Origin of the sequence: Mycolicibacterium vulneris (assembly GCF_002104765.1) — a bacterium.
Classification (GTDB): Bacteria; Actinomycetota; Actinomycetes; order Mycobacteriales; family Mycobacteriaceae; genus Mycobacterium; species Mycobacterium vulneris.
The window spans coordinates 54804-111947 of the sequence record NZ_NCXM01000019.1 but is presented as its reverse complement, the minus strand read 5'-3'; the positions used below and the strand labels follow the sequence as shown (position 1 = coordinate 111947).

Here is a 57144-nt window from a genome sequence, read left to right as displayed (position 1 = left end):
ACCGCCGCTTCGGGCCCGGTCCGGCCGGTATCTGGTGGGTACTGTTGGCGCTTGAAGAAGAAGGTGGCAACCTCGCCGCAACGGCGGTGGAGCTCCCGAACGCCCGTGGTTTGGTTCCGCTGCGAGCCAGGCTGTACCCTCTTTTAGGCCCGCGCGGACTGATCGCTTCGGGTGAACGGCCCCCTTAGCTCAGTCGGTAGAGCGTTTCCATGGTAAGGAAAAGGTCAACGGTTCGATTCCGTTAGGGGGCTCGGCGGACGCCGAGCAGGCGTGGCGGCCCCGGCCCCAGAAGGGGTGGCTAGAGGCGATGTAGCTCAGTCGGTTAGAGCGAACGACTCATAATCGTTAGGTCGCCGGTTCGAGTCCGGCCATCGCTACAACACAACAGCACAGCTTTTTTGAAGGAATCGAGAGAGAACCGTCATGGCTTCCAGTACTGACGTACGGCCGAAGATCACCTTGGCATGCGAGGTGTGCAAGCACCGTAACTACATCACCAAGAAAAACCGCCGGAACGACCCGGACCGACTGGAGCTGAAGAAGTTCTGCCCCAACTGCGGTAAGCACCAGGCGCATCGGGAGACGCGCTAGCGGTCACCCGCGGGCGTTTACTCCAATTGACTAGGTAGTTTAAGAACCGTGCCGTTATCCGAGAGCATCGTCGGGATGCACTACCGCTACCCCGATCATTACGAGGTGGAGCGGGAGAAGATCCGCGAACACGCGACGGCCGTGCAGAACGACGATGCCTGGTTCTTCGAGGAGAAGGCGGCGGCCGAACTCGGCTACAAGGGACTGCTCGCCCCGCTAACGTTCGTCTGCGTGTTCGGCTACCAAGCGCAGACGGCCTTCTTCAAGTACGCCAACATCGCCGTCCACGACGCCCAGATCGTTCAGGTCGACCAGGTGCTGAAGTACTTCGCGCCGCTCGTGGCCGGGGACAAGCTTTACTGCGACGTTTATGTGGACTCGGTGCGTGTGTCGCACGGCACCCAGATCATCGTCACCAAGAATGTCATCACCAACGAAGCCGGTGACGTCGTGCAAGAGACCTACACGACCCTGGCGGGCCGTGCCGGCGAGGATGGAGAAGAGGGATTTACTGATGCCACTGCGTGAGTTCAGCTCCGTGAAGGTGGGTGACCTGCTTCCGGAGAAGACCTACCCGCTGACCCGGCAGGATCTGGTGAATTACGCGGGCGTCTCTGGCGACTTGAATCCGATCCACTGGGACGACGAGATGGCCAAGGTCGTCGGCCTGGACACGGCGATCGCGCACGGCATGCTGACCATGGGCATCGGCGGCGGCTATGTCACCGCGTGGATCGGTGACCCAGGTGCCGTGACCGAGTACAACGTGCGGTTCACCGCCGTCGTGCCGGTGCCCAACGACGGGAAGGGCGCCGAACTGGTATTCAACGGCCGGGTCAAGTCCGCCGATCCCGAGACCAAGTCCGTGACCATCGCGCTCACGGCCACCACCGGCGGCAAGAAGATCTTCGGCAGGGCCATCGCGTCCGCAATACTCGCATAGCCCATGGCGCTCAAAACAGACATCAGGGGGATGATCTGGCGCTACCCGGACTACTTCGTTGTGGGGCGGGAACAACTGCGCCAGTTCGCACTCGCCACCAACAACCGGCACCCGGCCCACTTCGAGGAAGACGCTGCCGCCGACCTCGGTCATGACGCGATCGTCGCGCCGCTGACTTTCGGGACGATTTTCGCCAAGCTGGTCCAGCTGGACTTCTTCCGGCATGTCGACATCGGTATGGAGACGCTGGTGATCGTCCAGGTCGACCAGCGGTTCGTGTTCGCCAAGCCGATCAAGGCCGGCGACAAGCTGTGGGCGCGGATGGAGATCCAATCGGTGGACGAGCGTTTCGGCGCCGACATCGTGGTCACCAAGAACATCTGCACCAACGAGCACGGTGAGGTGGTCCTGGAGGCCTACACCACGCTGATGGGCCAGTACGCCGACAACTCCGCGAACCTGCGCTGGGACCCCGAGTCCGGCCAGGTCGTCAGAACGGCGTAATTAGTATCTGACTCGCGCGTCGATGTACACTCGGTCCTCGGGGTTTTCCCAGCATTAGCGCGCTTTCCGTGAGTCGAGCAATCGGAAGGCGCGCGTGTCATGTAGGCCCCGGTAGGTAAGCGCAGGTTGGCCTGCCAACCGCGAAGGGGCGTAGCTCAACTGGCAGAGCAGCGGTCTCCAAAACCGCAGGTTGCAGGTTCAAGTCCTGTCGCCCCTGCTGAAGACGAAGGCGTGCCATGGTGGACACTGGAAGTATGTGCCGCCACAGATGGGACGGTTTTCGGGGTACGAGCAAACAAAGGAGCATGCGGTGAGCGACGAAGGCGACGTTGCCAACGACGCCGCAAGCGACGGCACTGACAAAGAGGACGGCCGCGCGAGCGGCGGTCGGACGGCGGTGGTGACGCGGCCACAGCGCCCCACGGGCAAGCGTTCCCGGCAGCGGGCCGCCGAGGCCGGCGAAGACGCCGAGTCGGCGGACGGCGTCGAGGCCGCCACGCCGGAGAAGACCAAGAAGGGCGCCAAAGCCAAGAAGGCCGCAAAGATCAAGGCCGGCGACCATCGGGCCAACCCCTTCGTGTTCGTCTACAACTACCTCAAGCAGGTCGTTGCAGAGATGCGGAAGGTCATCTGGCCCAACCGCAAGCAGATGCTCACTTACACCTCCGTTGTGCTGGCTTTCCTGGCCTTCATGGTGACGCTGGTCGGCCTGGCGGATTTCGGCCTGACCAAGCTGGTGCTGTTGGTGTTCGGCTGAGCGAGTGACAGAGAGGACTCAAACCGTGACTACCTTCGACGGTGACCCGTCCGCGGGTGAAGCGGTCGACGTGGACGAAGGCGCGCAGGCGCAGGCCACGGACACCTCTGCAGCCGCTGAGGTCGCCGAGGCGACTGCGGACGAGGCTGCCGACGAGACGGCCGAGGCCGCCGATGCGTCCGACGAGTCGACTGAGGCCGCCGAGGCGTCCGACGAGTCGACTGAGGCCGCCGAGGCGTCCGAAGAGGCCGACCCGGCCGCCACGCTCAAGGCGGAGCTGCGCAGCAAGCCCGGCGACTGGTATGTCATCCACTCCTACGCGGGATACGAGAACAAGGTCAAAGCCAACCTCGAAACCCGTGTGCAGAACCTTGACGTCGGTGACTACATCTTCCAGGTGGAGGTGCCCACCGAAGAGGTCACCGAGATCAAGAACGGCCAGCGCAAGCAGGTCAATCGTAAGGTGCTGCCCGGCTACATCCTGGTGCGCATGGACCTGACCGACGACTCGTGGGCCGCGGTGCGCAACACCCCCGGGGTCACTGGATTCGTCGGGGCGACCTCGCGTCCGTCCGCCCTGACGCTCGACGACGTGGTGAAGTTCCTGCTGCCGCGCGGCGCGACGAAGAAGGCCGCCAAGGGTGCGGCCACCACAGCCGCCGTCGCCGAGGCGGGCGGGCTGGAACGTCCGGCCATCGAGGTCGACTACGAGGTCGGCGAATCGGTGACGGTCATGGACGGACCGTTCGCGACGTTGCCGGCCACGATCAACGAGGTCAACGCCGAACAGCAGAAGCTCAAGGTGCTGGTGTCGATCTTCGGTCGCGAAACCCCGGTCGAACTGACCTTCGGCCAAGTCTCCAAGCTCTAACCGGCGCATACGCCGGGCGTAAACCAGGAAGGAACAGCACAAACTCATGGCCCCGAAGAAGAAAGTCGTCGGGCTGATCAAGCTTCAGATCCAGGCGGGGCAGGCCAACCCGGCGCCGCCGGTCGGGCCCGCGCTCGGTCAGCATGGTGTCAACATCATGGAGTTCTGCAAGGCATACAACGCTGCCACGGAGAACCAGCGCGGCCAGGTCATCCCGGTGGAGATCACGGTCTACGAGGACCGCAGCTTCACCTTCGCGCTCAAGACCCCGCCCGCCGCCAAGCTGCTGCTCAAGGCCGCTGGCGTGGGCAAGGGATCGGCCGAGCCGCACAAGACCAAGGTCGCCAAGGTCAGCTGGGACCAGGTCAAGGAGATCGCCGAGACCAAGAAGGCCGACCTGAACGCCAACGACATCGACGCAGCCGCCAAGATCATCGCCGGCACCGCCCGGTCGATGGGCATCACCGTCGAATAGCCCCTAACTGTGGGAGGGCCAGCTTCGGCCCGCTTAGTCACCACGGACCCAACACCAGATTGGATTAGCAAGTGAGCAAGACCAGCAAGGCATACCGCGCCGCCGCCGAAAAGGTGGACCGCGACAATCTCTACTCCCCGCTGGAGGCGGCCAAGCTCGCCAAGGAGACGTCGTCGAGCAAGCAGGACTCCACCGTCGAGGTGGCGATCCGGCTCGGCGTCGACCCGCGCAAGGCCGACCAGATGGTCCGCGGCACGGTCAACCTTCCGCACGGCACCGGCAAGACCGCCCGCGTCGCGGTGTTCGCCGTCGGCGACAAGGCCGAGCAGGCCCAGGCCGCCGGCGCCGACATCGTCGGTAGCGACGACCTGATCGAGAAGATCCAGGGCGGCTGGCTCGAATTCGACGCCGCGATCGCGACCCCGGACCAGATGGCCAAGGTCGGTCGCATCGCCCGCGTGCTCGGTCCTCGCGGCCTGATGCCGAACCCCAAGACCGGCACCGTGACCCCCGACGTCGGCAAGGCCGTGTCCGACATCAAGGGCGGCAAGATCAACTTCCGGGTGGACAAGCAGGCCAACCTGCACTTCGTCATCGGCAAGGCCTCGTTCGACGAGAAGGCCCTGGCCGAGAACTACGGTGCCGCGCTGGACGAGGTGCTGCGGCTCAAGCCGTCCGCCTCCAAGGGTCGCTACCTGCGCAAGATCGTGGTCTCGACGACCACCGGACCGGGCATCCCGGTCGACCCGGCCGTCACCCGCAACTTCGCGGAGTCCTAACCCCCGCACTCGACGATGCGCCGCCGCAGAAACGCGCGGCCGGGGTCGGATCCGTTGGACTCCAACGCCTCTCGATACCAGGGCAGCGCATCGGCGGGTCTGCCCGCGCGCCGCAGCAGGTCGGCGCGCACGGTCGCGACGAGATTGGACCGAGTCAGCCGCGGATCGTGTGCCACCCTGTCCAGGGCGGCCAGGCCGGCGTCGGGCCCATCGCGGAACCCGATCGCCAACGCCCGGTTGGCGGCCACCACGGGCGAGCCGGTCAATCCGAACAGCCGGTCGTAGGCGGCGCAGATGGTCACCCAGTCGGTCTGCTCCCAGGACGGTGCCGTGGCATGCAACGCGGCGATCACGGCCTGGGGCAGATAGCCGCCCGTCGAGCCTCGGGCGCGACGCAACCGCTCGAGCCCGCGTGAAATGCGCTCCCGGTCCCATCGGCGCCGGTCCTGGTCCTCGAGCGGCACCAGCATCCCGGTGTCGTCCACCCGGGTGGCGCGCCGCGAATCGTGCAGCAGCATCAGGGCGGACAGGGCGTGCGCCTCGGGCTCGTCCGGCAGCAGCGCGCACAGCTCGGCGCCAAGCCGGATGCCTTCGTCGCACAGGTCGTCGCGGATGGCCGACGGGCCGGCTGTCGACCAGTAGCCCTCGGTGAACACCGAATAGACGCAACCGAACACGTGCGGCGTGCGCTCAGGCAGCAACTCGGCCGGCGGCACCCGTAGCGGGATGTTGGCGTGCCGAATCTTGTTCTTGGCGCGCGTGATTCGCTGCCCGACGGCCGCCTCGGTCTGCAGGAGGGCCCGCGCGATCTCGCCGACGGTCAGACCGGACACCAACCGCAGCGTCAGGGCCAACTGTGATTGCCGGTCCAGCGCCGGGTGGGCACAGGTGAACATCATCCGCAATTCGTCGTCGCGGACCGGATGCGGATCGGTGCGGTCGGTGCGCGCCCTGATGTCGTCCACCACAGCCGCCAATTCCTTTCCGGGGCGCACGGATTCGCGGCGCAGCCGGTCCCGGGCACGGTTACGGCCGACGGTCACCAGCCAGCCGCCCGGTGTTTCGGGCACGCCGTCGCGCGGCCAGGTGCGCAGCGCTTCGGCGCAGGCCTCCTGGACGGCATCCTCGGCGACGGTGAGGTCACCCGACCACCGGGCGAGCGCGGCCACGGCCGGGCCCCACTCCCGGCGGAAGACGCCGTCCAGGTCGGCCATGCGCTACAGGGCGGAGATGCCCGCCAGTTGGCGCACCTGCACGGTCGAGGCCGGGATCATCGACGCGATCTTGATCGCCTCGTCGCGGTCGGTGGCGCCCAGCAGGTAGATCCCGGTCGCGATCTCGGCGCCCTCGACATAGGGCCCGTCCGTGATGAGGACCTCGCCGTCGCGCACCCGCACGGTCGTCGCCGTGGAACGGTCGTGCAACGCGGCGCCGCCGATGATGTGGTCGCCCGCGGCCGCGTGCAGATCGGCGTGCTTGGCGGCGACCGCCTCCCACTCCGGGGTTCCCGCCGTGTGGGCGGTGGCGGGCGGCTCCAGCAGGAGTGCCAGCCAGTCGTTGCCGGTCAGCTTCCGCGTCGGCTCGATCGAATGAACCATCGGCCACAGCTCCACAGCCCCGAACGCGGCGATCGGGACGTCGCGCGCCAGTGCCAAGGCCTCGTCCAGGTTTTCCGCTTCGAAGACGTAGTAGCCGCACGCCACCTCGGCGGTCTCGGCGAAGGGGCCGTCGGTGACGGTGGGGGCGTCCGGGCCGCTGGTGATCACCGCCGCTGCCGCGGCCGGGGCCAGCGCGTCACCGCCCTTGATCGCCGATCCGGCCTTGGCGTGGAAGTCCTCCCAGGCGGCCATCGCGGTGGCGGCATCCTCGGGCGTACGGTCCTGTTCCTTGCTGATCAACAAGGCGAAGTACTGCATGTTCGTCACCTCCGGTAGTGAGCGAAGCCGTCTGCTCCACTCTCTACCTACTCGACGAACCGCGCAGCGCTAATCCGACAGGCGGCGCGAAAATCAGGCCCGGCTAGTTCGAGGCGCCCGGCTTGAGGTAGGTCACCAGGCTGACGTCGAGCATCTCGTCGCCGAAGTAGTGCTCGCAGCCGCGCAGGTACTTGATGTAGCGGTTGTAGACCTCTTCGGAGGTGACCTCGATGGCCTTGTCCCGGTTCGACTCGAGTGTGTCGCCCCAGATGTGCAGCGTCTTGATGTAGTGCGGCCGCAGCGAAAGCGGTTCGGGCACAACAAATCCTGCCTTCTCGCCGTGATCGACCATCATCTGGGTGGACGGCAGCCGGCCGCCCGGGAAGATCTCGGTGACGATGAACTTGATGAACCGCGCCGTCTCGAAGCTCAGCTTCTTGCCGCGGGCGGCCAGGTCGTACGGGTGGTAGCTGACGCTGCTCTGAACGGTCATCCGGCCGTCGTCGGGCATGATGTCGAAGGTCCGCTTGAAGAAGTCGTCGTAGTTCTCGTGGCCGAAGTGCTCAAAGGCCTCGATCGACACGATGCGGTCGACGGGCTCAGTGAAGTCCTCCCAGTTCTGCAGGCGGACCTGGCGCGAGCGGCCGGTGTCGAGGGAATCGAGCAGTGCCTCGGCGCGGGCGTGCTGGTTCTTGGACAGCGTCAGGCCGATGACGTTGACGTCGAAGCGCTCGACGGCGCGCTTCATGGTGGTGCCCCACCCGCAGCCTATGTCCAGCAGGGTCATGCCCGGCTTGAGGTCCAGCTTGTCCAGGTTGAGGTCGATCTTGGCGTACTGGGCCTCTTCCAGGCTCATGTCGTCGCGCTCGAAGTAGGCGCAGCTGTAGATCCGGGAGGGGTCCTGGAACAGGCCGAAGAAGTCGTCGGAGACGTCGTAATGGGCCTGGATGTCCTCCGCACGCGTCCGCGTCTTCGTCGGACTAGTCGGTTGCTCAGCCATGTTCGTCCTGTTCTGCTGGATGAGGTTCACTTCCTACAACCCGTGCACGCATCGGAGGGGTCGCGTTTGACCTGCAACGGTACCCAATGCTGGGGCTTCTTTTCACCAGGGTGCGGGTTGCGCGTCGCGGGCCCGACCGCGGATACAGAGTCTACTTTTCCAGGGTGAACTGGTTGACGTCGACATAGTCGCCCCAGAACAACTTCGCGCAGCCGGTCAGGTACTTGATGTAGCGCTCGTAGACTTCCTCGGACTGAATGGCGATGGCCTGGTCCTTGCGCGCCCGCAGGGCCTCGGCCCACAGGTCCAGGGTTCTGGCGTAGTGCGTTTGTAACGACTGGCGGCGGGTCATCGTGAAGCCTGCCCTCGACGAGTGCGCCTCCACCATCTCGATCGTCGGCAGCCGGCCACCGGGAAAGATCTCGGTCTGGAGGAACCTGAGAAAACGAAGCAGCCCGATGGAGATCGGTAAGCCCCGGTCGATGGCTTCCTGCTTTGTCAACCCGGTGATCGTGTGCAGCAGCATCACGCCATCGGCGGGCAGGACGTTGTGGGCCTTTGCGAAGAAGCCGTCGTAGCGGTCGTGGCCGAAGTGCTCGAACGCCCCGATCGACACGATGCGGTCGACGGGCTCGTCGAACTGCTCCCAACCCTCGAGAAGTACCCGCCTGCCACGCGGGCTGTCCATCTCGTCGAACGACTGCTGAACGTGCGCGGCCTGGTTCTTCGACAAGGTCAGGCCGATGACGTTGACGTCATGCTTGTCGATCGCCCGGCGCATGGTGGCGCCCCACCCGCAGCCCACGTCGAGCAGCGTCATGCCGGGCTGCAGCCCCAACTTGCCCAGCGACAAATCGATCTTCGCGACCTGTGCCTCTTCCAGCGTCATGTCGTCGCGCGCGAAATACGCGCAGCTGTAGGTCTGGGTGGGATCGAGAAACAGCCGGAAAAAGTCGTCCGATAGGTCGTAGTGTGCCTGCACGTCTTCGAAGTGCGGCGTCAATTTTTTCGCAACCATCAGCGGCCCGCCTTTCTCGCTAGCCCCCTCGGCAGGCAGACGTTCTGCTATCTATACACCTGGCACGAGGCCGCTAAACGATTCGGTTCAACCAACCCGACGCCACGTGACCTCAGCTGCTACTTGGTGAGCGTGTACTGGGCGACGTTGGAGATGCCCTTGCGGAACAGCTCCGCGCAGCCGGTCAGATAGCGCATGAAGCGGTCGTAGACCTCTTCGGACTGGATGGCGATCGCGCGCTCGCGATTGGCCGCGAGGTTGGCCGCCCAGGTGTCCAGCGTCCGCGCGTAATGCGGCTGCAGATATTGCGTGTGCTCGAGCGAGAATCCGCTGGCCCGGGAATTGTCGACGATATCGGGTTCGCCGCACATGTTCCCGCCGGGGAAAATTTCCTTGCCGAGGAAGCGCAAAAATCGCAGATCCGACATCGTGATCGGGATACCGTGCTCGTGCCAGTAGTTTTGCGGGTGCGTGAAAATGCTGTGCATCATCATTCGGCTGCCTTCGGGAAGGGTCTTGTAGGCCCAATCCCAGAACGCGGGCCAGCGTTCTTTTTTAAATGCGTCGAACGCCTCGAAGCTGATGATCCGATCGACCCGCTCGTCGAACTCTTCCCAGCCCTGCAACCGAGCCTCGGCCCGCCGCGTCGTCGGGATCGCCTCCAGCCTCGCCTTGCTGCGCGCGTAATGGTTGCGGCTGAGCGTGATCCCGATGACGTTCACGTCGTATTTTTCGACCGCGCGGACCACGGCGCCACCCCAGCCGCAGCCGACGTCCAGCACGGTCATCCCCGGCTCGAGTTGCATCTTGTCCAGCGCCAGATCGATCTTGGCCAGCTGGGCCTCTTCCAGGGTCATGTCGTCGTTCTCGAAGTAGGCGCAGGTATACACCATGTTCGGATCGAGGAACAGCGCGAAGAAGTCGTCCGAAATGTCGTAGGTTGCCTGCGACTCTTCGTAATACGGCTCCAGCTTGGCCATTTGTGACACCCACCCTTCTCTGCCAACCGTACAGCCCTGCGACATGGACGGAAAATCACGGGGATGCGTTTCGACTGAGTGTTTTTGGCTAGCTGGCCCTGCTGAAGTTTTTCGTCAGCACGCCGATCACCTGATCCCACAACTGCTGTGGAAGATCATGACCCATTCCGTCGAATGTCACCAATCGGGCTCCGTCGATGGCCCGCGCCACGGCGCGCCCCCCGACCGGCCGCATCAGCTTGTCGGCCCGGCCGTGGATCACCACGGTCGGCGCGGTGGTCTCGCGGTTGTAGCGGCGCAGGCTGCCGCTGCCCAGCACGGCACCGAAATGCCGCGCGACGCCCTGGGGGTAGTAGTTGCGGTCGTAGCCCTCGGCGGCCTCGGCGCGGGCCTGCTCTTCGGGCACCCGATAGCGCGGGCTGCCGATGATGTTGCCGACGCGCACCGCGTTGTCGATGATCACCTCGCGCGGCGAGTTCGGCGGTGGGCCCTTCAGCAGTGCCAGCAGCGCGCGCGGGGCCGGCGGCGGCAGCAGCGCCGAATTGTTGCTGGAGAAGATGACGGCCAGGGTTCTGGTCCGTTCGCGGAATCGTGCGGCGAAGATCTGCGCGATCATGCCGCCCATCGACGCGCCCACGATGTGGGCGCGCTCGATGCCCAGATGGTCCAGCACGGCAGCGGCGTCGTCGGCCATGTCTTCGAGCCGGTACGCCGACCGGCTGGGTAGACCCAGCCAGGACCGCAGCAGCCTGGTCGCCAGTGGCTGCCCCGAGCTGCGGTGCTGCGTCTTGCTGGATAGGCCGACGTCGCGGTTGTCGTACCGGATGACGCGCAGGCCGTGGCCGACCAGCTTCTCGCAGAACGCGACCCGCCACAGCAGCAGCTGGGCTCCCAGTCCCATGATCAGCAGGACGGGCGGGTCGTCGATGTCGCCCATGTCCTCGTAGTACAGCTTCAGATCGCCGGAAATGGCATGCCCCGTTCGGACCTGCACCAGAGAGCTCCTATACCTCGACGTCGGAGGAGTGCTCGCGACTGACTTCGACCATGAAGTTCGCGAAATAGCCCGTCAGTTGCGGATCCGACATCATCTGCCACTTGGGCGCCAGCAGCTTCATGTACCGCTCGACGTAGAGGAATTGCTTGCCGATCAGCACCAGCTCGCGGGGCAGCTTGACGTCGTAGGCGTCGGCCAGCGCAGACAGCTGCCGGCCGATGTCGGCGTAGGACATGTCGCCCAGCGTCGACATGGTCAGCGGAGTGGCGAACTTCTCCAAATCCTTGGCGGCCTCGGCCTCCGGCTTCATGGTGCCGACGGCGCCCATCAGCACGACGATCTTGCCCGCCGCCGCGTGGTCCTTCTTGACCAGCAGCGCGTACACCAGCTCGCGCAGCAGCCAGCGCGTGCGCGGGTCGATGCGGCCCATGATCCCGAAGTCGAAGAAGACGATGCGGCCCTGGTCGTCGACGTAGAGGTTGCCGGCGTGCAGGTCGCCGTGGAACAGCCCGTGCCGCAGCCCACCCTCGAACAGCGAGAACAGCAGCGCCTTGACCAACTCGGTGCCGTCGAAGCCGGCCTTGCGGATGGCGGCGACGTCGTCGATCCGGATGCCGTGCACCCGCTCCATGGTCAGCACCCGGTCGCTGGTGAAGTCCCAGAACACCTGCGGCACCCGGATGTTCTTGCCCAGCGGGGAGGCGTGCAGGTGCGACACCCATGCCTCCATCGACTGCGCCTCCAGCCGGAAGTTCAGCTCCTCGGCCAGGTTGTCGGAGAAGTCGGCGACCACGTCCTGCGCCGAGAGCCGGCGGCCCAGCTTGGCCAGTTCGACGGCCTGGGCGAAACGCTTGAGGATCTGCAGGTCGGCCGCGACCCGGCGCCGGATGCCCGGGCGCTGGATCTTGACGACGACCTCCTCACCGGTGTGCAGGGTGGCGTAGTGCACCTGCGCGATGGACGCTGACGCGAACGGCGTCTCGTCCCATTTGGCGAACAAGTCGGACGGGTCACCGCCGAGGTCTTCGACGAAGAGTTTGTGGACCTCGTCGGCGTCGGCGGGCGGCACCCGGTCGAGCAGGCCGCGGAATTCCCGGGACAGCGATTCACCGAACGCGCCGGGACTGGACGCGATGATCTGGCCGAACTTGACGTACGTCGGTCCCAGGTCGGCGAAGGTCTGCGGGAGCTGCTTGATCGCCTTCTGCTGCCACGGACCCCTACCCGGCAGCTTGGTGACGATGCGAGCGGCGGTGCGGGTGACCTGCCAACCTGTCACGGCAACCCGGGCCGCTTCGACCGGCAACGGCACCCGGTCGAGCTTGGCGCCCTCTCGATGTTTGGCGGAGCTCATCTGTGCAGTGTGCCAAATCGGGACGGATGAGGCCCAATCCTCTAACTCGGGCGTCCGCCGCTGTCCCCGCTTTTCCAGGGCTGCACCCAGCCCTCGATCGCCCAGTCCTCCCGCGCGGCGATCAACTCGTACATGGTGGCGCCGTCGATCGTCTCCCGGATGATGTCGGCATGCCCGGCATGCCGCGCCAGCTCGTTGATCACGTGCAGGATCACCCAGCGCACCGACCAGGCCTCCTGGTTCTTGGGAAACCACGGGATGTCCCGCGGAACGGGCACCGCGGCGTCCAGGTCGGCGGTCTCCACCAGCCGCAGCGAGGTCGCGTTCTGCGCCTCGAACGCCTCCAGCAGCCCGGCCAGCGTCTCGTCCGGCCGCATCACGTGCTGGTCGGCGAACTCCGCGGCGATCTGCTCGAACGGGCGCGGGTCTTTCCGCGGCGCGTCCGGTGCGGCGGCGACGCGCGCCATCCAGCTGCGCTGCATCCCGGTGGCGTGCTTGACCAGCCCGCCGATCGACAGCGCGCTGGCCGACGGCGTGGACCGGGCCTGGTCGTCGGTGAGGCCATAGCTGACGGCGAAATACGCGCTCTGGTGAAACGCCAGGTATTCGCGCAGGGCGCTGCGTTCGTCAGCGACCGGCGGGGCGAGGGCGGGCATTGGTCGATCCTAGGTCTCGCGCGCCGTAAGGTGCGGAGATGCAGGTGATTTCGGCATGCAGCTAACAAAGGCCGAGTCGACCGAGCTCTTCGTCGGGCCACCGGACGCGCCGCTGCAGCTGGTCCGCGTCACCGTTTCCGAGTGTGCCGCGCCCACGCCGATCCGCGTCGACGGCCGCGGGCTGCGCGGCCACGCGGTCGCCGAACCCGGGCGCGAGGTCGTCGAGGTCGCCGTGACGGTCGACGAGGCCGTCGTCGGGCAGCGCCGGGCCGCGCGGGCGCTTGCCGGCGGTCAGCGACTGCCGTTCGAGTTCACCGTGGCCGAGCCCGGCTGGACCATGTTCATGGTCAGCCATTTCCACTACGACCCGGTCTGGTGGAACACCCAGGGCGCCTATACCAGCGAGTGGACCGAGGACCCGCCGGGCCGGGCCCGCCAGACCAACGGCTTCGACCTGGTGCACGCGCATCTGGAGATGGCGCGCCGCGACCCCGACTACAAGTTCGTGCTGGCCGAGGTCGACTACCTCAAGCCGTACTGGGACACCCGCCCCGAAGACCGGGCCGATCTGCGCCGGTTCATCGGCCAGGGCCGCGTCGAGGTGATGGGCGGCACCTACAACGAACCCAACACCAACCTCATCAGCCCGGAAACGACGATTCGAAACCTGGTGCACGGCATGGGGTTTCAGCGTCACATCATGGGGGCGGACCCGGCCACCGCGTGGCAGCTGGATGTGTTCGGCCACGATCCGCAATTCCCGGGGATGGCCGCCGATGCCGGCCTGACGTCGAGTTCGTGGGCCAGGGGACCGCACCACCAGTGGGGCCCGGCGCTCGGTGGCGGCGATATCGAGCGCATGCAGTTCGCCAGCGAGTTCGAGTGGATCTCGCCATCGGGCCGCGGCCTACTCACCCACTACATGCCCGCGCACTATTCGGCGGGCTGGTGGATGGACTCCGCGGCGTCGCTGGGCGATGCCGAGGACGCCACCTACCAGCTGTTCGATCAGCTCAAGAAGGTCGCACTGACCCGCAACGTGCTGCTGCCCGTCGGCACCGACTACACCCCGCCGAACAAGTGGGTCACCGACATCCACCGCGACTGGGCAGCCCGCTACACCTGGCCCCGCTTCGTGTGCGCACTGCCGTGCGAGTTCTTCGCGGCGGTGCGCGCCGAACTGGCGCAGCACGACCGCGTGCCGTCGCCGCAGACCCGGGACATGAACCCGATCTACACCGGCAAGGACGTGTCCTACATCGACACCAAGCAGGCCAACCGGGCCGCCGAGAACGCCGTGCTGCAGGCCGAGCGTTTCGCGGTGTTCGCCGGCGTGCTGACCGGCGCCGAATACCCGCAGGCCGCCCTGGCCAAGGCGTGGGTGCAGCTGGTCTACGGCGCACACCACGACGCCATCACCGGCTCGGAATCCGACCAGGTGTACCTCGATCTGCTGACCGGATGGCGCGACGCCTGGGAGCTGGGCCGCACGGCGCGCGACAACGCGCTGGCGTTGCTGTCCAGCGAGGTCGGTTCCAGCGAGGGCGACGTGATCGTGTGGAATCCGCTGACCTGCCGGCGCACCGACATCGTCACCGCGCGCCTCGACGCGTCGCTGGGCGCCCGGGTGCGGGTGCTCGACGCCGACGGTGCCGAGCTGGCGGCGCACGTCGAGCACGACGGCCGGTCGGTCAGCTGGCTGGCGCGCGAGGTGCCGTCGTTGGGGTGGCGGGCGTACCGGCTGGTGCCCGCGCCCGGCCGGGGCGAACCGGAGGGCTGGCAACCGGTTGCGGGATCGGTGATCGCCAACGAGCACTACCGCCTTGAGGTCGACCCGGCGCGCGGCGGCGGGGTCGCCTCGCTGCTGCAGGACGGCCACGAGCTGATCGCCGACGGCCGGGTGGGCAACGAGCTCGCCGTCTACGAGGAATACCCGGCGCACCCGAGCCAGGGTGAGGGCCCGTGGCACCTGCTGCCCAAGGGGCCGGTGGTGTGCTCGTCCGAAGAGCCCGCGCGGGTGCAGGCGTTCCGCGGGCCGCTCGGTGAGCGGGTGGTGGTGCACGGCGGGATCGGCACGCTGCTGCGCTACACCCACACCCTGACCCTGTGGCACGGCGTCGCGCGGGTGGACTGCCGCACCACCGTCGACGAGTTCAGCGGCGCCGACCAGCTGGTGCGGCTGCGCTGGCCGTGCCCGGTGCCGGGCGCCATGCCGGTCAGCGAGGTGGGCGACGCCGTCGTCGGCCGCGGTTTCGCGCTGCTCCATGACGGGCCCGACGCGGTAGACACCGCCCGGCACCTGTGGACCCTGGACAACCCGGCGTACGGCTGGTTCGGCCTGTCCTCGGCGGCCCGGATCCGGGTGTCGGGCACCGACGTACGGGCGGCGTCGGTCGCCGAGGTGGTGTCGCCAACCGAGGCGGTGGCCGGGCCGCTGGCCCGGGAGCTGATGGTCGCGCTGGTGCGCGCAGGCGTCACGGCCACCTGCAGCGCCGCCGGCAAGCCGCGCTACGGCCACCTCGAGGTCGATTCGAACCTGCCCGACGTGCGCATCGCGCTGGGCGGGCCCGCCCGCAACGCCTTCGCCGCGGCCGTGCTGGCCGATGCTCCGGCGTACGCCGACGAGCTGGAGCGCCAATTGGCGGCGACCGGCCGCGCCCTGGTGTGGGTGCCGGCCGAGACGCCACTGGACGCGGTGTGGGTGCCCGACGCCGACCTGCGTGCGCCGCGGGCGCTGCCGGTGCTGGTCATCGACGGCCGCGACGACGACGACCTGCGGGCGGCGATCGCCGCCGTGGCCGGCGACCTCGGCGACGCCGAGATCGCGGTGACGCAGCAATCACCCCCGGGGATGGACGCTTTCGAAGACCGCACCGTCGCGCTGCTCAACCGCGGGGTGCCCAGCTTCGCCGTCGACACCGAGGGCACCCTGCACACCGCGCTGATGCGGTCCTGCACCGGCTGGCCGTCGGGCATCTGGATCGACGAACCGCGCCGCACCGCGCCGGACGGCTCCAACTTCCAGCTGCAGCACTGGACCCACGTCTTCGACTACGCGTTGGTCAGCGGCCCGGGCGACTGGCGGCGGGCCGAAATCCCCACCCGCAGCGCGCAGTTCTCCCAGCCGCTGCTCGCCGTCACACCGGGCCGGCGACGGGACGCGCTGCCGCCGGCCGGATCGCTGCTGCGCGTCGAGCCCGAATCGGTACAGCTGGGCGCCCTCAAGGCCGCGGGCAACCCGCTCACCGAGGGCAGCGCGGCGCCGCTGGACCCGAACGCGGTGGCCCTGCGCCTGGTGGAGACCAGCGGCGCCGGCACCCCCGTCGTCCTCGACTCCGACGTCGCGACGGTGCGCGACCTGCGTCGCGCCGATCTGCTGGAAACCCACCCCGATGCCGTGTCCCCGGTCGAGCTGCACGGCTACCAGGTAGCGACCGTGCTGGCCCGCGTGGACGCGCCCCGGGCAGCGGCCCGCGGCGCCGTCCTGGCCCCGGACGCCGAGGCCGCGCAGCCGCTGTACGCGCGGTATTGGCTGCACAATCGCGGCCCCGCGCCGCTCGGCGGGCTACCGGCGGTCGCCCACCTGGACCCGCCGCAGGCGAGCGCGGAGGCCTCCGGCACGGTGACGCTGCGACTCACCGCGGCCTGCGACAGCACCGACGCCACGCTGCGCGGCGCCGTCACCCTCCGGTGTCCGGACGGCTGGAAGGCCAGGCCCGCCGAGTTGCCCGTCACCCTGGCCGGCGGCGGCCACTTCTACAAAGACGTGCTGGTGTCGGTCCCGGATCACGCCGAACCCGGCCTCTACCCGATCCGCGCCGAACTCCGCGTCACCGGCGACGAGGTCCCGGTGTCCTGGCGCCAGCCTGTCGAGGACGTCTGCGTGGTGACCGTGGGCGCGACAGCGGGCGAGCTGGTCTACCTCGCCGACGGGCCCACCGAGGTCACGCTTGCACCCGGCGAAGTAGGCGCCCTGACCGTCACGGTCGGCAGCCATGCCGGCGCCGAGCTGGCGCTGGAGGCGCACCTGATCAGCCCCTGGGGCACCTGGGAATGGATGGGTCCCGGCGCCCTCGGCGCGGTGCTGCCCGCCCGTGGCGCCGTCGACCTAGGCTTCCAGCTGACGCCGCCGGCCTGGCTGGAAGCCGGCCAGTGGTGGGCGCTGGTGCGGATCGGCTGCGCCGGCCGACTGGTCTACTCGCCGGCGGTGAAGGTGACGGTGACATGAGCATCCACCCGATAGCGACCGTTGCCGGCATGCCCGTTTCGTTGGGCGTCCTTGACGCCGCCGAGGCGCGGCTGCGCGCCGGCCGGGGAGCGGCCGCCTTGCCCGTCAGCGGCACCAGCGAGGGCCGCCAGCTGCGGCGGTGGCTGACCCAGCTCATCGTGACCGAGCGGGTGGTCGCCGCGGAGGCCGAGGTCCGCGGGCTCAGCGCGCGCGGCGCGCCGTCCGAGGCCGAGTTGCTGCCCGACGTGACCGCCCGGCTGGAGATCGGCAGCGTCGCCGCCGCCGTGCTGGCCGATCCGCGCGCCCGGGCGCTGTTCGCCGAAGTCACCGCCGCGGTGCGGGTGGCCGATTCCGAGGTGGCTGCCTATCACGCCCGCAACCCGCTGCGCTTCGCCGCGCCGCAACAGGGCGAACATGGCTGGCGCACGACGGCGTCGGCGGCTCCACCGCTGGATGAGGTGCGATCGGCGATCGAGGAGCACCTGCGCGGCGCCGCACGGCGGCGCGCCTTCCGGTTGTGGCTGGACGCGCGCCGCGCTGCGCTGGTGGAGCTGGCGCCCGGCTACGAGCATCCCGGCGACCCCCGCCAACCCGACAACACCCACCGGCACTGAGCGCCATGCTCACCCTCTGTCTGGACATCGGCGGCACCAAAATCGCTGCCGCGCTGGCGGACCCGGGCGGGAAACTCGTGTACACCGCCATCCGGCCCACCCCGGTCACGCCCGCCGCCGGCGACGTGTGGGCCGTCGTCGAAGCGATGATCGCCGACGCGCTGCAGGCGGCGGACGCTCCGGTCGGCGCCGTCGGGATCGCCTCGGCCGGGCCCATCGATCTGGGCAGCGGATCCGTCAGCCCGATCAACATCAACAGCTGGGACCGTTTCCCGTTGCGCGACAAGGTCGCCGCGGCGGTGCCGGGACTGCCGGTGGTGCTGGCCGGTGACGGCGTCTGTATGGCATTGGGGGAGCAGTGGATCGGGGCGGGGGAAAATGCGGCCCCGGACGCCCGGTTTCTGCTGGGCATGGTGGTCTCCACCGGGGTGGGCGGCGGACTGGTGCTCGACGGCGTCCCCTACTCGGGGCGCACCGGCAACGCCGGTCATGTCGGGCACGTGGTGGTCGAACTGGACGGGCGGCCCTGCACCTGCGGCGGTCACGGTTGCGTGGAGACCGTCGCGTCCGGGCCGTGGATGGTGCGCCGGGCGCGGGAGAGCGGCTGGTCCGCGCCGCCCGAGGCCGGCGCCAGCGACCTGGCCGCCGCGGCGGCGGCCGGAGACCCGTTGGCTCAGCAGGCATTCCATCGGGGCGGCAACGCGCTCGCCGCGATGATCGCCTCGGTCGGCGCGGTGTGCGATCTGGACCTCGTGGTGATCGGCGGAGGTGTCGCCAAATCCGGGGCGCTGCTCTTCGACCCGCTGCGGGCCAAGCTCGCCGAATACGCCGGCCTGGACTTCCTGTCCGGGCTGCGGGTGCTGCCGGGCCGGCTCGGCGGTGAGGCCGGCCTGATCGGCGCGGCCCGGCTCGCGGGGCTCAGCTGACCCGCTGCATGTGCTTTCGGCCCCAGTTGCACAGGCTCGCCAGCACCGGCCCCAGCGTCATGCCGTATTCGGAAATCGAATAGTGCACGCACGGCGGCACCGTGCGCGCGTCGTGGCGCTCGATGATCCCGGCGTCGACCAGTTCGTGCAGGTGGCGGATGAGCATGCGTTCGGTGATGCCGGGGATGCTGCGCCGCAGTTCGGCGGTGCGCATCGGGCCGTCGCACAGTCGCCACAGGATGGTGCCTTTCCAGCGGCCGTCGATGACCGACAGCGCGGCGTCGATCGGGCAGTCGCTGAGTTCCTTCTTGGATACGGACACGAGCACCTCGCTGACTAATTTGTCAGTACCTTGATATTTGTCAGCATAACCGCCAAGGTCGTTGCCATGAACAACAGCATCGACGCGCTCGCGGTCGTGGTCACCGGACTGATGGCAGGCGTGGAGCTGGCGGTCGCGGTCTTCTTCAATCCGCTCATCGCGCGGCTGCCCGACGACGGCTTCCGCGCGGCCCGCGGTGGTGCCGCCCGGGCGCTGGGCACGACGATGCCATTCTGGTATGCCGTCACCCTGCTGCTGGTGGCCTCGCTCGCGATCCAGGAACGCGGCGAGGAGCGCGACTGGCTCTGCGGCATCGCCGCGGGGCTGATGGCCGCGGTGATACTGCTGACGGTCGTCCTGCTGGTGCCGATCAACAACCGCATCGCGAAGTGGCCGAGCACGGGTGAGCTCTCCCGCGAGCTCGCCACCCGGTGGGATCGGCGGCACCGGGTGCGGGTGATCCTGCTGCTGGCGGTGTTCGTCCTACTCGTCCTCGCCGTCACCTGAGGCCGCCGCCGTTTTGGCTGATCGCGCGGGCCACGCTATTCTGTTAGCCGATCCACCGAAGACCGTCGGTCACCGAGCAATCGGTTGAAGGTCCGGGAGCATCCCGGCGGCCCACGCAGGAGGACGAGGCATCAGCGTCGGCTCGCGCCGGCGTAATTTCACGCCCCGGCCGCTTCTGCGCCGGGGCGTTCGTCGTTCTTCGGGAATCGAGACGACACGTCGCATTGACTTTCACTTCAGGAGGTAGGCATGGCTAGGGCTGACAAGGCCACCGCCGTTGCAGAGATCGCCGAGCAGTTCAAGGAATCGACCGCAACCCTGATCACGGAGTACCGCGGTCTGACCGTCGCCAACCTGGCCGAGCTGCGGCGCTCGCTCAACGGGGCGGCCACCTACTCGGTGGCCAAGAACACGCTGGTCAAGCGTGCGGCTTCGGAGGCCGGGGTGGAGGGGCTCGACGAGCTCTTCGCCGGCCCGACGGCCATCGCATTCGTCACCGGGGAAGCGGTCGACGCCGCCAAGGCCATCAAGACCTTCGCCAAGGAACACAAGGCGCTGGTCATCAAGGGCGGCTACATGGACGGCCGCGCGCTCTCGGTCGCCGAAGTCGAGCGCATCGCAGACCTGGAGTCGCGCGAGGTGCTGCTGGCCAAGCTGGCCGGCGCGATGAAGGGCAACCTCGCCAAGGCGGCGGGGCTGTTCAACGCTCCCGCTTCGCAGGTCGCCCGGCTCGCGGCCGCCCTGCAGGAGAAGAAGGCCGCCGAAGGTCCCGCCGCTGCTGCAGAACCCGCAGCCGCCGCGGAGCCCGCAGCGGACGCCACCCCGGAACCCGCTTCGGAAGCACCCGCTGAGGCGCCGGAAACCCCGGCCGAAGCCGAATAACAACCCACCCGGAACCTAGAAAAACAAGGAAGGACCCACACCCATGGCAAAGATGTCTACCGACGACCTGCTCGACGCTTTCAAGGAAATGACCCTGCTCGAGCTCTCCGACTTCGTGAAGAAGTTCGAGGAGACCTTCGAGGTCACCGCGGCCGCCCCGGTCGCCGTTGCCGCCGCCGGTGGTGGCGCCGCCGGTGGTGCGCCCGCCGAGGCGGCCGAGGAGCAGTCGGAGTTCGACGTCATCCTCGAGGCCGCCGGTGACAAGAAGATCGGCGTCATCAAGGTGGTCCGCGAGATCGTCTCCGGCCTGGGCCTCAAGGAGGCCAAGGACCTGGTCGACAGCGCGCCCAAGCCGCTGCTGGAGAAGGTGGCCAAGGAGGCCGCCGACGAGGCCAAGACCAAGCTCGAGGCCGCCGGCGCCACCGTCACCGTCAAGTAAGTCGCAAGCGCACGAACCCCCGGGATCACCATCCCGGGGGTTCGTGCGTTCAGTGCCTGGCCGACCGCCGCGACTGCGCCACGCGCTCGGGTGAATCGCCAAGGGCGACAAGTAAATTCGAGGTCATCGCCTCGAACACCGGCGCGACCGCAGAGCTGTCGTCGCCGTAATACCCGGCCAGCTCCAGCATCACGAAGCCGTGGGTCTGCGCCCAGAACTGGGCGGCGGTGGCCACGATGGACGCGTCGTCGACACCGTCTTTCACAGCGCCCGCGGCTTCGATCCGACCGGCCAGCATGCACCGGCGCACCACCCGCACCACATGGGCAAAGCTGGGGTGATGCCGCTCGATCTCGGCGACCGTCAGCGTCAGGACATTGCCGGCGGGCGCCTTGATGCCGTGGGCGCTGGTGCTGCCGAACATCAGCCGATACATGTGTGGCCGTTCGATGGCGTAGCGGCGGTAGGCGGTGCCGATGGCAAACAAGTCGGCGACCGGGTCGGCGGTCTGCGGCACCGTCTGAGCGGCGTCGAACTGCCGCAAGCCCTCCTCGGCGACCTCGGCGATGAGTCCTCGCATCCCGCCGAAGTGGGTGTAGACCGCCATCGTGGAGGTGCCCGCGGCGCCGGCCACCTTGCGCGTCTGCAGGGCGTCGGGCCCGTGCTCGTCGAGCAGGCCGACGGCGGCGTGCAGCATCTCGTCGCGGATGCCGCGCTGAACCTCTGAAGTCATCGTTGCCATCTTCTCATCGGTGGCGTACCGTGCCAATAACGCTGCAATAACAATGTTATAGGAGCTCAGCGATGGCGACCACGGCAACGGCCAAACCCGGCAACCCCTACCTCGAGGACGTCCTGGCGCCGGTGAGCGCGGAGGTCACCTCACACGATCTGCGCGTCACGGGACGGATTCCCGAACACCTCGACGGCCGCTACCTGCGCAACGGGCCCAATCCGGTCGCCGAGGTGGACCCGGCCGTCTACCACTGGTTCAGCGGTGACGGCATGGTGCACGGGGTGGCGCTGCGCGACGGGCAGGCCCGCTGGTACCGCAACCGCTGGGTGCGCACCGCGCACGTATGCAGGGCCTTGAATGAGGCGGTGCCGCAGGGGCTGAACCCGCGCGCCGGGATGCTCTCCGTCGGCCCGAACACCAATGTGCTGAGCCATGCCGGGCAAACACTGGCGCTCGTCGAAGGGGGCGGGGCGAATTACCGGCTGACCGACGAACTGGACACCAAGGGGCCGTGCGATTTCGACGGCACCCTGTTCGGCGGCTATACCGCCCATCCGCACCGCGATCCCCGCACCGGCGAATTGCACGCGGTGTCCTACGCGTTCACCCGCGGACGGACCGTGCAGTACTCGGTGATCGATACCGCCGGCCGTGCCCGCCGCACCGTCGACATCGAGGTGTCAGGGTCGCCGATGATGCACGACTTCTCCCTGACCGACAAATACGTGGTGATCTACGACCTGCCGGTGACGTTCGATCCCGTGCAGGTGATGCCGACGAACGTGCCGCGTTGGCTGGGTCTGCCGGCCCGGCTTGTGATGCAGTCGTTGATCGGACGCGTCCGGGTCCCCGGTCCGGTGACCACGATGATCAACCGCAATCGCGAACCGATCAATCGGATGCCCTACCGCTGGAACCCTGACTACCAGGCGCGCATCGGGGTCATGCCGCGGGAGGGCGGCAATAAAGACATCCGCTGGTTCGACATCGAACCCTGCTACGTCTACCACCCGCTCAACGCCTACTCCGAGATGCGCGGTGGCGCTGAGGTTTTGGTGCTCGATGTGGTGCGCTACTCGCGGATGTTCGACCGCGACCTGCGCGGTCCCGGCGACAGCCGGCCCACGCTGGACCGCTGGACCGTCAACCTGGCGACCGGGGCGGTGACCAGCGAACGCCACGACGATCGCCCGCAGGAGTTCCCGCGCATCAACGAGGGCCTGCTCGGCGGGCGGCACCGATTCGGCTACACCATCGGCACCGACGGCGGCTACCTGTCGAACGGGGCGTCCGAGATGTCCACCGCGCTCTACAAGCACGACTATGCGACCGGATCGAGTACGGCCGCCGCCCTCGATGCGGGCCTTTTACTCGGCGAGATGTGCTTTGTGCCGAACCCCGCCGCCCGCGCCGAAGACGACGGCATCCTGATGGGCTTCGGCTATCACCGCGACCACGATGAGGGCCAATTGCTCTTGCTGGATGCGCAGACGCTCGAGCGGGTGGCCACCGTCCACCTGCCGCAGCGGGTGCCGATGGGCTTCCACGGCAACTGGGCGCCCACTGGCTAACGTTGGGCTAACACGTGCGTCAAATAAGTTGTGCCGTGCGGGCTTCCGGCTGATCTCAGGACCGTCAATTTTTCCCGGCTGTCGCCCGCATCCCTGCTGCCGTGTGGCAGGCGTGCGCTACAGTGACTCATGCCACACAAAAGGGCAGGTGGCGGGCACGAGTTTCGACGGAAGGATTTCCCATGGGCGTCGCTATCGAGGTGAATGGACTTACGAAGTCCTTCGGCTCCTCGAGGATTTGGGAAGACGTGACGCTGGAAATCCCCGCCGGGGAGGTCAGCGTCCTGCTGGGACCGTCGGGTACCGGCAAATCGGTCTTCCTGAAGTCCTTGATCGGCCTGCTGCGCCCCGAGCGCGGCTCGGTCGTCATCGACGGGACCGACATTCTGCAGTGCTCGGCCAAGGAGCTTTACGAGATCCGCACGCTGTTCGGCGTGATGTTCCAGGACGGCGCGCTGTTCGGTTCGATGAACCTGTTCGACAATGCGGCGTTCCCGCTGCGCGAGCACACCAAGAAGAAGGAAGGCGAGATCCGTGACATCGTCATGGAGAAGCTGACCATGGTGGGTCTGGGCGGCGACGAGAAGAAGTTCCCCGGCGAGATCTCCGGTGGTATGCGCAAGCGCGCCAGCCTGGCCCGTGCCCTGGTGATGGACCCGCAGATCATCCTCTGCGACGAGCCGGACTCGGGTCTGGACCCGGTTCGTACCGCGTACCTGAGCCAGTTGATCCTCGACATCAACGCCCAGATCGACGCCACGGTGCTGATCGTGACGCACAACATCAACATCGCTCGCACCGTGCCGGACAACATGGGCATGTTGTTCCGCCGCAAGCTGGTCATGTTCGGCCCGCGCGAGGTGCTGCTGACCAGCGACGAGCCTGTGGTGCGGCAGTTCCTCAACGGCCGCCGGATCGGGCCGATCGGCATGTCGGAGGAAAAGGACGAGGCGACCATGGCCGAAGAGCAGGCCGCACTGGACGCCGGCCAGCATGCCGGCGGTGTCGAGGAGATCGAGGGCGTGCCCCCGCAGATCGTCGCGTCGCCGGGCATGCCCGAGCGCAAGGCCGTCGCCCGCCGCCAGGCCCGGGTGCGCGAGATCCTGCACACCCTGCCCAAGACCGCTCAGACCGCCATCCTCGACGACCTCGAAGGCACCCACAGGTACCGCGCCCACGAGATCGGCGAATAGGGCGCCCGGCTCGATGAGTTTCGCGATAACTCCGCGTAACACGACGGCCCGCCCTCTTGACGACGGGCCGTAAACGAGCCAATCTGTTGGGCAGCATGTATCCAGCGGAGAGTCGAAACGCCAGCCAGCGCCGATGTCCCTGGACTGCTGATGTTGGGAAGTTGAGGAATGCGCCGTCCTGCGCTATTGTTGGACGTTGCGCTGGCTACCTCCTGCCCACCTCACCCGCCACCTGACATCGTGGTCTAAGCCTGAGCCCCTCAAGCGGCTTAGTTCTAGTTGCGCGTGAGATCCGGACAGATCGTTCGCCGGCCGAACCGACACAATTCGCGGCGAGCTGGCCCGGTGGTCCCGGTCTTCGTGAGTCGCACGAGGTGCTGGAAGGATGCATCTTGGCAGATTTCCGCCAGAGCAAGACGGATCGCCCACAAAGTTCCTCTAACGGAAGTTCCTCGAACGGCTCCGTGCCTGGAGCGCCCAACCGAGTTTCCTTCGCCAAGCTCCGCGAACCGCTCGAGGTTCCGGGTCTGCTTGACGTGCAGATCGACTCCTTTGAGTGGTTGATCGGGGCGCCGCGGTGGCGTGAGGCCGCCGCCGCCCGCGGCGAGACCGCGGCAGGAGCGACTCCGGTGGGTGGCCTGGAAGAGGTGCTCTACGAGCTCTCCCCGATCGAGGACTTTTCCGGCTCGATGTCGCTGTCGTTCTCCGACCCGCGTTTCGACGAGGTCAAGGCGCCGGTCGATGAGTGCAAAGACAAGGACATGACGTACGCGGCCCCGCTGTTCGTCACGGCAGAGTTCATCAACAACAACACCGGCGAGATCAAGAGCCAGACGGTCTTCATGGGTGACTTCCCGATGATGACCGAAAAGGGCACCTTCATCATCAACGGGACCGAGCGTGTGGTGGTCAGCCAGCTGGTCCGCTCGCCGGGCGTGTACTTCGACGAGACCATCGACAAGTCGACCGAGAAGCTACTGCACAGCGTCAAGGTGATCCCGAGCCGCGGTGCGTGGCTGGAGTTCGACGTCGACAAGCGCGACACCGTCGGCGTCCGCATCGACCGCAAGCGCCGCCAGCCGGTCACCGTGCTGCTCAAGGCGCTGGGCTGGACCAACGAGCAGATCACCGAGCGGTTCGGCTTCTCCGAGATCATGATGTCGACGCTGGAAAAGGACAACACCGCCGGCACCGACGAGGCGCTGCTGGACATCTACCGCAAGCTGCGTCCGGGCGAGCCGCCGACCAAGGAGTCCGCGCAGACCCTGCTGGAGAACCTGTTCTTCAAGGAGAAGCGCTACGACCTGGCCCGCGTCGGCCGCTACAAGGTCAACAAGAAGCTCGGCCTGAACGTCGGCGAGCCGATCACCAGCTCGACGCTGACCGAGGAAGACGTCGTCGCCACCATCGAGTACCTGGTGCGCCTGCACCACGCCCGTACGGATGGCCAGCCCGCTGTCATGACTGTCCCCGGCGGCACCGAGGTGCCGGTGGAGACGGACGACATCGACCACTTCGGCAACCGCCGGCTGCGCACCGTGGGCGAGCTGATCCAGAACCAGATCCGGGTCGGCATGTCGCGCATGGAGCGCGTGGTCCGGGAGCGGATGACCACGCAGGACGTCGAGGCCATCACGCCGCAGACCCTGATCAACATCCGGCCGGTCGTCGCCGCGATCAAGGAGTTCTTCGGCACCAGCCAGCTGTCGCAGTTCATGGACCAGAACAACCCGCTGTCCGGGCTGACCCACAAGCGTCGTCTGTCGGCGCTGGGCCCCGGCGGTCTGTCCCGTGAGCGCGCCGGCCTGGAGGTCCGTGACGTCCACCCGTCGCACTACGGCCGCATGTGCCCGATCGAGACCCCGGAGGGTCCGAACATCGGTCTGATCGGCTCGCTGTCGGTGTACGCGCGGGTGAACCCGTTCGGCTTTATCGAGACGCCGTACCGCAAGGTCGTCGATGGTGTGGTCTCCGACGAGATCCACTACCTGACCGCCGACGAGGAGGACCGCCACGTCGTGGCGCAGGCCAACTCGCCGATCGACGACAAGGGCCGGTTCGAGGAGTCCCGCGTCCTGGTCCGCCGGAAGGCGGGCGAGGTCGAGTACGTGCCCTCGTCCGAGGTGGACTACATGGACGTGTCGCCGCGCCAGATGGTGTCGGTGGCCACGGCCATGATCCCGTTCCTCGAGCACGATGACGCCAACCGTGCCCTGATGGGTGCCAACATGCAGCGCCAGGCGGTTCCGCTGGTGCGCAGCGAGGCGCCGCTGGTGGGTACCGGCATGGAGCTGCGCGCGGCCATCGACGCCGGCGACGTGGTCGTGGCCGACAAGGCCGGGGTGATCGAGGAGGTCTCCGCCGACTACATCACCGTGATGGCCGACGACGGCACCCGGCACACCTACCGGATGCGCAAGTTCGAGCGGTCCAACCACGGCACCTGCGCCAACCAGTCGCCGATTGTCGACGCGGGGGAGCGGGTGGAGGCCGGCCAGGTTATCGCCGACGGTCCCTGCACCGAGAACGGTGAGATGGCGCTGGGCAAGAACCTGCTCGTGGCGATCATGCCGTGGGAAGGCCACAACTACGAGGACGCGATCATCCTCTCCAACCGGCTGGTTGAGGAGGACGTGCTCACCTCGATCCACATCGAGGAGCACGAGATCGACGCCCGCGACACCAAGCTGGGCGCCGAGGAGATCACCCGGGACATCCCGAACGTCTCCGACGAGGTGCTGGCCGACCTGGACGAGCGCGGCATCGTGCGCATCGGTGCCGAGGTCCGCGACGGCGACATCCTGGTCGGCAAGGTCACCCCGAAGGGTGAGACCGAGCTGACCCCGGAGGAGCGGCTGCTGCGCGCGATCTTCGGTGAGAAGGCCCGCGAGGTCCGCGACACCTCCCTGAAGGTGCCGCACGGCGAGTCCGGCAAGGTCATCGGCATCCGGGTGTTCTCCCGCGAGGACGACGACGAGCTGCCGGCCGGTGTCAACGAGCTGGTGCGCGTCTACGTGGCCCAGAAGCGCAAGATCTCCGACGGTGACAAGCTCGCCGGACGTCACGGCAACAAGGGCGTCATCGGCAAGATCCTGCCGCAGGAGGACATGCCGTTCCTGCCGGACGGCACCCCGGTGGACATCATCCTGAACACGCACGGTGTGCCGCGACGGATGAACATCGGCCAGATCCTGGAGACCCACCTCGGGTGGGTGGCCAAGTCCGGCTGGAACATCGACGGTTCGCCCGAGTGGGCGGTCAACCTGCCCGAGCAGCTGCGGCACGCGCAGCCGGACCAGATCGTGTCCACGCCGGTGTTCGATGGCGCCAAGGAGGAGGAGCTGCAGGGCATGCTGTCCTGCACGCTGCCCAACCGCGACGGTGAGGTCATGGTCAACGGCGACGGCAAGGCGGTGCTGTTCGACGGCCGCAGCGGTGAGCCGTTCCCGTACCCGGTGACCGTCGGCTACATGTACATCATGAAGCTGCACCACCTGGTGGACGACAAGATCCACGCCCGTTCCACCGGCCCGTACTCGATGATCACGCAGCAGCCGCTGGGTGGTAAGGCGCAGTTCGGTGGCCAGCGCTTCGGTGAGATGGAGTGCTGGGCCATGCAGGCCTACGGCGCGGCGTACACGCTGCAGGAGCTGTTGACCATCAAGTCCGACGACACCGTCGGCCGGGTCAAGGTGTACGAGGCGATCGTCAAGGGCGAGAACATCCCGGAGCCGGGCATTCCCGAGTCCTTCAAGGTGTTGCTCAAGGAACTGCAGTCGCTCTGCCTCAACGTCGAGGTGCTCTCCTCGGACGGTGCGGCGATCGAGCTGCGCGAAGGCGAGGACGAGGACCTCGAGCGGGCGGCGGCGAACCTGGGAATCAACCTGTCCCGCAACGAATCTGCGTCTGTTGAGGACCTGGCTTAGCGACGGCGCCCAAGTGGCAATAGCCAGCCTCTTTATTGGTAACTAAACCCGCAAGGGGAAAGGGAGTTACGTGCTCGACGTCAACTTCTTCGATGAACTCCGTATCGGCCTGGCCACCGCGGAGGACATCAGGCAATGGTCTTACGGCGAGGTCAAGAAGCCGGAGACGATCAACTACCGCACGCTGAAGCCGGAGAAGGACGGCCTGTTCTGCGAGAAGATCTTCGGACCGACTCGCGACTGGGAGTGCTACTGCGGCAAGTACAAGCGTGTCCGGTTCAAGGGCATCATCTGTGAGCGCTGTGGCGTCGAGGTGACTCGCGCCAAGGTGCGTCGCGAGCGGATGGGCCACATCGAGCTCGCCGCGCCCGTCACGCACATCTGGTACTTCAAGGGTGTGCCGTCGCGGCTGGGCTACCTGCTCGACCTGGCGCCGAAGGATCTCGAGAAGATCATCTACTTCGCCGCCTACGTCATCACCTCGGTCGACGACGAGATGCGTCACAACGAGCTCTCCACTCTCGAGGCCGAAATGATGGTGGAGCGCAAGGCTATTGAGGACCAGCGCGACGCCGACCTGGAGGCCCGCGCGCAGAAGCTCGAGGCCGACCTGGCCGAGCTGGAGGCCGAGGGTGCCAAGGCCGACGCGCGTCGCAAGGTCCGCGACGGCGGCGAGCGCGAGATGCGTCAGCTGCGCGACCGGGCCCAGCGCGAGCTGGACCGGCTCGAGGAGATCTGGACGACCTTCACCAAGCTGGCTCCCAAGCAGCTGATCGTCGACGAGAACCTCTACCGCGAGCTGATCGACCGCTTTGGTGAGTACTTCACCGGCGCCATGGGTGCGGAGTCGATCCAGAAGCTGATCGAGAACTTCGACATCGACGCCGAGGCCGAGTCGCTGCGCGACGTCATCAAGAACGGCAAGGGGCAGAAAAAGCTTCGCGCCCTGAAGCGCCTCAAGGTGGTCGCGGCCTTCCAGCAGTCGGGTAACTCCCCGATGGGCATGGTGCTCGACGCGGTGCCGGTGATCCCGCCGGAACTGCGCCCGATGGTGCAGCTCGACGGTGGCCGGTTCGCCACGTCGGACCTGAACGACCTGTACCGCCGCGTGATCAACCGGAACAACCGCCTCAAGAGGCTGATCGACCTCGGCGCGCCCGAGATCATCGTCAACAACGAGAAGCGGATGCTGCAGGAGTCCGTGGACGCGCTGTTCGACAACGGCCGTCGCGGCCGCCCGGTCACCGGGCCGGGTAACCGTCCGCTGAAGTCGCTGAGCGATCTGCTCAAGGGTAAGCAGGGCCGGTTCCGTCAGAACCTGCTCGGTAAGCGCGTCGACTACTCGGGCCGTTCGGTCATCGTGGTCGGCCCGCAGCTCAAGCTGCACCAGTGCGGTCTGCCCAAGCTGATGGCGCTGGAGCTGTTCAAGCCGTTCGTGATGAAGCGGCTGGTCGACCTCAACCACGCGCAGAACATCAAGAGCGCCAAGCGGATGGTGGAGCGTCAGCGTCCCCAGGTGTGGGATGTCCTCGAAGAGGTCATCGCCGAGCACCCGGTGCTGCTGAACCGCGCACCCACCCTGCACCGGCTGGGTATCCAGGCCTTCGAGCCGATGCTGGTGGAAGGCAAGGCGATCCAGCTGCACCCGCTGGTGTGTGAGGCCTTCAACGCCGACTTCGACGGTGACCAGATGGCGGTGCACCTGCCGCTGAGCGCCGAGGCGCAGGCCGAGGCCCGCATCCTGATGCTGTCGAGTAACAACATCCTGTCGCCCGCGTCGGGCCGACCGCTGGCCATGCCGCGTCTGGACATGGTGACCGGTCTGTACTTCCTGACCACCGAGGTCGACGGCGACAAGGGCGAATTCAAGGCGGCCGCCAAGGACGAGCCCGAGGTCGGGGTGTACTCCTCGCCGGCCGAGGCGATCATGGCGTCCGACCGTGGCGTGCTGTCGGTGCGAGCCAAGATCAAGGTGCGGCTGACCCAATTGCGTCCGCCGGCCGAGATCGAGGCCGAGCTGTTCGGCGCCAACGGCTGGCAGCCGGGCGACGCCTGGATGGCCGAAACCACTTTGGGCCGTGTGCTTTTCAACGAACTGCTGCCGGTGGGCTATCCGTTCGTGAACAAGCAGATGCACAAGAAGGTGCAGGCGTCGATCATCAACGACCTGGCCGAGCGCTACCCGATGATCGTGGTCGCGCAGACCGTCGACAAGCTCAAGGACGCCGGTTTCTACTGGGCGACCCGCAGCGGTGTCACGGTCTCGATGGCCGACGTGCTCGTCCCGCCGCGCAAGAAGGAGATCCTCGACCAGTACGAGGAGCGGGCCGAGAAGGTCGAAAAGCAGTTCCAGCGTGGTGCTTTGAACCACGACGAGCGCAACGAGGCGCTGGTGGAGATCTGGAAGGAAGCCACCGACGAGGTCGGTCAGGCGCTGCGTGAGCACTACCCGGCCGACAACCCGATCATCACGATCGTGGACTCGGGCGCCACGGGTAACTTCACCCAGACGCGAACGCTGGCCGGCATGAAGGGTCTGGTGACCAACCCGAAGGGTGAGTTCATCCCGCGTCCGGTCAAGTCCTCGTTCCGTGAGGGCCTGACCGTGCTGGAGTACTTCATCAACACGCACGGCGCTCGAAAGGGCTTGGCGGACACCGCGTTGCGTACCGCCGACTCGGGTTACCTGACCCGTCGTCTGGTGGACGTGAGCCAGGACGTCATCGTCCGCGAGCACGACTGTGAGACCGAGCGCGGCATCATCGTCGAGCTGGCCGAGCGTCAGCCGGACGGCACCCTTATCCGTGACCCGTACATCGAGACCTCGGCGTACGCACGGACTTTGGGCGCCGACGCGGTCGACGAGGCCGGCAACGTCGTCGTCGCGCGCGGCGAGGACCTGGGCGACCCGTCGATCGAGGCCTTGCTGGCCGCGGGTATCACGCAGATCAAGGTGCGCTCGGTGCTGACGTGCACCACCGGTACCGGTGTGTGCGCGACCTGTTACGGACGCTCGATGGCGACCGGAAAGCTGGTCGACATCGGCGAGGCCGTCGGTATCGTCGCCGCGCAGTCCATCGGTGAGCCCGGTACCCAGCTGACCATGCGTACGTTCCACCAGGGTGGTGTCGGTGAGGACATCACCGGCGGTCTGCCCCGGGTTCAGGAGCTGTTCGAGGCCCGCATCCCGCGCGGCAAGGCGCCGATCGCCGACGTCACCGGGCGGGTCCGTCTCGAGGAAGGTGAGCGGTTCTACAAGATCACTATCGTTCCCGACGACGGCAGCGAAGAGGTCGTGTACGACAAGCTCTCCAAGCGGCAGCGGCTGCGTGTGTTCAAGCACGAAGACGGTTCCGAGCGGGTGCTGTCCGACGGCGACCACGTCGAGGTGGGCCAGCAGCTGATGGAAGGCTCTGCCGACCCGCACGAGGTGCTGCGCGTGCAGGGCCCCCGCGAGGTGCAGATCCACCTGGTCCGCGAGGTCCAGGAGGTCTACCGCGCACAGGGTGTGTCGATCCACGACAAGCACATCGAGGTGATCGTCCGCCAGATGCTGCGCCGCGTCACCATCATCGACTCGGGCTCGACGGAGTTCCTGCCCGGCTCGCTGATCGACCGCGCGGAGTTCGAGGCGGAGAACCGCCGGGTGGTGGCCGAGGGCGGCGAGCCCGCCGCCGGACGTCCGGTGCTGATGGGTATCACGAAGGCGTCGCTGGCCACCGACTCGTGGCTGAGTGCGGCGTCGTTCCAGGAGACCACGCGAGTGCTGACCGATGCGGCGATCAACTGCCGCAGCGACAAGCTCAACGGTCTGAAGGAGAACGTGATCATCGGAAAGCTGATCCCGGCCGGTACCGGTATCAACCGGTACCGCAACATCCAGGTGCAGCCGACCGAGGAGGCCCGGGCCGCCGCGTACACGATCCCGTCCTACGAGGATCAGTACTACAGCCCGGACTTCGGCCAGGCCACCGGTGCCGCGGTGCCGCTGGACGACTACGGCTACAGCGACTACCGCTAGTCAACAACGAAAAAGCCCCGGGCCCAACACAACAGGCCCGGGGCTTTTTCGTTGCTTGGGTCATGCTCGGTCGTCGGAGCCCGTCACTAGACTGGCCGATGTGCTCATCGGTTCACACGTCCGCAACGACGACCCGCTGGCTGCCGCGCAAGCCGACGGCGCTGACGTGGTGCAGTTCTTCCTCGGCAACCCGCAGAGCTGGAAGAAACCCCAACCCCGCGACGATGCCGAGGCGCTCAAAGCGTCGACCGTGCCGCTGTACGTCCATGCCCCATACCTCATCAACGTCGCGTCGGCGAACAACCGCATCCGGATCCCGTCGCGCAAAATCTTGCAGGACACCTGCGACGCGGCCTCGGAAATCAACGCGACGGCGGTCATCGTGCATGGCGGCCACGCCGACGACGATGACATGGAAGCCGGCTTCGAGCGCTGGGTCAAAGCGCTGGACTATCTGGAAACAGATGTGCAGGTGTATCTCGAGAACACCGCCGGCGGCGACCACGCGATGGCCCGCTATTTCGACACCATCGGTAAACTGTGGGATCACATCGGCGACAAGGGAATTGGCTTCTGCCTGGATACCTGTCACGCCTGGGCCGCCGGTGAGGCCCTGATCGATGCGGTCGACCGGATCAAGGCCCTGACCGGACGCATCGATCTGGTGCACTGCAACGACTCGAGGGACGCCGCAGGCTCCGGTGCCGACCGGCACGCCAACTTCGGCACCGGCCAGATCGACCCAGCGCTGCTCGTCGCGGTGGTCGAGGCCGCCGACGCGCCGGTGATCTGCGAGACGGCGGACGAGGGCCGCAAGGACGACATCGCGTTCCTGCGGGAGAACACCAAGGGCTAATCGCCCCTTGACTGTTACACCTCTTGTGCAACTGTCGAGAAAATGTAACATTGGTGGCATGTCGGACACTCATGTCGTCACCAACCAGGTCCCGCCCCTGGAAAACCACAACCCCGCCGGCTCCGCGGTGCTCATCGAGGCCCTGATCCGCGAGGGCGGCCAGTGGGGCCTGGACGAGGTGAACGAGGTCGGCGCGCTGTCGGCCACCCACCAGGCGCAGCGGTGGGGCGAGCTCGCCGACCGCAACCGGCCCGTCCTGCACACCCACGACCGCAACGGTCACCGCGTCGACGAGGTCGAGTACGACCCGGCCTACCACGAACTCATGCGCGCGGCGGTCGCCCACGGCATGCACGCCGCGCCCTGGGCCGACGACCGCCCGGGTTCCCACGTCGTCCGCGCCGCGAAAACGTCGGTGTGGACGGTCGAGCCGGGCCACATCTGCCCGATCTCGATGACGTACGCCGTCGTTCCGGCGCTGCGCTTCAACCCCGAGCTGGCCAAGGTGTACGAGCCGCTGCTGACCAGCCGCGAATACGACCCCGAGCTCAGGCTGGCCACCACCAAGCCGGGTATCACCGCGGGCATGTCGATGACCGAGAAGCAGGGCGGCTCCGACGTGCGCGCCGGCACCACGGAGGCGACCCCCAACGCCGACGGCACCTACCGCCTGACCGGTCACAAGTGGTTCACCTCGGCGCCGATGTGCGACATCTTCCTGGTGCTGGCGCAGGCGCCGGGCGGCCTGTCCTGCTTCATGCTGCCCCGGGTCCTGCCAGACGGCACCCGAAACCGAATGTTCCTGCAGCGCCTCAAGGACAAGCTCGGCAACCACGCCAACGCGTCCAGCGAGGTCGAATACGACGGCGCGATCGCGTGGCTGGTGGGGGAGGAAGGGCGTGGCGTGCCCACCATCATCGAGATGGTCAACCTCACCCGGCTGGATTGCACGCTGGGCAGCGCCACCAGCATGCGCACCGGTCTGACCCGGGCGATCTACCACGCCCAGCACCGAAAGGCCTTCGGCGCCTACCTGATCGACCAACCGCTGATGCGCAACGTGCTGGCCGACCTGGCCGTCGAGGCGGAGGCGGCCACCATGGTCGCGATGCGGATGGCGGGCGCCACCGACAAGGCCGTGCGCGGCGACCAGCGGGAAGCGCTGCTGCGCCGCATCGGCCTGGCGGCCAGCAAGTACTGGGTGTGCAAGCGCTCCACGCCGCACGCCGCCGAGGCGCTGGAATGCCTGGGCGGCAACGGCTACGTCGAGGACTCCGGCATGCCGCGGCTGTACCGGGAGGCGCCGCTGATGGGCATCTGGGAGGGTTCGGGCAACGTCAGCGCGCTGGACACGTTGCGCGCCATGGCAACCCGCCCCGAGTGCGTCGAGGTGCTGTTCGACGAGCTCGCCGACGCCGCGGGTCAGGACCCGCGCCTGGCCAACTACGTCGCGCGGCTGCGCGATCAGCTGGGCGACTTGGAGACCATCCAGTACCGCGGCCGCAAGGTGGCCGAAGACATCTGCCTGGCGCTGCAGGGCTCGCTGCTGGTGCGCCACGGCCACCCGGCCGTCGCCGAGGCGTTCCTGACCACCCGCCTCGACCGACAGTGGGGCGGTGCTTTCGGCACCATGCCCGACGGGCTCGACCTCGCACCGATCCTGGAGCGCGCGCTGGTAAAGGGCTGAGCCACAACATGACTCACGCGATCAGGCCGGTCGACTTCGACAACCTCAAAACGATGACCTACGAGGTCACCGATCGGGTTGCGCGCATCACGTTCAACCGGCCGGACAAGGGCAATGCGATCGTCGCGGACACCCCGCTGGAACTCTCGGCGTTGGTGGAGCGCGCCGACCTCGACCCGAACGTGCACGTCATCCTGGTGTCCGGTCGCGGCGAGGGCTTCTGCGCGGGTTTCGACCTGAGTGCCTACGCCGACCGCACCGGCTCGGCCGGCGGCACCGGCGCGTACCAGGGCACCGTGCTGGACGGAAAGACCCAGGCGGTCAACCATTTGGCCGATCAGCCCTGGGATCCGATGATCGACTATCAGATGATGAGTCGCTTCGTGCGGGGCTTCTCCAGCCTCATGCACGCCGACAAGCCGACGGTGGTCAAGATCCACGGCTATTGCGTGGCCGGCGGCACCGACATCGCGCTGCACGCCGACCAGGTGATCGCCGCCGCCGACGCCAAGATCGGCTACCCGCCTACCCGGGTGTGGGGCGTCCCGGCGGCCGGCCTGTGGGCGCACCGCCTGGGTGATCAGCGCGCGAAAAGGCTGTTGTTCACCGGTGATTGCATCACCGGCGCGCAGGCCGCCGAGTGGGGATGGGCGGTCGAGGCGCCGGACCCGGCGGACCTCGACGCGCGCACCGAGCGGCTGGTCGAGCGGATCGCCGCGGTGCCGGTCAACCAGCTGATCATGGTCAAGCTCGCGCTGAATTCCGCTCTGCTGCAACAGGGCGTGGCGACCAGCCGGATGGTCAGCACGGTGTTCGACGGTGTCGCCCGGCACACGCCCGAGGGGCACGCCTTCGTCGCGGACGCCGTCGAGCACGGATTCCGTGAGGCGGTGCGGCACCGCGATGAGCCGTTCGGCGACCACGGCCGCCGCGCGTCCGGAGTGTAGCCATGCCGGACATGACGGCGCGGTCGGTGGTGCTCAGCGTGCTGCTCGGCGCTCACCCCGCACACGCTCGGGCCAGCGAATTAGTAAGACTCACTTCGGATTTCGGTATCAAGGAGTCGACGCTGCGGGTGGCGCTGACCCGCATGGTCGGTGCCGGCGACCTGATTCGCTCGGCCGACGGCTATCGGCTCTCCGATCGCCTGCTGGCCCGTCAGAAGCGCCAGGACGACGCCATCGACCCGCGGGTGCACCCCTGGAGCGGCGAGTGGGTGACGCTGATCGTGACCAGCGTCGGAAACGACGCGCGCACCCGGGCGGCACTGCGAACCACCTTGCACGACAAGCGCTTCGGCGAGCTCCGCGAAGGGGTTTGGATGCGGCCCGACAACATCGAGGCTAAGCCCGGCCCCGAGATCACCGCCCAGGCGAGGGTGCTGCGGGCGCGCGATGACGACCCCGCCGAGCTGGCCGCGCAGCTGTGGGACCTGCCCGCCTGGGCCCAGACCGGCCATCGGCTGCTCGACGAGATGGCCGCCGCGCCGGACATTCCCGCCCGTTTTCTGGTGGCCGCGGCGACGGTGCGCCACCTGCTCACCGACCCCGTGCTGCCCGACGAGCTGCTGCCGGCCGACTGGCCCGGCGCCCGGTTGCGGGCGGCCTACCACGACTTTGCCGCTGAGCTGCTGCGGCGGCGCGAACCACTATTTGCGGAGGCGACATGAGTGAACCGGTGCGAATCGAGCGCAACGGCGCGGTGACCACGGTGATCATCGACCGGCCGGCGGCCCGCAACGCGGTCAACGGCCCGACGGCCGCCGCGCTGTATTCGGCATTCGAGGAATTCGACCGCGACGACACCGCGTCGGTGGCCGTGCTGTGGGGCGACAACGGAACCTTTTGCGCCGGAGCCGATTTGAAGGCCTTCGGCACACCCGACGCCAATGCCGTGCACCGCACCGGCCCGGGCCCGATGGGCCCGACGCGGATGGTGCTGTCCAAACCCGTTATCGCCGCGGTCAGCGGCTACGCCGTCGCCGGCGGCCTGGAACTGGCCATCTGGTGTGATCTGCGGGTGGCCGAGGAGGACGCGGTGTTCGGCGTGTTCTGCCGGCGCTGGGGCGTCCCCCTGATCGACGGCGGCACGGTGCGGCTGCCGCGGCTGATCGGGCACAGCCGCGCGATGGACATGATCCTCACCGGCCGCGCGGTGGCCGCCGAGGAAGCCCTGGCCATCGGATTGGTGAACCGGGTCGTGCCCAAGGGCCAGTCGCGCCAGGCCGCCGAGGAATTGGCGGCGCAGCTGGCGGCGCTGCCGCAGCAGTGCCTGCGCTCGGACCGGCTCTCGGCGCTACACCAATGGGGGGCAACCGAATCCGACGCGATCGACTTCGAATTCGCCAGCATTTCGCGGGTGGCCGCGGAGGCGAACGAAGGGGCGGGGCGCTTCGCGGCGGGCGCGGGACGGCACGGGGCGCCGGCCGGCTAGCACCTGGTAGGCGCGGGCGGTCAGCTGCCCTTGTTGATCGTGTTGCTCTGGCCGATCTTGTCGACCTTGGGGTCACCGTCCTTGTAGGTGATGGTGTTGTTCATCCCCAGCACGGTGATGCGGGTGTTCACCTTGTCGAAGGTGATCTTGTTGTTGGTGCCGCTGACGGTGGCCGTCTCGCAGGTGCCGGTGATGGTCAGGTTGTTGTCCGAGCCGCCGACGTTCAGCGACTTGCCGCTGGCGCAGTCCAGGGTGGTGGTGGTGCCCATCGATCCGTAGTTGATCGTGTTGCCGATCTCGATGGACGCGGTGGTGCTCGCCCCCCCCGAACCCGTCGTCGGCGCGGCGCCCGCGCTGGTCGTCGCGCTGCTCTTCGTGGTGGTCGTCGAGGACCCCGCCGGCGGGTTGGCCGTCGAACTGCAGCCGGCCAGCACCAGGGCCGCCGCGGCCGGTGTCATGGCGAGCACGGCCAGGCGCAGCGAGCGGTCACGGATGTAGGCGGACATGGTTCCTCGATTCTTGATCGGATGTTGTTGTGGTGCCGCGGTTTAGCCCGGCACCTGCTGGAGCCGGTTCGTCATGCCGAGTTCGCGGCCGCGGTCCCACACGGCGGGCTGACCGTTCTTGTAGAACACCGTCTGGTTGTAGCCGTACACAGTGATGTCGTGTGACACCGAGTCGGCGATGACGGTGTTCGACGAGCCCATCACCGTCACGGCGTAGCAGTTGCCCAGCGCGGTGACGTTGATACCGGTGCCGTTGACCATGAGCGTGGCGTCGTTGCAGTCGATCGTCTGCTCGATGTCCTGCCCGGTGATGTGGGTGTCACCGTTCTTGGCCTGCGCGACCCCCGGCAGGGCGACGGCGGCGATGACACAGGCGGCCACCGAGCCGGCGACAGTCGTCCACTTCACTGCGGGCCCCCTTTTGGACGGGTCGGCTGCTCGAAACGAGGCAAGCATGACATTACGTGCATTTGCCTGCCCGGTGGCAGACTTTAGTTTCCTTCGCCGGGCGCTCGTATCCACTCCGGGGAGATCAATCTCTGCACGGCGTCAACTAGAGTCATTAGTTAACCGCAACCCGTTCACGCAATCGAAGGGCGACCGCCATGGCAGCTCCACCGGATCCGCCGCCGGCGGCCGGCCGCCAGCGCGCGGGGCGGCCCGCCTCCCGTCCGGCCAAGCTCAGCCGGGACGGGATCATCGACGGCGCCCTGACGTTCCTGGACCGCGAGGGCTGGGACGCCCTGACCATCAACGCGCTGGCGATGCAGTTGGGCACCAAGGGGCCGTCGCTGTACAACCACGTCGACAGCCTGGAAGACCTGCGGCGCGCGGTGCGCATCCGCGTCATCGACGACATCATCACGATGCTCAACCGGGTCGGCGAGGGCCGCGCCCGCGACGACGCGGTGCTGGTGATGGCCGGGGCCTACCGCAGCTACGCCCACCACCACCCGGGCCGCTACTCGGCCTTCACCCGGATGCCGTTCGGCGGTGACGATCCCGAGTACACCGCCGCGACCCGCGGCGCGGCCGCGCCGGTGATCGCCGTGCTGTCCTCCTACGGTCTGGACGGCGAGGAGGCCTTCCACGCGTCGCTGGAGTTCTGGTCCGCGCTGCACGGCTTTGTTTTGCTGGAGATGACGGGTGTGATGGACGAGATCGACACCGACGCCCTGTTCTCCGACATGGTGCTGCGGCTGGCGGCCGGCCTGGAAAGGCGCACCGCCGCCAATGGCGCCCGCTACTAGTCGATGGTGGCGACCCGCTGCGCCCGGTTCCGCCGCGCTTGCGATCGCCACTAGAGCGGATGGCACCGCCGTCGCTTTGACCTGCGAGACCGGCGGCGGGTATTGTGGTTCCTCGTGCCTGGCGGCTTACGGCGCCTAACCGTAAGGGAGTGGATGCCGGGCGAATTCGCGTGTCCACGGAGCATCGGACCACGTCCGGTGCGCAGCGCATGCGACACACCCGGACGCGGGGTGATGCGCCCGGACATAACTGCAGTACACAGACTTGAAGACGCTAGAAGTATGCCGAACACGAACACAGAAAGCCGGTAGATGCCAACCATTCAGCAGCTGGTCCGCAAGGGTCGCCGCGACAAGGTCGCCAAGGTCAAGACCGCGGCCCTGAAGGGCAGCCCGCAGCGCCGTGGCGTATGCACCCGCGTGTACACCACCACCCCGAAGAAGCCGAACTCGGCGCTTCGGAAGGTCGCCCGCGTGAAGCTGACCAGCCAGGTTGAGGTCACCGCGTACATCCCCGGCGAGGGCCACAACCTCCAGGAGCACTCGATGGTGCTGGTGCGCGGTGGTCGTGTGAAGGACCTGCCCGGTGTCCGGTACAAGATCATCCGCGGTTCGCTCGACACCCAGGGTGTCAAGAACCGCAAGCAGGCTCGCAGCCGTTACGGCGCCAAGAAGGAGAAGAGCTGATGCCGCGCAAGGGGCCCGCGCCGAAGCGTCCGTTGGTCAATGACCCGGTCTACGGCTCGCAGCTGGTGACGCAGCTGGTGAACAAAGTTCTGCTGGACGGGAAGAAATCGCTGGCCGAACGCATTGTTTATGGAGCGCTCGAGAACGCCCGGGAAAAGACAGGTACCGACCCGGTGATCACGCTCAAGCGCGCAATGGACAACGTCAAGCCCTCCCTCGAGGTGCGCAGCCGCCGCGTCGGTGGCGCTACGTACCAGGTCCCCGTCGAGGTGCGTCCGGATCGCTCCGTGACGCTGGCACTGCGTTGGTTGGTCAGCTTCTCCAAGCAACGCCGCGAGAAGACCATGGTCGAGCGGCTGGCCAACGAGATCCTGGATGCCAGCAATGGCCTCGGTGCCGCCGTCAAGCGGCGCGAGGACACCCACAAGATGGCCGAGGCCAACCGCGCCTTCGCGCACTATCGCTGGTAGGGGCTCCAACCGCGTCAAGGCAGGGTGGCCGGGCGCAAAGCGACAGCGAATAACCAAGCAATCGAAAGAGTGGGAAGACTTCTGTGGCACAGAAGGACGTGCTGACCGACCTCACCAAGGTCCGCAACATCGGCATCATGGCGCACATCGACGCCGGCAAGACGACGACGACCGAGCGCATCCTCTACTACACCGGTATCAGCTACAAGATCGGTGAGGTGCACGACGGCGCCGCCACCATGGACTGGATGGAACAGGAGCAGGAGCGCGGGATCACCATCACCTCCGCGGCGACCACCTGCTTCTGGAACGGCAACCAGATCAACATCATCGACACCCCCGGCCACGTCGACTTCACCGTCGAGGTGGAGCGCAGCCTGCGCGTGCTCGACGGTGCCGTTGCCGTCTTCGACGGCAAGGAAGGTGTCGAGCCGCAGTCCGAGCAGGTCTGGCGGCAGGCCGACAAGTACGACGTCCCGCGGATCTGCTTCGTCAACAAGATGGACAAGGTCGGCGCCGACTTCTACTTCTCGGTGCGCACCATGGAGGAGCGCCTCGGCGCGAACGTCATCCCGATCCAGCTGCCCGTTGGCTCCGAGGGTGACTTCGAGGGCGTCGTGGACCTGGTCGAGATGAACGCCAAGGTATGGCGCGGCGAGACGAAGCTCGGCGAGACCTACGAGACCATCGACATCCCGGCCGAACTGCAGGAGAAGGCCGACGAGTACCGCACCAAGCTGCTCGAGGCCGTCGCGGAGACCGACGAGACCCTGCTGGAGAAGTATTTCGGCGGCGAGGAACTCTCGGTTGACGAGATCAAGGGTGCGCTGCGCAAACTCACCATCAGCTCCTCCGCGTATCTGGTGCTATGCGGCAGCGCATTCAAGAACAAGGGCGTGCAGCCCATGCTGGACGCCGTTATCGACTACCTGCCGTCGCCGCTGGACGTGCCGCCCGCCGAAGGCCACGTGCCCGGCAAGGAAGACGAGTTGATCACGCGCAAGCCGTCGACCGACGAGCCGTTCTCCGCGCTGGCGTTCAAGGTCGCGACCCACCCGTTCTTCGGCAAGCTGACCTACGTCCGGGTGTACTCGGGCAAGGTCGATTCCGGCTCGCAGGTGATCAACTCCACCAAAGGCAAGAAGGAGCGGCTGGGCAAGCTGTTCCAAATGCACGCCAACAAGGAGAACCCGGTGGAGACCGCCTCGGCGGGCCACATCTACGCGGTGATCGGACTGAAGGACACCACCACCGGCGACACCTTGAGCGACCCGAACAACCAGATCGTGCTGGAGTCGATGACTTTCCCCGATCCGGTCATCGAGGTGGCCATCGAGCCGAAGACCAAGAGCGACCAGGAGAAGCTGAGCCTCTCGATCCAGAAGCTGGCCGAAGAGGACCCCACCTTCAAGGTGCACCAGGACAACGAGACCGGCCAGACCGTGATCGGCGGTATGGGCGAGTTGCACCTGGACATCCTGGTGGACCGGATGCGCCGCGAATTCAAGGTCGAGGCGAACGTCGGTAAGCCGCAGGTGGCCTACAAGGAGACCATCAAGCGGACGGTGGAAAAGGTCGAGTTCACCCACAAGAAGCAGACCGGCGGTTCCGGCCAGTTCGCCAAGGTGCTGATCAGCCTCGAGCCGTTCCACGGCGAAGACGGTGCGACCTACGAATTCGAGAACAAGGTCACCGGTGGCCGGATCCCGCGTGAGTATATCCCTTCGGTGGACGCCGGAGCCCAGGACGCCATGCAGTACGGTGTGCTGGCCGGCTACCCGCTGGTGAACCTGAAGGTCACCCTCCTCGACGGGGCCTTCCACGAGGTCGACTCGTCGGAGATGGCCTTCAAGATCGCCGGTTCGCAGGTGCTGAAAAAGGCTGCGCAGCAAGCGCAGCCGGTCATCCTGGAACCGATCATGGCCGTCGAGGTCACCACGCCCGAGGACTACATGGGCGATGTGATCGGCGACCTGAACTCCCGCCGTGGCCAGATCCAGGCTATGGAGGAGCGGAGCGGTGCACGCGTTGTCAAGGCGCACGTGCCGCTGTCGGAGATGTTCGGCTACGTCGGCGACCTGAGGTCCAAGACCCAAGGCCGGGCGAATTACTCCATGGTGTTCGACTCGTACGCCGAAGTACCGGCGAACGTGTCAAAGGAGATCATCGCGAAGGCGACGGGCCAGTAACGGCCAGCAGCGGAGTAACCTTGCCGGGTCATTGGAAAGCCTTGGGCGCGGCACAACTGAAAACACAAACACTGCTTTAACAAGCACCAACTAGTCCAGGAGGACACACAAGTGGCGAAGGCGAAGTTCGAGCGGACGAAGCCGCACGTCAACATCGGGACCATCGGTCACGTTGACCACGGCAAGACCACGCTGACCGCGGCTATCACCAAGGTTCTGCACGACAAGTACCCCAACCTGAACGAGTCCCGCGCGTTCGACCAGATCGACAACGCGCCCGAAGAGCGTCAGCGCGGCATCACCATCAACATCTCCCACGTGGAGTACCAGACCGAGAAGCGCCACTACGCGCACGTCGACGCACCTGGCCACGCGGACTACATCAAGAACATGATCACCGGTGCCGCCCAGATGGACGGCGCGATCCTGGTGGTCGCCGCCACCGACGGCCCGATGCCGCAGACCCGTGAGCACGTGCTGCTGGCCCGTCAGGTCGGTGTGCCCTACATCCTGGTCGCGCTGAACAAGGCCGACATGGTCGACGACGAGGAGCTGCTCGAGCTCGTCGAGATGGAGGTCCGCGAACTGCTGGCCGCCCAGGAGTTCGACGAGGACGCCCCGGTCGTTCGGGTCTCGGCGCTCAAGGCGCTCGAGGGCGACGCCAAGTGGGTCGAGTCCGTCGAGCAGCTGATGGAGGCCGTCGACGAGTCGATCCCGGACCCGGTCCGCGAGACGGAGAAGCCGTTCCTGATGCCCGTCGAGGACGTCTTCACCATTACCGGTCGTGGCACGGTGGTCACCGGTCGTGTCGAGCGCGGTGTGATCAACGTCAACGAGGAAGTCGAGATCGTCGGCATCAAGCCGACCAGCACCAAGACCACCGTCACCGGTGTGGAGATGTTCCGCAAGCTGCTGGACCAGGGCCAGGCCGGCGACAACGTCGGGCTGCTGCTGCGTGGTATCAAGCGCGAGGACGTCGAGCGCGGTCAGGTCGTCGTGAAGCCCGGCACCACCACGCCGCACACCGAGTTCGAGGGCAGCGTCTACATCCTGTCCAAGGACGAGGGCGGCCGGCACACGCCGTTCTTCAACAACTACCGTCCGCAGTTCTACTTCCGCACCACCGACGTGACCGGTGTGGTGACGTTGCCGGAGGGCACCGAAATGGTGATGCCCGGTGACAACACCAACATCTCGGTGAAGCTGATCCAGCCCGTCGCCATGGACGACGGTCTGCGGTTCGCGATCCGTGAGGGTGGCCGCACCGTCGGCGCCGGCCGGGTCGTCAAGATCATCAAGTAGTTTCGAACCACCGCAAAGCCCGGATTGCCGACTCGGCAGTCCGGGCTTTGTGCGTTGCGGGCGTCGGCCTCGAGCGGCGCGGGAGAAATCATGCGGCAACAGCGCCGCCTGGTTTAGAATTTGCTCATAATTCTCCTGACCGTGATGTGCGGGGAGGTGCCGATGTCGTTCGTTCAGGCGACGCCCGAATTCGTCGCGGCCGCGGCGGGGGACTTGGCCAGGATCGGGTTTACGATCAGCTCTGCCAACACCGCCGCGATGGGTCCGACATCAGAGGTGCTGGCCCCCGGCGCCGACGAGGTGTCGGCGAGCATCGCCGCGCTCTTCGACGCGCACTCCCAGGTCTATCAGGCGCTGAGTGCCCAGGCGGCCGCGTTCCACAGCCAGTTCGTCCAGCTGATGAACGGCGGGGCGGCGCAGTATGCCTTCGCCGAGGCCGCCAACACCTCGCCCTTGCAGACCGCCGCGGCGCCGGCGTCGGTGGCCGCGCAGGTGCCGGCGGTGAGCGCCGGTGCCGTGGGTACGTCCGCGCCGACCGCACCCGCGGGACCGCTCGCGGCGGCGGTGGCGCCGGCCGCGGCAGCGGTGGCACCCGCACCGGCCGGCACCCCGATCGCGGCCGCCCCGGCGGGGTCGGCGACGCTGGCCTCGGCCACCACCCCGGCCGGGGCGGCGCGGGTGGTGACGCCGGCCTACGCTCCGGCCGGCTCGCCCGCCCCCGTGCAGCCGGCGGCCTCGGTTGCGACGCCCGCCGGAACCGGCGCCGCGCCGCTGCAGACCGCAGTGCCGCCGCAGACCTCGCCGGCCTCCACGATGCCGGTGTCGGCGCGTACCGCTGCCCCCGCTCCGGCCGCGGCGCAGCCGGCGCACCCGGCGCAACCGGCGGGCGCGCCGGTCAAGCGGGTGCCGATCGTGCCCACCGAGCCGGTATAAGCGACCGGACGCGGTTTGCGCGTATCGCATTCGTCACGACACCCTCAGCGCTAATCTGACACGGATTGCCCAGTAAGCCAAGGAGGGGCATGTGTTAGCGCGCTACCTGAAGGCACAGTTGGTCGTTTTGCTGTGCGGCGGCCTGGTCGGACCGATCTTCCTGATCGTGTACTTCACCCTCGGCCTCGACAGCCTGCTGCAGTGGATGTTCTACGTCGGCCTGCTGATCACCGTCGCCGACGTGCTGATCGCGCTCGCCCTGGCGAACTACGGGGCCAAATCGTCGGCCAAGGTGGCCGCGCTCGAGCAGCACGGGGTGCTGACGCTCGCCCAGATCACCGGCATCACCGAGACCGGGACGTGGGTCAACAACCAGCAGGTCGTCAAGGTGCACCTGCACATCGCCGGCCCTGGACTCCTGCCGTTCGACAGCGAGGACCGGGTCATCGCCAGCGTCACCCGGCTCGGCAACCTCAACGCCCGCAAGGTGGTGGTGCTGGTCAACCCCACCACCAGCGAATACCGAATCGACTGGGAGCGAAGCGCTTTGGTCAACGGCCTGGTTCCCGCGCAGTTCACGGTGGCCGAGGACAACAAAACCTACGACTTGAGCGGGCAGGCCGGCCCGTTGATGGAGATCCTGCAGATCCTCAAGGCCAACAACGTCGCGCTCAACCAGATGGTCGACATCCGGTCGAACCCGGCCCTGCGCGCCCAGATCCAGGCGGTGGTGCGCCGTGCGGTCGAACAGCAGGCCCCGGCCGCGCAGCCGGCGCCGGCTGCGGCGCCCGCAGCGGCGGCGGTGGTCACACCGCCGCCGATCGCCGCGCGGCTGCAGGAGCTGCAGGAGCTGCACGCCAGCGGGGCGCTGACCGATGCCGAATACACCAGCCGGCGCGCGGCGATCATCGCCGAAATCTGACGGCTCGCCCGGCAACGCCGGGTGAATTAGAACACGTTTCAGTTGCGCTGCTAGCCTGGCTTGGACTATCGGCGGTCGAAGGGGTTACACGTGGCTGGACAGGCCGGATCACTGCACGGGCGGGTCGCATTCATCACCGGGGCCGCCCGTGGGCAGGGGCGCTCGCACGCGGTGCGGCTGGCCCGCGAGGGCGCCGACATCATCGCGCTGGACATCTGCGCGGCGGCGTCGGCCAGCGTGACCTACACGCCGGCCACCCCCGAAGACCTCGACGAGACCGCGCGACTGGTGGAGAACGAGGGCCGCAAGATCCTGACCCGCGAGGTCGACGTCCGCGACGATGCCGCGCTGCGCGACCTGGTGGCCGACGGGATCGAGCAGTTCGGCCGGCTCGACATCGTGGTGGCCAACGCGGGAGTGCTGAGCTGGGGCCGCATCTGGGAGCTCACCGACGATCAGTGGGACACCGTCATCGGCGTCAACCTGACCGGCACGTGGCGCACGCTGCGCGCCACCGTGCCCGCCATGATCGAGGCGGGAAACGGCGGATCCATCGTCGTGGTCAGCTCGTCGGCGGGCATCAAGGCCACCCCGGGCAACGGCCACTATTCGGCCAGCAAACACGGACTCACGGCGCTGACCAACACGCTGGCCATCGAGCTCGGCGAATTCGGCATCCGGGTCAACTCCATCCACCCGTACTCGGTGGACACCCCTATGATCGAACCCGAGGCGATGATGGAGATTTTCGCCAAGCATCCGGCCTTCGTGCACAGCTTTCCGCCAATGCCGATGCAGCCCAACGGCTTCATGGCGGCCGACGAAGTGGCCGACGTGGTGGCCTGGCTCGCCGGCGACGGCTCGGGCACCCTCACGGGCACCCAGATCCCCGTGGATAAGGGCGCCCTAAAGTACTGACCGGCCATCGTGCTAAGAACTCCACGTGAGTAGTGACGCAAGCGCGAAAAACGGAATCGTGATCGTCGGTGGCGGATTGGCCGCCGCCCGCACCGCCGAGCAGCTGCGGAGGTCGGAGTATTCCGGGCCCATCACGATCGTCAGCGACGAGGTGCACCTGCCCTACGACCGCCCGCCGCTGTCCAAAGAGGTGCTGCGCAAAGAGGTCGACGACACCGCGCTCAAACCGCGCGAGTGGTACGACGAGAACGACATCACCCTGCGACTGGGGTCGGCCGCGAGGAGCCTGGACACCGCGGCGCAGACCGTGACCCTGGACGACGGGACCACGCTGGGCTACGCGGAACTCGTCATTGCCACGGGCCTGGTGCCCCGGCGCATCCCGGCGATCCCGGACCTGGAGGGCGTCCGCGTGCTGCGGACCTTCGACGAAAGCATGGCGCTGCGCAAGCACGCGTCGGCGGCCCAGCGCGCCGTCGTCATCGGTGCCGGGTTCATCGGCTGCGAGGTGGCGGCCAGCCTGCGCAGCCTGGGCGTGGATGTGGTGCTGGTGGAGCCGCAGCCGACACCGCTGGCCGCGGTGCTCGGCGAGCAGATTGGCGAGCTGGTGGCCCGGCTGCACCGCGCCGAAGGCGTCGACGTCCGCCTCGGGGTCGGGGTGACGGAGGTGCGCGGCGACTCGCGCGTCGAGGCGGTGGTGCTGAGCGATGGCACCGAACTGCCGGCCGACATCGTGGTCGTCGGCATCGGGTCGCGGCCGGCGACCGAATGGCTCGAGGGCAGCGGGGTCGAGGTCGACAGTACCGACAGAGGCGTCATCTGCGACGAGGCCGGGCGCACCAGCGCACCGAATGTGTGGGCGCTCGGTGACGTCGCCTCGTGGCGCGACGCGACGGGACATCAAGGGCGCGTGGAACATTGGAGCAACGTCGCGGATCAGGCCCGTGCCGTCGTGCCCGCGATGCTGGGCCAGGACGTGCCGCCGGTGGTGGTCGTCCCGTACTTCTGGAGCGACCAGTACGACGTTAAGATCCAGTGCCTGGGCGAGCCGGAGGCCGACGACATCGTCCATGTCGTCGAGGACGACGGCCGCAAGTTCCTGGCCTACTACGAACGCGACGGCGCCCTGGTCGGGGTGGTCGGCGGCGGGATGCCCGGCAAGGTCATGAAGGCCCGCGCCAAGATCGCCGCGGCCGTGCCCATCGCCGAAATTCTGGGCTGAGCAGCATCTTTCGCGCCCGCGGCTAGCCGACGGCGGCCGCGTACCGGTCGCTCGGGACCTCGGTGTTGCGGATCACCGTGGCGAGCTGCTCGGCGATACCCGGCGCGGTGACGATCGTCGATGCGGAGCTGTGGGTGTGCGGCTTGCCCTGCGCGTCGGTGAGCTGCGCTCCGGCCTCGCGGGCGAGCAGCGTCCCCGCGGCGGTGTCCCACGGCTTGTTGGACATCATCACGCAGGCGTCCAGCGCGCCCTCGGCGACGAAGGCGAGGTCGAGCGTCGCCGCCCCGATCATCCGGATGCGCTCGACGCGGGGCACCAGCTCGGTGGTGAGCGCCAGCCGGTGCTGATTGAGCCTGCCGGCGTCGTGGCCGACGGCGTAGTCGCCGAGGGACACGATGGCGCCGCTGAGGCTGTCGGTGGCGCTGGCGGTGATCCGTTGCCCGTTGACGAACGCGCCTTTGCCCTCGATGGCGTGATAGGTCTTCCCGAGCAGGGGAGCATGGGTGACGGCCACCACGGTGCGACCGGCGTGCAACAGGGCCAGTGATACCGCGCACAGCGGCAGGCCGTGGACGAAGTTGGACGTCCCGTCGATGGGGTCAAGAACCCAGAGCCACTCGGACGTTTCGATCTCCGGCTGCTGCTCGGACTCTTCGGCCAGTAGCGCGATATCGGGGGTGGTCTGGGTGAGGTAGGCGGCGATGTCGCGCTGGATCGCGAGGTCGACGTCGGTGACAGTGTCGCGGTCACCCTTGTGCTGCACCGAGCTCGGCTGCGATTTCTTGAGCGTGGTGGCGCCGATTTGTGTTGCCTGCCAGGCTATTTCGAAAAGTTCTTGCGTTGTCTTCATGGGACAGGTCTGCCTCGCTTCCGGTGTTGGCGTGCGTTCGGCGTTTGTCGAGCATAAGGGATCAGCGAATTCGCGTCGCGCGCACCCCGCTGAACACCGGGAAAACGAAAACACTTAGACCACCAAGGTTTTGGCTCGCGTAGTCCCGGCTGCCTGGAGGTTCGACGCGAATTGATCATATGGCACAGCTTAATTCGATGGTGATACACCTCACTGGATGCTTTGTGTGGAATGCTGATCGGAGGCAACGGTGCGCGCTGTAGTCGGTGTCACACAATTGCCATCACCGGCAATGCGAAACGCATTGTGCTGGAAACCCGTAACTCCAAGCCGTGACGAATTTTGCTGTGCAGACAAGTACCGCGGCATTCGGTGCACCGCTTGCCGAGCTTCGCTACTGTCTGCAAGCGAGCGATGTAGCGGGACCGTGCACAACGCAGTGCGTTGGCTGAACCGCCCGGCCGCTTGGCCGCCGCTGAGTCATCGTTCCTTTCCTAGATAACCACCAACTTGAGCAGGCAGGTGATTGGCAAGTGACAGTGATTGATGAGATCTACAGCTCGCCCAGCGCGATTCCGACCGTCGCACTCAATGACGAGGCGAAGATGCCTGTACTTGGCTTGGGGGTAGCCAAGTTGTCCGACGAGGAGACGGAAAGCTCGGTACTCGCGGCGCTGGAAGCCGGCTGTCGCCTCATCGACACCGCCGCCTCGTACGGCAACGAGGAAGCCGTCGGGCGCGCGATCGCCGTCTCGGGCATTCCCCGCGAGGAGTTGTTCGTCGCCACCAAGCTGGGCACCTCGAAGCAGGGCTTCCGCACGGCGCAGGAGTCGTGCAAGGCGAGCCTGGACCGGCTCGGGCTGGACTACCTCGACCTCTACCTGATCCACTGGCCGGCGCCGAAGCTGGGCAAGTACGTGGAGAGCTTCGAGGGCATGAAGGTGGCCCGCGACGAGGGGCACGTCCGCTCGATCGGCGTCTGCAACTTCACCGAGGAACTGCTGGCGACGGTCATCGAGGAAGCCGATGAGGTGCCCGCGGTGAACCAGGTCGAATTGCACCCGCGGCTGAACCAGGCCGACCTGCGCTCGGCCCACGCCGAGCACGACGTGCAGACACAGTCCTACAGCCCGCTGGGTGTCGGCAAGATGCTCGAGAACCCGACGGTGACGTCGATCGCCGCCGAGTATGGCCGCACCCCTGCCCAGGTACTGGTTCGGTGGAACCTGCAGTTGGACAACGTCGTGGTCTCGCGGTCGTCCAAGCCTGAGCGCGTCGCCCAGAACCTGGACGTATTCGACTTCACCCTCGCCCCCGAGCACATGGAGGCCATCGAAGGATTGCATGACGGCACCCGCGTGCTGCACGATCCGATGACCTTCATGGGGACCTAGTAATCCAGGTCTTAAACGCAGCCGAATGCCTTACCGCAGTAGGGCATTCGGCTGCGTGCCTTAGTGCCAGTCCACCGGCGGGCCGTGCGGATGGCATTCGGCCAGCGTCTGCGGGTCGCCGTGCGGCCAGCTGCGGGCGCGCACCGCGAACCTGATCGGTGCGCCCGGGCCGTCGCGCGCGGGCTCCATCGTGAGGTGGGCGAACGGCGAGCGGGCGTCGGCCCGGGCGGCCAGCGCGTCCACGTGGGCGCGCACCGCGGCGCGTTCGTCGGCGGACAGGTACTGCCAGGTGATCGAATGCCACAACACGGTCAGCGCACCGTCGGTCAGCGTCAGGCCGGCGACCGCGTCGGCCGCGGTCCGGCGCTCGAGTACCGCCGGCACGCGGCAGGCGACCTCGATCGCGCCGCGCAGCCGCGCCAGCCGGGCGGCCTGGTCGGGCCAGACATAGCTCAGCACGGTCAGCTCCCCGTCGGCGTCGCCGACGTCGATGGGCGCGATGTCATACCCGTGCCGCGCGACGATCCGCAAGTCGCGCCGGGGCGGCAGCGCGCCGCGCCACGCGTCGTCGATGTTCACCGGTGAGTCGGTCGGACCCCACTGGCCACCGGCGAAGCCGTACCGGTAGTGGTCCGCACGCAGGTTCAGCCCCGCGCTCGAGCCGATCTCGAAAAGCCTTATGGGCAAGCCGAATTCGTGATTGATATGCAGTAGTCCCCCGATCAGGGCGGCCGATCGGCCCACCTCGTTGGTCTGCGGTGGCCGGGTCAGCGCCGCGCGCAGCGCCTCGGCGTGACCGGCGGCGGCGTCCAGGATCTCCGGCCAGGCGGCTCTGGCCTCCCACTCTCCGCCGGTGCTGGGGTAGAAGCGGCGCAACCGCGCCGCGCGGCCGTCGAGTACCAACCGGTGCAGCCCGCCGAGCAACCGCAGCGGCACCGCGTCGCGCGACGGAGCGTCCTCGCGCCCGGCCAAGACGTTCGCGAAGACGCCGCCGGCTTCGACGTCGCCGGCGACCAGTTCGAACAGCTCGCCATACATCGGCGAGCCCGACGAGGCGCAGAACCTGCCCTGTGACCGCAGGGTGTGCACCAGGTGCCCGGCCGTCACCCGCCCAGCCCGTCCAGTCCGGCGCCCACAACGTCGAAGGCGTTGCCCAGGGCAACCGGCAGCGGGACGGATTCATCGCTCAGCCAGTGCTCGTAGGCCGACAAGGCCACCCCGAGCATCGTCCAGGCGACGGTCTGGGGCAGCAGATCCGCGGTCTTGCAGTCCAGGCGGCGCGCCACGAACCCGGCGATCACCTCACGCCAGCCGGCGTACATCGTCATCGAATATGCTTGCAGCTCAGCGGTTTGCAGGATCACCCGCATGCGCTGGCGGTGCCTGGCGGTCTCGGATTCGTCAAAGGTGTTGAACGCCAAAAGTGCAGCGCGCAGCGCATCACCCAGGCCCACGCTGGCATCGACGTTGTCGAGCAGATCGCGCAGGTGGGCAAGGTGGTTGTCGAAGTCACCCCAGGGGATCGCGTTCTTGGAGGCGTAATAGCGGAACAGGGTGCGGCGGGAGATACCGGCGGCCTGGGCGACGTCGTCGACGCTCACGTCGGCGAAACCGCGGGCCGTGAACATGTCGATGGCGACATCGGTGATGTGGTGCGGGGTGGTCGAGCGGCGCCTGCCCACCCGCGGCTGCGGCATCATCGGACCCCGCCCTTCCATTTCGGCACTCGATGCCATATTCTGGCGGCGAGTGTGACTCAGACCCCATCGTTGTCAAGACCGGACGAAAGGCAAGGCCCCGTGGACCACGAGACCGAAACTGACACCCAACTCGTCACCGAGACCTTGGTCGAAGAGGTGTCCATCGACGGCATGTGCGGGGTCTACTGACCGTGCCCGCGCCCGCGCAGGCTCGGACGGCGGCGCCGTTCGATCCTGATCGCGGCTGGCGTTTGCACCCGCAGGTGGCGGTTCGGCCGGAACCGTTCGGCGCGCTGCTCTACCACTTCGGTACCCGCAAGCTGTCGTTTCTGAAGAACCGCACCATCCTCACGGTGGTGCAGTCGCTGGCCGACCATCCCGACATCCGGTCCGCTTGCCGAGCGGCCGGAGTGGACGACGCCGCGCAGGCCCCGTACCTGCATGCGCTGGGTGTGCTCGTCGAGTCCAACATGCTGGTGCCCCGGAAGGACCATCAATGACCACAGCGGCCCCCATACCCCGGTTGATCGAGCAGTTCGAGCATGGGCTCGACGCGCCCATCTGCCTCACCTGGGAGCTGACGTACGCCTGCAACCTGGCCTGCGTGCACTGCCTGTCGTCGTCTGGCAAGCGGGACCCGCGCGAGCTGTCCACCCGTCAATGCATGGACATCATCGATGAGCTGGAACGCATGCAGGTGTTCTACGTCAACATCGGTGGCGGGGAACCCACTGTGCGCCAGGACTTTTGGGAACTGGTCGACTACGCGACCGAGCACCACGTCGGCGTGAAGTTCTCCACCAACGGCGTCCGGATCACGCCCGAGGTCGCCGCGCGGCTGGCGGCCAGCGACTACGTCGACGTCCAGATCTCGCTGGACGGCGCGACCGCCGAGGTCAACGACGCCGTTCGCGGACCCGGCTCGTTCGACATGGCGGTGCGGGCTCTGGAGAATCTGGCCGCGGCCGGATTCAAAGACGCCAAGATCTCCGTGGTCGTCACCCGGCACAACGTCGACCAGCTCGACGAATTCGCCGCACTGGCAAGCCGTTACGGCGCCACGCTGCGGATCACCCGGCTCCGCCCGTCCGGACGCGGCGCCGATGTCTGGGAAGAGCTGCATCCCACCGCCGACCAGCAGGTCCAGCTGTATGACTGGCTGGTCGCCAAGGGCGAGCGGGTGCTCACCGGCGACTCCTTCTTCCACCTGGCCCCACTCGGCCAATCCGGCGCCCTGGCCGGTCTGAACATGTGCGGCGCGGGCCGCGTTGTGTGTCTGATCGACCCGGTCGGCGACGTGTACGCTTGCCCGTTCGCCATCCACGACCGCTTCCTGGCCGGAAATGTGCTGTCCGACGGTGGTTTCGACAACGTCTGGAAGAACGCCCCCCTGTTCCGAGAGCTGCGCGAGCCGCAGTCGGCGGGCGCCTGCGGCAGCTGCGGTCACTACGACAGCTGCCGGGGCGGATGCATGGCCGCCAAATTCTTCACCGGCCTGCCGCTGGACGGGCCGGATCCCGAGTGCGTGCAGGGCCACAGCGCGACGGCGCTGGCGCACGACCGCGAGATGCCGCGCCCCCGGGCCGATCATTCCCGCGGCAAGCAAATCCGCCAGCCGGTGCCGCTGACCCTGTCGTTGCGGCCGCCTACGGTCACGCCGGAGACGCCGCCGGCACGCATGTGTAACGAAAGCCCGGTGTAACGATGGCCGACGCGTGGTTTGAGACCGTCGCCATCGCGCAGCAACGCGCCAAGCGCCGGCTGCCGAAATCGGCCTACTCGTCGCTCATTTCGGCCAGCGAAAAGGGAGTCACGGTCTCCGACAACGTGGCAGCGTTCAGCGAGCTCGGATTCGCACCGCACGTCATCGGCGCGCAGGAAAAGCGCGACTTGTCGACCAACGTTATGGGACAAGAGATTTCGCTGCCGGTGCTGATCTCGCCGACGGGCGTGCAGGCGGTGCACCCCGAGGGTGAGGTCGCCGTTGCGCGGGCCGCGGCCGCCCGCGGCACCGCCATGGGGCTGTCCTCGTTCGCCAGCAAGCCGATCGAAGAGGTCATCGCGGCCAACCCCAAGCTGTTTTTCCAGGTGTACTGGCTGGGTGACCGCGACGCGATCGCGGCGCGGGTCGAGCGCGCCCGCGCGGCCGGGGCGGTTGGGCTGATCGTCACCACCGACTGGAGCTTCTCGCACGGCCGGGACTGGGGCAGCCCGTCGATCCCGGAGAAGATGGACTTCAAGACCATCGTCAAGATGAGCCCGGAGGTCATCACCAAGCCCCGGTGGTTCCTGCAGTGGGCGAAGACCATGCGGCCGCCGGAGCTGCGCGTGCCCAACCAGGGCCGCCGCGGTGAGCCCGGGCCGCCCTTCTTCCAGGCGTACGGGGAGTGGATGGGCACGACCCCGCCGACCTGGGAGGACATCGCCTGGCTGCGCGAGCTGTGGGGCGGGCCGTTCATGCTCAAGGGCGTGATGCGCGTCGACGACGCCAAAAGGGCGGTGGACGCGGGGGTTTCGGCCATTTCGGTGTCCAACCACGGCGGTAACAACCTGGACGGCACGCCGGCCTCGATCCGCGCCCTGCCCGCGGTGGCCGCGGCCGTCGGCGACCAGATCGAGGTGCTCCTCGACGGCGGCGTCCGGCGCGGGAGCGACGTCGTCAAGGCCCTGGCGCTGGGGGCGCGCGCGGTGATGATCGGCCGGGCCTACCTGTGGGGGCTGGCCGCGGCCGGCCAACCGGGTGTGGAGAACGTGCTCGACATTTTGCGCGGCGGCATCGACTCGGCGCTGATGGGTCTCGGGCTCTCCTCGGTGCACGACCTCGGGCCGGACCACATTCTGGTGCCGCCCGGATTCACCCGGGCGCTGGGCGTGCCCTCGGGTAGCGCCTAGCAAAAGCCCGAGTATTCAGGGCGGACATGTCCGATTAAGTGACGCCTACGCAAAATCATGATACGGGCGGGGTAACCGTGACGAACGAGCCCACAATTCGAACGCCCAGTGACCGAACCAGAAAAAAGTTTTTTTCAAGCTTCAACAATTGGTGCACGCCAGGTGAATTCGGCCTACCATCACCGAGTGTCCGTACTCGGCGAATTGGGAACCGCGACGTCGAGCCAGCTATCAAACGCGTCGGCGTCGGTAATGGTTCCGCTGGGGTCGACCGAACAACACGGTCCGCACCTGCCGCTGGACACCGACACCCGGATCGCGACCGCGGTCGCCGGCGATGCGCGAGCCCGCCTCGGGCACGACTGGCTGGTGGCGCCGGCCATCGCCTACGGCGCCAGCGGCGAGCACCAGAGTTTCGCCGGAACGATCTCGCTGGGCACCGAGGCGCTGACGCTGCTACTGGTCGAGTACGGCAGGTCAGCGGCCGGCTGGGCCCGGCGCCTCGCCTTCGTCAACGGCCACGGCGGCAACGTCGAGGCGCTGAGCAGCGCGGTGGCCCTGTTGCGCACCGAGGGCCGCGACGTCGGCTGGTGCCCCTGCCTGACCGCCGGCGGCGACGCCCACGCCGGCCATACCGAAACCTCGGTGTTGCTGCACATCTCGCCGGCCCTCGTCCGGACCGAGCGGTCGGTGGCCGGCAACACCGCGCCCCTGCCCGAGTTGCTCGGGTCGATGCGCCGCGGGGGAGTCGGGGCGGTCAGCCCGGTCGGGGTGCTGGGCGACCCGACCACCGCCACCGCCGCCGAGGGCAGGCGGATCTTCACCGAGATGGTCGACGGCTGTGTCCGGCGGGTCTCCCGCTGGCGGCCGGGGCCGGACGGGATGCTGGCATGAGCGCACCCCGGCTTCCGAACGGGTTCGCCGTCCAGGTCGACCGCCGCGTGCGGGTGCTCGGCGACGGCTCGGCGCTGTTGGGCGGTTCGCCGACCCGGCTGCTGAAATTGGCGCCCGCCGCGCAGGACATGCTGTTGGATGGCCGGCTGAAGGTGCGTGACGACCTCAGCGCCCAACTCGCCCGCACCCTGCTGGACGCCACTGTGGCCCACCCCCGGCCCGCGGGTGGCCCGTCGCACCATGACGTGACGGTGGTAATCCCGGTGCGGGACAACCTTTCTGGCGTGCGACGCTTGGTGAGCTCCCTGCGGGGGCTGCGCGTCGTCGTGGTGGACGACGGCTCGGTCCCCCCGGTCGAGCCGGAGGACTTCGTCGGCGCGCACTGCGACATCGAGGTGCTGCGCCACCACCGCAGCAAGGGTCCGGCGGCGGCCCGCAACACCGGGCTGGGGGCCTGCCGGACGGACTTCGTCGCCTTCCTGGACTCCGACGTCGCACCGCGCCGGGGCTGGCTGGAGGCGCTGCTCGGTCATTTCTGCGATCCCACAGTCGGCCTGGTCGCGCCCCGCATCGTCGGCCTGTCGCACAGCGAGAACGTGGTGGCGCGCTACGAGGCGGTGCACTCCTCGCTCGACCTCGGCGAGCGCGAAGCGCCGGTGCTGCCGCACAGCACGGTGTCCTACGTGCCCAGCGCGGCGATCATCTGCCGGTGCTCGGCGATCCGGGAGGTCGGCGGGTTCGACGAGACCCTGCAGTCCGGCGAGGACGTCGACCTGTGCTGGCGGCTCATCGAGTCGGGCACCCGGCTGCGCTACGAGCCGATCGCGCTGGTCGCCCACGACCACCGCACCGAGTTGCGGGATTGGCTCGCGCGCAAAGCCTTTTACGGCGGTTCGGCGGCTCCGCTGTCGGTGCGCCACCCGGACAAGACGGCGCCGGTGGTGATCTCCGGTTGGGCGCTGATGACGTGGATTCTGATGGCCTTCGGGTCCACCCTGTCGCGGCTGGCGTCCATCGTCCTGGCCGTGCTGACCGGCCACCGGATCGCGCGGGCGATGCGCAGCGCCGAGACGTCGATGACCGATGTCGCGATCATCGCGGGCCGCGGCCTGTGGTCGGCGGCGCTGCAGCTGGCGTCGGCGCTGTGCCGGCACTACTGGCCGCTGGCGCTGGTGGCCGCCACCATGTCGCGCCATTTCCGGCGGGTGGTCCTGGTCGCGGCTGTGATGGACGGGGTGGTCGACTGGCTGCGCCGCCGCGACGCGATCAGTGACGACGTCGAACCGATCGGGCTGCCGACCTACCTGGTGCTCAAGCGCGTCGACGACCTGGCGTATGGGCTCGGGTTGTGGTGGGGTGTGCTACGAGAACGCAACGTGCGCGCCCTGAAGCCCCAGATCCGGAGTTAACCACCACCTTGACCACAGCCGCCTCGCACAGCGATGTGCTGATCGTCGGCGCCGGCAGTGCAGGATCGGTTGTTGCGGAACGTCTTTCCGCCGATCCGCGGTGCGCCGTGACCGTCCTCGAGGCAGGGCCGGCGCTCGACGATCCGGGACTGCTCGCCCAGACCGCCAACGGGTTGCAGTTGCCGATAGGTGTCGGCAGCCCGCTGGTGCAGCGCTACCAGACCCGCCTCACCGACCAGCCCGCCCGCCAGCATCCCCTCGTGCGTGGGGCGACGGTGGGCGGGTCGGGCGCCATCAACGGCGGCTACTTCTGCCGCGGGTTGCCGCGCGACTTCGCGCGGATGGCCATGCCGGGCTGGGGATGGGCCGACGTGCTGGCCAGCTTCCGTGCCATCGAGACCGACCTGGACTTCGACGGTCCCGC

Annotated in this window: 55 protein-coding genes and 3 tRNA genes (1 of these 58 cut by a window edge); 43 read left to right on the top strand and 15 right to left on the bottom strand. The window is 67.5% G+C overall.

Annotated elements, in window-relative coordinates:
- Window positions 1-178: 178 nt before the first annotated feature.
- From B8W69_RS18755 to rplA, 11 genes are all read left to right on the top strand, one after another.
- Window positions 179-251 (top strand) — tRNA-Thr (locus tag B8W69_RS18755).
- 52 nt (window positions 252-303) lie between these two features.
- Window positions 304-377 (top strand) — tRNA-Met (locus tag B8W69_RS18750).
- Window positions 378-423: 46 nt separating this feature from the next.
- The gene (gene rpmG, locus B8W69_RS18745) at window positions 424-591 is read left to right on the top strand and encodes a 50S ribosomal protein L33 (protein ID WP_003898538.1); all 168 of its coding nucleotides are present in this window, start codon (window positions 424-426) and stop codon (window positions 589-591) included.
- A gap of 48 nt (window positions 592-639) precedes the next feature.
- On the top strand, window positions 640-1119 hold the full coding sequence (hadA, locus tag B8W69_RS18740; RefSeq protein ID WP_085291284.1) for a (3R)-hydroxyacyl-ACP dehydratase subunit HadA: 480 nt from the start codon (window positions 640-642) through the stop codon (window positions 1117-1119).
- Window positions 1106-1534, top strand: a complete 429-nt coding sequence (gene hadB, locus B8W69_RS18735; RefSeq protein ID WP_065029975.1) for a (3R)-hydroxyacyl-ACP dehydratase subunit HadB — start codon at window positions 1106-1108, stop codon at window positions 1532-1534. The genes hadA and hadB overlap by 14 nt, the downstream gene beginning before the upstream one ends.
- Window positions 1535-1537: 3 nt before the next feature.
- A complete protein-coding gene (hadC, locus tag B8W69_RS18730; protein WP_085291283.1) occupies window positions 1538-2038 on the top strand; it encodes a (3R)-hydroxyacyl-ACP dehydratase subunit HadC in 501 nt (166 codons plus the stop codon).
- A 144-nt stretch (window positions 2039-2182) separates the two neighbouring features.
- Window positions 2183-2255, top strand: a tRNA-Trp gene (locus B8W69_RS18725).
- Window positions 2256-2348: 93 nt separating this feature from the next.
- On the top strand, window positions 2349-2795 hold the full coding sequence (gene secE / locus B8W69_RS18720; RefSeq protein ID WP_085291282.1) for a preprotein translocase subunit SecE: 447 nt from the start codon (window positions 2349-2351) through the stop codon (window positions 2793-2795).
- Window positions 2796-2820: 25 nt separating this feature from the next.
- Window positions 2821-3666 carry a transcription termination/antitermination protein NusG gene (gene nusG / locus B8W69_RS18715; protein WP_085291281.1) on the top strand — a complete coding sequence of 282 codons (846 nt, stop codon included), beginning with the start codon at window positions 2821-2823 and terminating at the stop codon, window positions 3664-3666.
- 46 nt (window positions 3667-3712) lie between these two features.
- Window positions 3713-4141: a 50S ribosomal protein L11 gene (gene rplK / locus B8W69_RS18710; RefSeq protein ID WP_007767860.1), complete on the top strand. Its 429-nt coding sequence runs from the start codon at window positions 3713-3715 to the stop codon at window positions 4139-4141.
- Window positions 4142-4212: 71 nt separating this feature from the next.
- Window positions 4213-4920, top strand: a complete 708-nt coding sequence (gene rplA / locus B8W69_RS18705; protein WP_085291280.1) for a 50S ribosomal protein L1 — start codon at window positions 4213-4215, stop codon at window positions 4918-4920.
- On the opposite strand, the gene B8W69_RS18700 is transcribed toward rplA, so the two are convergent.
- The 8 genes from B8W69_RS18700 to B8W69_RS18665 all read right to left on the bottom strand — a co-directional run bounded on the left by B8W69_RS18700 (window position 4917) and on the right by B8W69_RS18665 (window position 12841).
- Window positions 4917-6134: an RNA polymerase sigma factor gene (locus B8W69_RS18700; RefSeq protein ID WP_085291279.1), complete on the bottom strand. Its 1218-nt coding sequence runs from the start codon at window positions 6132-6134 to the stop codon at window positions 4917-4919. The genes rplA and B8W69_RS18700 overlap by 4 nt on opposite strands.
- Before the next feature lie 3 nt (window positions 6135-6137).
- The gene (locus B8W69_RS18695; RefSeq protein ID WP_085291301.1) at window positions 6138-6836 is read right to left on the bottom strand and encodes a YciI family protein; all 699 of its coding nucleotides are present in this window, start codon (window positions 6834-6836) and stop codon (window positions 6138-6140) included.
- 103 nt (window positions 6837-6939) lie between these two features.
- The gene (mmaA4, locus tag B8W69_RS18690; RefSeq protein WP_085291300.1) at window positions 6940-7836 is read right to left on the bottom strand and encodes a hydroxymycolate synthase MmaA4; all 897 of its coding nucleotides are present in this window, start codon (window positions 7834-7836) and stop codon (window positions 6940-6942) included.
- Between the two features lie 151 nt (window positions 7837-7987).
- A complete protein-coding gene (gene mmaA2 / locus B8W69_RS18685; protein ID WP_085291278.1) occupies window positions 7988-8854 on the bottom strand; it encodes a cyclopropane mycolic acid synthase MmaA2 in 867 nt (288 codons plus the stop codon).
- A gap of 119 nt (window positions 8855-8973) precedes the next feature.
- On the bottom strand, window positions 8974-9834 hold the full coding sequence (locus B8W69_RS18680) for a cyclopropane mycolic acid synthase family methyltransferase (RefSeq protein WP_085291277.1): 861 nt from the start codon (window positions 9832-9834) through the stop codon (window positions 8974-8976).
- Between the two features lie 88 nt (window positions 9835-9922).
- Entirely contained in the window at window positions 9923-10771 is an 849-nt protein-coding gene (locus tag B8W69_RS18675) for an alpha/beta fold hydrolase (protein WP_439330629.1), read from the bottom strand.
- A 67-nt stretch (window positions 10772-10838) separates the two neighbouring features.
- Window positions 10839-12185 carry an ABC1 kinase family protein gene (locus B8W69_RS18670; RefSeq protein ID WP_085291275.1) on the bottom strand — a complete coding sequence of 449 codons (1347 nt, stop codon included), beginning with the start codon at window positions 12183-12185 and terminating at the stop codon, window positions 10839-10841.
- A 41-nt stretch (window positions 12186-12226) separates the two neighbouring features.
- The gene (locus tag B8W69_RS18665; protein WP_085291274.1) at window positions 12227-12841 is read right to left on the bottom strand and encodes a DinB family protein; all 615 of its coding nucleotides are present in this window, start codon (window positions 12839-12841) and stop codon (window positions 12227-12229) included.
- Between the two features lie 55 nt (window positions 12842-12896).
- Here B8W69_RS18665 and B8W69_RS18660 point away from each other — a divergent pair, with 55 nt between their 5' ends.
- Genes B8W69_RS18660 through B8W69_RS18650 form a run of 3 tightly spaced genes read left to right on the top strand, consistent with a single transcriptional unit; the run spans window position 12897 to window position 18609 of the window.
- Window positions 12897-17069 carry a glycoside hydrolase family 38 N-terminal domain-containing protein gene (locus tag B8W69_RS18660; protein WP_085291273.1) on the top strand — a complete coding sequence of 1391 codons (4173 nt, stop codon included), beginning with the start codon at window positions 12897-12899 and terminating at the stop codon, window positions 17067-17069.
- The gene (locus B8W69_RS18655) at window positions 17066-17683 is read left to right on the top strand and encodes a DUF7158 domain-containing protein (RefSeq protein WP_085291272.1); all 618 of its coding nucleotides are present in this window, start codon (window positions 17066-17068) and stop codon (window positions 17681-17683) included. The genes B8W69_RS18660 and B8W69_RS18655 overlap by 4 nt, the downstream gene beginning before the upstream one ends.
- 5 nt (window positions 17684-17688) lie before the next feature.
- Window positions 17689-18609 (top strand): ROK family protein, encoded by a 921-nt coding sequence (locus tag B8W69_RS18650; RefSeq protein WP_085291271.1) that lies wholly within the window; start codon window positions 17689-17691, stop codon window positions 18607-18609.
- On the opposite strand, the gene B8W69_RS18645 is transcribed toward B8W69_RS18650, so the two are convergent.
- Window positions 18602-18931, bottom strand: a complete 330-nt coding sequence (locus tag B8W69_RS18645) for a winged helix-turn-helix transcriptional regulator (protein ID WP_085291299.1) — start codon at window positions 18929-18931, stop codon at window positions 18602-18604. The genes B8W69_RS18650 and B8W69_RS18645 overlap by 8 nt on opposite strands.
- Before the next feature lie 66 nt (window positions 18932-18997).
- Between B8W69_RS18645 and B8W69_RS18640 the strand changes: the two genes are divergently transcribed.
- The 3 genes from B8W69_RS18640 to rplL all read left to right on the top strand — a co-directional run bounded on the left by B8W69_RS18640 (window position 18998) and on the right by rplL (window position 20759).
- Window positions 18998-19438, top strand: a complete 441-nt coding sequence (locus B8W69_RS18640; RefSeq protein WP_085291270.1) for an anthrone oxygenase family protein — start codon at window positions 18998-19000, stop codon at window positions 19436-19438.
- A gap of 249 nt (window positions 19439-19687) precedes the next feature.
- Window positions 19688-20320 carry a 50S ribosomal protein L10 gene (gene rplJ / locus B8W69_RS18635; RefSeq protein ID WP_085291269.1) on the top strand — a complete coding sequence of 211 codons (633 nt, stop codon included), beginning with the start codon at window positions 19688-19690 and terminating at the stop codon, window positions 20318-20320.
- Between the two features lie 43 nt (window positions 20321-20363).
- Entirely contained in the window at window positions 20364-20759 is a 396-nt protein-coding gene (gene rplL, locus B8W69_RS18630) for a 50S ribosomal protein L7/L12 (protein ID WP_085291268.1), read from the top strand.
- Between the two features lie 49 nt (window positions 20760-20808).
- Here the strand turns inward: rplL and B8W69_RS18625 are convergent, their stop codons facing one another.
- Window positions 20809-21492 (bottom strand): TetR/AcrR family transcriptional regulator, encoded by a 684-nt coding sequence (locus tag B8W69_RS18625; protein ID WP_085291298.1) that lies wholly within the window; start codon window positions 21490-21492, stop codon window positions 20809-20811.
- A 71-nt stretch (window positions 21493-21563) separates the two neighbouring features.
- Here B8W69_RS18625 and B8W69_RS18620 point away from each other — a divergent pair, with 71 nt between their 5' ends.
- The 9 genes from B8W69_RS18620 (at window position 21564) to B8W69_RS18580 (ending at window position 37182) form a co-directional block, all read left to right on the top strand.
- Window positions 21564-23066 (top strand): carotenoid oxygenase family protein, encoded by a 1503-nt coding sequence (locus B8W69_RS18620; protein ID WP_085291267.1) that lies wholly within the window; start codon window positions 21564-21566, stop codon window positions 23064-23066.
- Window positions 23067-23248: 182 nt separating this feature from the next.
- On the top strand, window positions 23249-24259 hold the full coding sequence (locus tag B8W69_RS18615) for an ABC transporter ATP-binding protein (protein ID WP_085291266.1): 1011 nt from the start codon (window positions 23249-23251) through the stop codon (window positions 24257-24259).
- 392 nt (window positions 24260-24651) lie between these two features.
- Window positions 24652-28185 carry a DNA-directed RNA polymerase subunit beta gene (gene rpoB / locus B8W69_RS18610; RefSeq protein WP_110881984.1) on the top strand — a complete coding sequence of 1178 codons (3534 nt, stop codon included), beginning with the start codon at window positions 24652-24654 and terminating at the stop codon, window positions 28183-28185.
- A 70-nt stretch (window positions 28186-28255) separates the two neighbouring features.
- On the top strand, window positions 28256-32206 hold the full coding sequence (locus B8W69_RS18605; protein ID WP_085291264.1) for a DNA-directed RNA polymerase subunit beta': 3951 nt from the start codon (window positions 28256-28258) through the stop codon (window positions 32204-32206).
- Window positions 32207-32306: 100 nt separating this feature from the next.
- Entirely contained in the window at window positions 32307-33062 is a 756-nt protein-coding gene (locus B8W69_RS18600) for a deoxyribonuclease IV (RefSeq protein WP_085291263.1), read from the top strand.
- A gap of 58 nt (window positions 33063-33120) precedes the next feature.
- Complete coding sequence (locus B8W69_RS18595) at window positions 33121-34749, top strand: acyl-CoA dehydrogenase family protein (RefSeq protein ID WP_085291262.1); 1629 nt, start codon at window positions 33121-33123, stop codon at window positions 34747-34749.
- An 8-nt stretch (window positions 34750-34757) separates the two neighbouring features.
- On the top strand, window positions 34758-35696 hold the full coding sequence (locus B8W69_RS18590; protein WP_085291261.1) for a crotonase/enoyl-CoA hydratase family protein: 939 nt from the start codon (window positions 34758-34760) through the stop codon (window positions 35694-35696).
- Between the two features lie 2 nt (window positions 35697-35698).
- Complete coding sequence (locus B8W69_RS18585; RefSeq protein WP_085291260.1) at window positions 35699-36418, top strand: PaaX family transcriptional regulator C-terminal domain-containing protein; 720 nt, start codon at window positions 35699-35701, stop codon at window positions 36416-36418.
- Window positions 36415-37182, top strand: a complete 768-nt coding sequence (locus tag B8W69_RS18580; protein WP_085291259.1) for a crotonase/enoyl-CoA hydratase family protein — start codon at window positions 36415-36417, stop codon at window positions 37180-37182. Before B8W69_RS18585 ends, B8W69_RS18580 begins: the two co-directional genes overlap by 4 nt.
- A 20-nt stretch (window positions 37183-37202) precedes the next feature.
- On the opposite strand, the gene B8W69_RS18575 is transcribed toward B8W69_RS18580, so the two are convergent.
- Together B8W69_RS18575 and B8W69_RS18570 are read right to left on the bottom strand one after the other, a co-directional pair.
- Complete coding sequence (locus B8W69_RS18575) at window positions 37203-37688, bottom strand: DUF3060 domain-containing protein (RefSeq protein WP_085291258.1); 486 nt, start codon at window positions 37686-37688, stop codon at window positions 37203-37205.
- Window positions 37689-37730: 42 nt separating this feature from the next.
- On the bottom strand, window positions 37731-38096 hold the full coding sequence (locus B8W69_RS18570; RefSeq protein WP_085291257.1) for a DUF3060 domain-containing protein: 366 nt from the start codon (window positions 38094-38096) through the stop codon (window positions 37731-37733).
- A 197-nt stretch (window positions 38097-38293) separates the two neighbouring features.
- Between B8W69_RS18570 and B8W69_RS18565 the strand changes: the two genes are divergently transcribed.
- The 9 genes from B8W69_RS18565 to B8W69_RS18525 all read left to right on the top strand — a co-directional run bounded on the left by B8W69_RS18565 (window position 38294) and on the right by B8W69_RS18525 (window position 47581).
- Window positions 38294-38938 (top strand): TetR/AcrR family transcriptional regulator, encoded by a 645-nt coding sequence (locus tag B8W69_RS18565; protein ID WP_085291256.1) that lies wholly within the window; start codon window positions 38294-38296, stop codon window positions 38936-38938.
- A gap of 312 nt (window positions 38939-39250) precedes the next feature.
- A complete protein-coding gene (rpsL, locus tag B8W69_RS18560; protein WP_007767794.1) occupies window positions 39251-39625 on the top strand; it encodes a 30S ribosomal protein S12 in 375 nt (124 codons plus the stop codon).
- Window positions 39625-40095: a 30S ribosomal protein S7 gene (rpsG, locus tag B8W69_RS18555; RefSeq protein ID WP_007767793.1), complete on the top strand. Its 471-nt coding sequence runs from the start codon at window positions 39625-39627 to the stop codon at window positions 40093-40095. The genes rpsL and rpsG overlap by 1 nt, the downstream gene beginning before the upstream one ends.
- Before the next feature lie 83 nt (window positions 40096-40178).
- Window positions 40179-42284 carry an elongation factor G gene (gene fusA / locus B8W69_RS18550; RefSeq protein ID WP_085291255.1) on the top strand — a complete coding sequence of 702 codons (2106 nt, stop codon included), beginning with the start codon at window positions 40179-40181 and terminating at the stop codon, window positions 42282-42284.
- Between the two features lie 111 nt (window positions 42285-42395).
- Window positions 42396-43586 carry an elongation factor Tu gene (tuf, locus tag B8W69_RS18545; RefSeq protein ID WP_064883866.1) on the top strand — a complete coding sequence of 397 codons (1191 nt, stop codon included), beginning with the start codon at window positions 42396-42398 and terminating at the stop codon, window positions 43584-43586.
- A 162-nt stretch (window positions 43587-43748) separates the two neighbouring features.
- On the top strand, window positions 43749-44519 hold the full coding sequence (locus tag B8W69_RS31825) for a PE family protein (RefSeq protein ID WP_181447435.1): 771 nt from the start codon (window positions 43749-43751) through the stop codon (window positions 44517-44519).
- Window positions 44520-44610: 91 nt separating this feature from the next.
- On the top strand, window positions 44611-45441 hold the full coding sequence (locus tag B8W69_RS18535) for an SHOCT domain-containing protein (RefSeq protein ID WP_085291254.1): 831 nt from the start codon (window positions 44611-44613) through the stop codon (window positions 45439-45441).
- A 90-nt stretch (window positions 45442-45531) separates the two neighbouring features.
- Window positions 45532-46359 carry a mycofactocin-coupled SDR family oxidoreductase gene (locus tag B8W69_RS18530; RefSeq protein ID WP_085291253.1) on the top strand — a complete coding sequence of 276 codons (828 nt, stop codon included), beginning with the start codon at window positions 45532-45534 and terminating at the stop codon, window positions 46357-46359.
- 25 nt (window positions 46360-46384) lie between these two features.
- A complete protein-coding gene (locus tag B8W69_RS18525; protein ID WP_085291252.1) occupies window positions 46385-47581 on the top strand; it encodes an NAD(P)/FAD-dependent oxidoreductase in 1197 nt (398 codons plus the stop codon).
- A 22-nt stretch (window positions 47582-47603) separates the two neighbouring features.
- Here B8W69_RS18525 and B8W69_RS18520 read toward each other — a convergent pair whose 3' ends face one another.
- Window positions 47604-48431, bottom strand: coding sequence for an inositol monophosphatase family protein (locus tag B8W69_RS18520; protein ID WP_085291251.1), 828 nt, complete (start codon window positions 48429-48431; stop codon window positions 47604-47606).
- Between the two features lie 533 nt (window positions 48432-48964).
- Here B8W69_RS18520 and B8W69_RS18515 point away from each other — a divergent pair.
- Entirely contained in the window at window positions 48965-49825 is an 861-nt protein-coding gene (locus tag B8W69_RS18515; RefSeq protein WP_085291250.1) for an aldo/keto reductase, read from the top strand.
- Between the two features lie 60 nt (window positions 49826-49885).
- Here B8W69_RS18515 and B8W69_RS18510 read toward each other — a convergent pair whose 3' ends face one another.
- Window positions 49886-50932: a DUF2332 domain-containing protein gene (locus B8W69_RS18510; protein ID WP_085291249.1), complete on the bottom strand. Its 1047-nt coding sequence runs from the start codon at window positions 50930-50932 to the stop codon at window positions 49886-49888.
- On the bottom strand, window positions 50929-51525 hold the full coding sequence (gene mftR, locus B8W69_RS18505) for a mycofactocin system transcriptional regulator MftR (protein WP_165762640.1): 597 nt from the start codon (window positions 51523-51525) through the stop codon (window positions 50929-50931). Before mftR ends, B8W69_RS18510 begins: the two co-directional genes overlap by 4 nt.
- A gap of 99 nt (window positions 51526-51624) precedes the next feature.
- Between mftR and mftA the strand changes: the two genes are divergently transcribed.
- The 7 genes from mftA to mftG all read left to right on the top strand — a co-directional run.
- On the top strand, window positions 51625-51714 hold the full coding sequence (mftA, locus tag B8W69_RS18500) for a mycofactocin precursor MftA (protein ID WP_007773607.1): 90 nt from the start codon (window positions 51625-51627) through the stop codon (window positions 51712-51714).
- Window positions 51699-52025: a mycofactocin biosynthesis chaperone MftB gene (gene mftB / locus B8W69_RS18495; RefSeq protein WP_220084560.1), complete on the top strand. Its 327-nt coding sequence runs from the start codon at window positions 51699-51701 to the stop codon at window positions 52023-52025. The genes mftA and mftB overlap by 16 nt, the downstream gene beginning before the upstream one ends.
- Complete coding sequence (gene mftC / locus B8W69_RS18490) at window positions 52022-53227, top strand: mycofactocin radical SAM maturase (RefSeq protein ID WP_085291247.1); 1206 nt, start codon at window positions 52022-52024, stop codon at window positions 53225-53227. Before mftB ends, mftC begins: the two co-directional genes overlap by 4 nt.
- Before the next feature lie 2 nt (window positions 53228-53229).
- Window positions 53230-54417 (top strand): pre-mycofactocin synthase MftD, encoded by a 1188-nt coding sequence (mftD, locus tag B8W69_RS18485; RefSeq protein ID WP_085291246.1) that lies wholly within the window; start codon window positions 53230-53232, stop codon window positions 54415-54417.
- A gap of 162 nt (window positions 54418-54579) precedes the next feature.
- Complete coding sequence (gene mftE, locus B8W69_RS18480; protein WP_085291245.1) at window positions 54580-55311, top strand: mycofactocin biosynthesis peptidyl-dipeptidase MftE; 732 nt, start codon at window positions 54580-54582, stop codon at window positions 55309-55311.
- Window positions 55308-56720 carry a mycofactocin biosynthesis glycosyltransferase MftF gene (gene mftF, locus B8W69_RS18475; RefSeq protein ID WP_085291244.1) on the top strand — a complete coding sequence of 471 codons (1413 nt, stop codon included), beginning with the start codon at window positions 55308-55310 and terminating at the stop codon, window positions 56718-56720. Before mftE ends, mftF begins: the two co-directional genes overlap by 4 nt.
- A gap of 8 nt (window positions 56721-56728) precedes the next feature.
- A protein-coding gene (gene mftG, locus B8W69_RS18470; RefSeq protein ID WP_085291243.1) for a mycofactocin dehydrogenase MftG crosses the window boundary here: on the top strand, window positions 56729-57144 show its beginning. It continues 1024 nt past the right edge of the window; 416 of the gene's 1440 nt are visible here — the first part of the coding sequence; it begins with the start codon at window positions 56729-56731; its stop codon lies off the right edge, out of view.

Coding starts and splice junctions, on each gene's coding strand:
- mftC (WP_085291247.1), top strand. CDS start 52,022: ATGACCACAGCGGCCCCCATACCCCGGTTGATCGAGCAGTTCGAGCAT.
- mmaA2 (WP_085291278.1), bottom strand. CDS start 8,854: ATGGTTGCGAAAAAATTGACGCCGCACTTCGAAGACGTGCAGGCACAC.
- B8W69_RS18615 (WP_085291266.1), top strand. CDS start 23,249: ATGGGCGTCGCTATCGAGGTGAATGGACTTACGAAGTCCTTCGGCTCC.
- B8W69_RS18565 (WP_085291256.1), top strand. CDS start 38,294: ATGGCAGCTCCACCGGATCCGCCGCCGGCGGCCGGCCGCCAGCGCGCG.
- B8W69_RS18575 (WP_085291258.1), bottom strand. CDS start 37,688: ATGTCCGCCTACATCCGTGACCGCTCGCTGCGCCTGGCCGTGCTCGCC.
- B8W69_RS18580 (WP_085291259.1), top strand. CDS start 36,415: ATGAGTGAACCGGTGCGAATCGAGCGCAACGGCGCGGTGACCACGGTG.
- B8W69_RS18695 (WP_085291301.1), bottom strand. CDS start 6,836: ATGCAGTACTTCGCCTTGTTGATCAGCAAGGAACAGGACCGTACGCCC.
- B8W69_RS18650 (WP_085291271.1), top strand. CDS start 17,689: ATGCTCACCCTCTGTCTGGACATCGGCGGCACCAAAATCGCTGCCGCG.
- rpmG (WP_003898538.1), top strand. CDS start 424: ATGGCTTCCAGTACTGACGTACGGCCGAAGATCACCTTGGCATGCGAG.
- B8W69_RS18700 (WP_085291279.1), bottom strand. CDS start 6,134: ATGGCCGACCTGGACGGCGTCTTCCGCCGGGAGTGGGGCCCGGCCGTG.
- mftR (WP_165762640.1), bottom strand. CDS start 51,525: ATGATGCCGCAGCCGCGGGTGGGCAGGCGCCGCTCGACCACCCCGCAC.
- B8W69_RS18590 (WP_085291261.1), top strand. CDS start 34,758: ATGACTCACGCGATCAGGCCGGTCGACTTCGACAACCTCAAAACGATG.
- B8W69_RS18625 (WP_085291298.1), bottom strand. CDS start 21,492: ATGACTTCAGAGGTTCAGCGCGGCATCCGCGACGAGATGCTGCACGCC.
- B8W69_RS18655 (WP_085291272.1), top strand. CDS start 17,066: ATGAGCATCCACCCGATAGCGACCGTTGCCGGCATGCCCGTTTCGTTG.
- mftD (WP_085291246.1), top strand. CDS start 53,230: ATGGCCGACGCGTGGTTTGAGACCGTCGCCATCGCGCAGCAACGCGCC.
- B8W69_RS18595 (WP_085291262.1), top strand. CDS start 33,121: ATGTCGGACACTCATGTCGTCACCAACCAGGTCCCGCCCCTGGAAAAC.
- B8W69_RS18620 (WP_085291267.1), top strand. CDS start 21,564: ATGGCGACCACGGCAACGGCCAAACCCGGCAACCCCTACCTCGAGGAC.
- rplJ (WP_085291269.1), top strand. CDS start 19,688: ATGGCTAGGGCTGACAAGGCCACCGCCGTTGCAGAGATCGCCGAGCAG.
- B8W69_RS18670 (WP_085291275.1), bottom strand. CDS start 12,185: ATGAGCTCCGCCAAACATCGAGAGGGCGCCAAGCTCGACCGGGTGCCG.
- rpsL (WP_007767794.1), top strand. CDS start 39,251: ATGCCAACCATTCAGCAGCTGGTCCGCAAGGGTCGCCGCGACAAGGTC.
- B8W69_RS18585 (WP_085291260.1), top strand. CDS start 35,699: ATGCCGGACATGACGGCGCGGTCGGTGGTGCTCAGCGTGCTGCTCGGC.
- B8W69_RS18640 (WP_085291270.1), top strand. CDS start 18,998: ATGAACAACAGCATCGACGCGCTCGCGGTCGTGGTCACCGGACTGATG.
- hadC (WP_085291283.1), top strand. CDS start 1,538: ATGGCGCTCAAAACAGACATCAGGGGGATGATCTGGCGCTACCCGGAC.
- rpsG (WP_007767793.1), top strand. CDS start 39,625: ATGCCGCGCAAGGGGCCCGCGCCGAAGCGTCCGTTGGTCAATGACCCG.
- B8W69_RS31825 (WP_181447435.1), top strand. CDS start 43,749: ATGTCGTTCGTTCAGGCGACGCCCGAATTCGTCGCGGCCGCGGCGGGG.
- mftF (WP_085291244.1), top strand. CDS start 55,308: ATGAGCGCACCCCGGCTTCCGAACGGGTTCGCCGTCCAGGTCGACCGC.
- B8W69_RS18660 (WP_085291273.1), top strand. CDS start 12,897: ATGCAGCTAACAAAGGCCGAGTCGACCGAGCTCTTCGTCGGGCCACCG.
- hadB (WP_065029975.1), top strand. CDS start 1,106: ATGCCACTGCGTGAGTTCAGCTCCGTGAAGGTGGGTGACCTGCTTCCG.
- B8W69_RS18680 (WP_085291277.1), bottom strand. CDS start 9,834: ATGGCCAAGCTGGAGCCGTATTACGAAGAGTCGCAGGCAACCTACGAC.
- B8W69_RS18665 (WP_085291274.1), bottom strand. CDS start 12,841: ATGCCCGCCCTCGCCCCGCCGGTCGCTGACGAACGCAGCGCCCTGCGC.
- rplK (WP_007767860.1), top strand. CDS start 3,713: ATGGCCCCGAAGAAGAAAGTCGTCGGGCTGATCAAGCTTCAGATCCAG.
- B8W69_RS18520 (WP_085291251.1), bottom strand. CDS start 48,431: ATGAAGACAACGCAAGAACTTTTCGAAATAGCCTGGCAGGCAACACAA.
- rplL (WP_085291268.1), top strand. CDS start 20,364: ATGGCAAAGATGTCTACCGACGACCTGCTCGACGCTTTCAAGGAAATG.
- B8W69_RS18675 (WP_439330629.1), bottom strand. CDS start 10,771: ATGGGCGACATCGACGACCCGCCCGTCCTGCTGATCATGGGACTGGGA.
- mmaA4 (WP_085291300.1), bottom strand. CDS start 7,836: ATGGCTGAGCAACCGACTAGTCCGACGAAGACGCGGACGCGTGCGGAG.